47 protein-coding genes and 2 tRNA genes (2 of these 49 running past the window's edge) are annotated in these 57,671 nt (G+C 41.5%); 24 read left to right on the top strand and 25 right to left on the bottom strand.

From position 1 onward, the window contains the following. Positions 1-226, top strand: partial view of a benzoate/H(+) symporter BenE family transporter gene (locus TY87_RS02725; RefSeq protein ID WP_100185899.1) — the 3' portion only. The gene continues 947 nt to the left of window position 1, outside the view; 226 of the gene's 1,173 nt are visible here — the last part of the coding sequence; its start codon lies off the left edge, out of view; the stop codon is at positions 224-226. Between the two features lie 12 nt (positions 227-238). Then, entirely contained in the window at positions 239-862 is a 624-nt protein-coding gene (locus tag TY87_RS02720; RefSeq protein WP_100185898.1) for a GntR family transcriptional regulator, read from the top strand. A gap of 16 nt (positions 863-878) precedes the next feature. Here the strand turns inward: TY87_RS02720 and TY87_RS02715 are convergent, their stop codons facing one another. The 12 genes from TY87_RS02715 to nadC form a co-directional block, all read right to left on the bottom strand. Next, positions 879-1,562: a sensor histidine kinase gene (locus TY87_RS02715; protein ID WP_100185897.1), complete on the bottom strand. Its 684-nt coding sequence runs from the start codon at positions 1,560-1,562 to the stop codon at positions 879-881. A gap of 2 nt (positions 1,563-1,564) precedes the next feature. Then, complete coding sequence (locus TY87_RS02710) at positions 1,565-2,776, bottom strand: tetratricopeptide repeat-containing response regulator (protein WP_072841746.1); 1,212 nt, start codon at positions 2,774-2,776, stop codon at positions 1,565-1,567. A gap of 26 nt (positions 2,777-2,802) precedes the next feature. Continuing rightward, positions 2,803-3,027: a DNA gyrase inhibitor YacG gene (locus TY87_RS02705; RefSeq protein WP_072841744.1), complete on the bottom strand. Its 225-nt coding sequence runs from the start codon at positions 3,025-3,027 to the stop codon at positions 2,803-2,805. Then, positions 3,021-3,632, bottom strand: a complete 612-nt coding sequence (coaE, locus tag TY87_RS02700; protein ID WP_072841742.1) for a dephospho-CoA kinase — start codon at positions 3,630-3,632, stop codon at positions 3,021-3,023. Before coaE ends, TY87_RS02705 begins: the two co-directional genes overlap by 7 nt. A 3-nt stretch (positions 3,633-3,635) precedes the next feature. Next, positions 3,636-4,421 carry a prepilin peptidase gene (locus tag TY87_RS02695; protein WP_100185896.1) on the bottom strand — a complete coding sequence of 262 codons (786 nt, stop codon included), beginning with the start codon at positions 4,419-4,421 and terminating at the stop codon, positions 3,636-3,638. Beyond that, complete coding sequence (locus TY87_RS02690; protein ID WP_100185895.1) at positions 4,422-5,486, bottom strand: type II secretion system F family protein; 1,065 nt, start codon at positions 5,484-5,486, stop codon at positions 4,422-4,424. After that, positions 5,473-6,423, bottom strand: a complete 951-nt coding sequence (locus tag TY87_RS02685) for a GspE/PulE family protein (RefSeq protein WP_100185894.1) — start codon at positions 6,421-6,423, stop codon at positions 5,473-5,475. Before TY87_RS02685 ends, TY87_RS02690 begins: the two co-directional genes overlap by 14 nt. Then, the gene (locus TY87_RS02680; RefSeq protein WP_100185893.1) at positions 6,420-6,872 is read right to left on the bottom strand and encodes a pilin; all 453 of its coding nucleotides are present in this window, start codon (positions 6,870-6,872) and stop codon (positions 6,420-6,422) included. The genes TY87_RS02685 and TY87_RS02680 overlap by 4 nt, the downstream gene beginning before the upstream one ends. Before the next feature lie 71 nt (positions 6,873-6,943). Next, entirely contained in the window at positions 6,944-7,318 is a 375-nt protein-coding gene (locus TY87_RS02675; protein ID WP_072841732.1) for a hypothetical protein, read from the bottom strand. A 162-nt stretch (positions 7,319-7,480) separates the two neighbouring features. After that, positions 7,481-9,580 (bottom strand): phosphate acetyltransferase, encoded by a 2,100-nt coding sequence (pta, locus tag TY87_RS02670; protein WP_072841731.1) that lies wholly within the window; start codon positions 9,578-9,580, stop codon positions 7,481-7,483. A 46-nt stretch (positions 9,581-9,626) separates the two neighbouring features. Beyond that, complete coding sequence (locus TY87_RS02665; RefSeq protein WP_100185892.1) at positions 9,627-10,817, bottom strand: acetate/propionate family kinase; 1,191 nt, start codon at positions 10,815-10,817, stop codon at positions 9,627-9,629. Positions 10,818-10,819: 2 nt separating this feature from the next. Continuing rightward, positions 10,820-11,668: a carboxylating nicotinate-nucleotide diphosphorylase gene (nadC, locus tag TY87_RS02660; RefSeq protein WP_100185891.1), complete on the bottom strand. Its 849-nt coding sequence runs from the start codon at positions 11,666-11,668 to the stop codon at positions 10,820-10,822. 979 nt (positions 11,669-12,647) lie between these two features. Here nadC and aceE point away from each other — a divergent pair. Together aceE and aceF are read left to right on the top strand one after the other, a co-directional pair. Further along, positions 12,648-15,314: a pyruvate dehydrogenase (acetyl-transferring), homodimeric type gene (aceE, locus tag TY87_RS02655; protein ID WP_100185890.1), complete on the top strand. Its 2,667-nt coding sequence runs from the start codon at positions 12,648-12,650 to the stop codon at positions 15,312-15,314. A 96-nt stretch (positions 15,315-15,410) separates the two neighbouring features. Continuing rightward, positions 15,411-17,330: a dihydrolipoyllysine-residue acetyltransferase gene (aceF, locus tag TY87_RS02650; protein ID WP_100185889.1), complete on the top strand. Its 1,920-nt coding sequence runs from the start codon at positions 15,411-15,413 to the stop codon at positions 17,328-17,330. A gap of 128 nt (positions 17,331-17,458) precedes the next feature. On the opposite strand, the gene TY87_RS02645 is transcribed toward aceF, so the two are convergent. After that, positions 17,459-19,111 carry a SulP family inorganic anion transporter gene (locus TY87_RS02645; protein ID WP_072841775.1) on the bottom strand — a complete coding sequence of 551 codons (1,653 nt, stop codon included), beginning with the start codon at positions 19,109-19,111 and terminating at the stop codon, positions 17,459-17,461. A gap of 126 nt (positions 19,112-19,237) precedes the next feature. Further along, on the bottom strand, positions 19,238-22,450 hold the full coding sequence (gene rne, locus TY87_RS02640; RefSeq protein ID WP_100185888.1) for a ribonuclease E: 3,213 nt from the start codon (positions 22,448-22,450) through the stop codon (positions 19,238-19,240). A 473-nt stretch (positions 22,451-22,923) separates the two neighbouring features. Between rne and rluC the strand changes: the two genes are divergently transcribed. Both rluC and TY87_RS02630 read left to right on the top strand, forming a co-directional pair. Further along, positions 22,924-23,895 carry a 23S rRNA pseudouridine(955/2504/2580) synthase RluC gene (rluC, locus tag TY87_RS02635; protein ID WP_072841722.1) on the top strand — a complete coding sequence of 324 codons (972 nt, stop codon included), beginning with the start codon at positions 22,924-22,926 and terminating at the stop codon, positions 23,893-23,895. 194 nt (positions 23,896-24,089) lie between these two features. After that, positions 24,090-25,556 carry an anion permease gene (locus tag TY87_RS02630; RefSeq protein ID WP_072841720.1) on the top strand — a complete coding sequence of 489 codons (1,467 nt, stop codon included), beginning with the start codon at positions 24,090-24,092 and terminating at the stop codon, positions 25,554-25,556. Positions 25,557-25,646: 90 nt separating this feature from the next. Here TY87_RS02630 and TY87_RS02625 read toward each other — a convergent pair whose 3' ends face one another. Further along, on the bottom strand, positions 25,647-27,545 hold the full coding sequence (locus TY87_RS02625) for a HAMP domain-containing methyl-accepting chemotaxis protein (RefSeq protein ID WP_100185887.1): 1,899 nt from the start codon (positions 27,543-27,545) through the stop codon (positions 25,647-25,649). 199 nt (positions 27,546-27,744) lie between these two features. Further along, positions 27,745-28,569 carry an AraC family transcriptional regulator gene (locus TY87_RS02620; RefSeq protein WP_100185886.1) on the bottom strand — a complete coding sequence of 275 codons (825 nt, stop codon included), beginning with the start codon at positions 28,567-28,569 and terminating at the stop codon, positions 27,745-27,747. A gap of 103 nt (positions 28,570-28,672) precedes the next feature. On the opposite strand from TY87_RS02620, the gene TY87_RS02615 reads away from it, so the two are divergent. Beyond that, entirely contained in the window at positions 28,673-29,293 is a 621-nt protein-coding gene (locus tag TY87_RS02615; RefSeq protein ID WP_100185885.1) for a LysE family translocator, read from the top strand. A gap of 59 nt (positions 29,294-29,352) precedes the next feature. Next, on the top strand, positions 29,353-29,991 hold the full coding sequence (locus TY87_RS02610) for an alanyl-tRNA editing protein (RefSeq protein ID WP_100185884.1): 639 nt from the start codon (positions 29,353-29,355) through the stop codon (positions 29,989-29,991). A gap of 104 nt (positions 29,992-30,095) precedes the next feature. Here TY87_RS02610 and TY87_RS02605 read toward each other — a convergent pair whose 3' ends face one another. Then, complete coding sequence (locus TY87_RS02605) at positions 30,096-31,991, bottom strand: PhoX family protein (protein WP_100185883.1); 1,896 nt, start codon at positions 31,989-31,991, stop codon at positions 30,096-30,098. 352 nt (positions 31,992-32,343) lie between these two features. Here TY87_RS02605 and TY87_RS02600 point away from each other — a divergent pair, with 352 nt between their 5' ends. The 9 genes from TY87_RS02600 (at position 32,344) to TY87_RS02560 (ending at position 42,026) form a co-directional block, all read left to right on the top strand. Further along, the gene (locus TY87_RS02600; RefSeq protein ID WP_100185882.1) at positions 32,344-32,940 is read left to right on the top strand and encodes a DJ-1/PfpI family protein; all 597 of its coding nucleotides are present in this window, start codon (positions 32,344-32,346) and stop codon (positions 32,938-32,940) included. A gap of 186 nt (positions 32,941-33,126) precedes the next feature. Next, the gene (locus TY87_RS02595) at positions 33,127-33,591 is read left to right on the top strand and encodes a hypothetical protein (RefSeq protein WP_100185881.1); all 465 of its coding nucleotides are present in this window, start codon (positions 33,127-33,129) and stop codon (positions 33,589-33,591) included. Positions 33,592-33,636: 45 nt separating this feature from the next. Then, a complete protein-coding gene (locus TY87_RS02590; RefSeq protein ID WP_100185880.1) occupies positions 33,637-34,386 on the top strand; it encodes a CLCA_X family protein in 750 nt (249 codons plus the stop codon). Between the two features lie 214 nt (positions 34,387-34,600). Next, positions 34,601-35,557 carry a LysR family transcriptional regulator gene (locus tag TY87_RS02585; RefSeq protein ID WP_072841686.1) on the top strand — a complete coding sequence of 319 codons (957 nt, stop codon included), beginning with the start codon at positions 34,601-34,603 and terminating at the stop codon, positions 35,555-35,557. A 600-nt stretch (positions 35,558-36,157) separates the two neighbouring features. Further along, positions 36,158-37,174: a TRAP transporter substrate-binding protein gene (locus TY87_RS02580; protein ID WP_072841682.1), complete on the top strand. Its 1,017-nt coding sequence runs from the start codon at positions 36,158-36,160 to the stop codon at positions 37,172-37,174. A gap of 184 nt (positions 37,175-37,358) precedes the next feature. Further along, positions 37,359-37,913, top strand: a complete 555-nt coding sequence (locus tag TY87_RS02575; RefSeq protein ID WP_157789863.1) for a TRAP transporter small permease — start codon at positions 37,359-37,361, stop codon at positions 37,911-37,913. Then, positions 37,910-39,175: a TRAP transporter large permease gene (locus TY87_RS02570; protein WP_100185878.1), complete on the top strand. Its 1,266-nt coding sequence runs from the start codon at positions 37,910-37,912 to the stop codon at positions 39,173-39,175. Before TY87_RS02575 ends, TY87_RS02570 begins: the two co-directional genes overlap by 4 nt. 65 nt (positions 39,176-39,240) lie before the next feature. Then, a complete protein-coding gene (locus TY87_RS02565; protein ID WP_100185877.1) occupies positions 39,241-40,407 on the top strand; it encodes an iron-containing alcohol dehydrogenase in 1,167 nt (388 codons plus the stop codon). A 41-nt stretch (positions 40,408-40,448) separates the two neighbouring features. Then, the gene (locus TY87_RS02560; protein WP_100185876.1) at positions 40,449-42,026 is read left to right on the top strand and encodes an aldehyde dehydrogenase (NADP(+)); all 1,578 of its coding nucleotides are present in this window, start codon (positions 40,449-40,451) and stop codon (positions 42,024-42,026) included. A 90-nt stretch (positions 42,027-42,116) separates the two neighbouring features. On the opposite strand, the gene TY87_RS02555 is transcribed toward TY87_RS02560, so the two are convergent. Next, positions 42,117-43,178, bottom strand: coding sequence for a GGDEF domain-containing protein (locus tag TY87_RS02555; protein WP_157789862.1), 1,062 nt, complete (start codon positions 43,176-43,178; stop codon positions 42,117-42,119). 154 nt (positions 43,179-43,332) lie between these two features. Beyond that, a complete protein-coding gene (locus TY87_RS02550; protein ID WP_100185874.1) occupies positions 43,333-44,496 on the bottom strand; it encodes an MFS transporter in 1,164 nt (387 codons plus the stop codon). 93 nt (positions 44,497-44,589) lie between these two features. On the opposite strand from TY87_RS02550, the gene TY87_RS02545 reads away from it, so the two are divergent. Continuing rightward, positions 44,590-45,495 carry a LysR family transcriptional regulator gene (locus TY87_RS02545; protein WP_232617047.1) on the top strand — a complete coding sequence of 302 codons (906 nt, stop codon included), beginning with the start codon at positions 44,590-44,592 and terminating at the stop codon, positions 45,493-45,495. A 168-nt stretch (positions 45,496-45,663) separates the two neighbouring features. Here the strand turns inward: TY87_RS02545 and gcvP are convergent, their stop codons facing one another. The 3 genes from gcvP to glyA all read right to left on the bottom strand — a co-directional run bounded on the left by gcvP (position 45,664) and on the right by glyA (position 50,324). Then, positions 45,664-48,528 carry an aminomethyl-transferring glycine dehydrogenase gene (gene gcvP / locus TY87_RS02540; protein WP_100185872.1) on the bottom strand — a complete coding sequence of 955 codons (2,865 nt, stop codon included), beginning with the start codon at positions 48,526-48,528 and terminating at the stop codon, positions 45,664-45,666. 77 nt (positions 48,529-48,605) lie between these two features. Continuing rightward, positions 48,606-48,989 carry a glycine cleavage system protein GcvH gene (gcvH, locus tag TY87_RS02535; protein WP_100185871.1) on the bottom strand — a complete coding sequence of 128 codons (384 nt, stop codon included), beginning with the start codon at positions 48,987-48,989 and terminating at the stop codon, positions 48,606-48,608. Between the two features lie 57 nt (positions 48,990-49,046). Then, a complete protein-coding gene (gene glyA / locus TY87_RS02530) occupies positions 49,047-50,324 on the bottom strand; it encodes a serine hydroxymethyltransferase (protein WP_072841663.1) in 1,278 nt (425 codons plus the stop codon). Positions 50,325-50,695: 371 nt separating this feature from the next. Between glyA and gcvT the strand changes: the two genes are divergently transcribed. From gcvT to TY87_RS02510, 4 genes are all read left to right on the top strand, one after another. Further along, positions 50,696-51,796, top strand: coding sequence for a glycine cleavage system aminomethyltransferase GcvT (gcvT, locus tag TY87_RS02525; protein ID WP_100185870.1), 1,101 nt, complete (start codon positions 50,696-50,698; stop codon positions 51,794-51,796). 140 nt (positions 51,797-51,936) lie between these two features. After that, a complete protein-coding gene (locus TY87_RS02520; protein WP_072841660.1) occupies positions 51,937-52,476 on the top strand; it encodes an elongation factor P hydroxylase in 540 nt (179 codons plus the stop codon). Further along, positions 52,457-53,602, top strand: a complete 1,146-nt coding sequence (locus tag TY87_RS02515) for a 4-phosphoerythronate dehydrogenase (protein WP_100185869.1) — start codon at positions 52,457-52,459, stop codon at positions 53,600-53,602. Before TY87_RS02520 ends, TY87_RS02515 begins: the two co-directional genes overlap by 20 nt. Before the next feature lie 13 nt (positions 53,603-53,615). Next, the gene (locus TY87_RS02510) at positions 53,616-54,338 is read left to right on the top strand and encodes a flagellar brake protein (RefSeq protein WP_072841656.1); all 723 of its coding nucleotides are present in this window, start codon (positions 53,616-53,618) and stop codon (positions 54,336-54,338) included. Between the two features lie 79 nt (positions 54,339-54,417). Here the strand turns inward: TY87_RS02510 and htpX are convergent, their stop codons facing one another. The 3 genes from htpX to TY87_RS02495 all read right to left on the bottom strand — a co-directional run bounded on the left by htpX (position 54,418) and on the right by TY87_RS02495 (position 57,378). Continuing rightward, positions 54,418-55,299 carry a protease HtpX gene (gene htpX, locus TY87_RS02505; protein ID WP_100185868.1) on the bottom strand — a complete coding sequence of 294 codons (882 nt, stop codon included), beginning with the start codon at positions 55,297-55,299 and terminating at the stop codon, positions 54,418-54,420. Positions 55,300-55,362: 63 nt separating this feature from the next. Then, entirely contained in the window at positions 55,363-56,580 is a 1,218-nt protein-coding gene (locus tag TY87_RS02500; RefSeq protein ID WP_084122593.1) for a pyridoxal phosphate-dependent aminotransferase, read from the bottom strand. A gap of 228 nt (positions 56,581-56,808) precedes the next feature. Beyond that, the gene (locus tag TY87_RS02495; RefSeq protein ID WP_012069971.1) at positions 56,809-57,378 is read right to left on the bottom strand and encodes a YajG family lipoprotein; all 570 of its coding nucleotides are present in this window, start codon (positions 57,376-57,378) and stop codon (positions 56,809-56,811) included. Between the two features lie 131 nt (positions 57,379-57,509). Here TY87_RS02495 and TY87_RS02490 point away from each other — a divergent pair. Both TY87_RS02490 and TY87_RS02485 read left to right on the top strand, forming a co-directional pair. Next, positions 57,510-57,585 (top strand) — tRNA-Glu (locus TY87_RS02490). A gap of 60 nt (positions 57,586-57,645) precedes the next feature. Continuing rightward, positions 57,646-57,671 (top strand) — tRNA-Gly (locus tag TY87_RS02485) (it continues 49 nt past the right edge of the window).

The raw sequence follows: 57,671 nt of genomic DNA, 5'->3' as shown, positions 1-57,671 counted from the left end.
GATTTTTCCTGCAACCATGATTGCTGCTTTAGCGGGTATAGCCTTGTTAGGAACCATAGGAATGAATTTAAAAAATGCGATGGCAGATGACTCTAATCGAGAAGCGGCGTTAGTTACCTTTTTAGTCACTGTTTCAGGTGTTTCGTTTGGTGGTATCGCATCGGCTTTTTGGGGGATTTTATTCGGTGTGATTTGTTTGCTGATATCTAATATTAGGCTCAAATAAAAGGTTCTTTTAATGGATGTTAGTCAAAGTATCAAAGAAGATATCTTGAAAAATCAGCTGCCGAGGGGGGTCCCTCTTCGGCAAGCGATCCTTTCAACTCGATATGGTGTCAGTAGAATTCCTATTAGGGATGCGTTGCTATCATTAAAGTCCGAAGGTTGGCTTGTTCCAAATGGGAAAGCAGGTGTGATGATTCCTGATTTGAATTGGACGGAAGCGGAAGATCTTTATTTGATGCGAGCTGAACTGGAATGTTTGTTGTTTAGTATGGCATTTGATTATATCAGTGAGGAAGACCTAATAAAGGCGAGGCATTTCTTAACGGAATTAAATAAAGAAAATTTAACTCTGGTCTATAAAGGAGAGCTTAATTGGTTATTCCACCACACTCTGTATAGAGCTGCTGAGCGACCGACATTACAGCGCGTGGTTGAAGGCCTTAATAAACAAGCTGTGCGTTATCTTGGCTTTCAGTACGGTCCATTGGGATATAAGGTAAGAAGTCAGAATCAGCATGAAGAGCTACTTTTACTTATTGAATCAAATGATAAAAATGCTGCGCTCATTTTTCTGAGGCAGCACATAGAAAATGCAGGAATCTTGTTAACTGAGTTTCTGAAAAAACTTAACACATGACTGGGTCAATAAGGTGTTAAAACTCTTCATCAGCAGGCTGAGGTAAATACACAGTTAAACTAGCACCACCTAGGTTTAGAGATGATTCTTTTTTTATGAAGCCTCGAACATCATTCACAACATGAGCTGTGGCTGATAATTCGGCGAAATATAAGCCTAAGCCAGTATTACCTTCAAGAAACTCTTCAGGCTGTTCATCAGTATCAGTCTGTTTGAAGCCTTCACCATCATCTTCAATTGCTATGATGAGAAAATCATTTTCCTTTTTTGCACTAATTAGAATTTTTGATTTTGCAAACCGCAGAGCGTTGTAAACTGCAGTACTGACCACTGCAGTCATTAGACGTTCGTCAAAAATACTAGTTAGATTTGCATCGCAGCTGTACTCTAGCTCTAAACTTTTTGCAATGGCGGAAGGCTGTAGAGCAAAAACTTGGTCATCCAAAAACTCATCAAGTAAAAAAGTATCTACATGTAGGTCATAGCCGTCAGATGCTAGTCTATACAAGTATAAATACTCAACCCATTCATCATTAAGTTTTTTAAGGGACTCTTCAATTAGGATAATTTTTTTTTGATTCGAATCCTTGCTCCCCATTGCGTCTTTAAGGCTTTGCAATTGGTATAGTAAAGTTCCTACCTGATTTTTACTTTCATGAATCGCACTGGCTAAAATAGTGCTGATATCGATTTTTTTCATCTCTAGCTTCCAAAAGATTTTGCGTAGGCGGAACTTTGCTGTTGGGTTGGAGCGATTGCGCTTCCGGATTTTACTTCACTAAGCCAAGCTTCAAAAATTTGTTTGGCAGTTGATATATCATTATCTGCTAAATAAATGTCTATTTCGTAGCTATAGGCTTTTGCTTTATTGTTTGGGTCATCAAAAAAAGATTCGTGTACTTTTTTAAGCGTGCTATTGAAGTTATCTTTTTGACGCGGTAACAGAGGGCCACTGTCCGATATTCTAGCAAGAGACTCTAAATGTTTTAAATAAACATCAGCTGTGTTGTAGCAGGAGTATTTAGCTAAAAATACAGCTCTTCTAAATGACATTTCTGCAGTCGTACTGTCGCTTAGAGATAGGCTTATATTTCCTAGCTCCATTTGACGCAAGATATTCTTAGGCGATCGACCGATAGCTTCAATTAATGTTGCTTGTGCTTCTTCATGCTTTCCTTGAATGACTTGGATTTTAGCAAGCCAATCGTAGGCACTAACAAAAAAGCGATTATCAAGCATCAGTTGTCTAAAGTTTTGTTCTGCTTTGTCTAGCTCTCCCATCAAAAAATAGGACTTTGCTTTGCCAAATAATGCCCAAGGCATTTTTCTGCTTTTTAGGGTTTTATTGAATAGTGATAGCGCTTTTTTGTATTCTTTAATTTCTAATAGGCTCTCGCCTATTATTCTTTCACATTTACCTATTAGAGACGGGTATTTTGTCATCACTTGTTTAGCTGCAGTAATGGCTTCTTCAAAATTGTTTGCGTCAAGCGCGACGTTTACCTTATATAGCCTTTCTTTTGTTTCTAATAGTTTGCTGAGCCGTCTTTGCAAAACAGCCTGAGAAAAGGGCTTTGTAATGTAGCCATCTGGTTGATATTCAATAGCACCCATTACCATTTCAATGGATGTTTCCGCTGTTACCATCAAATAAGTAGCGGTATTTGGAATGAGTTTAGAATGTCTTACTTCTTCTAATAATTGCTGTCCATCCTTGCCATTTCCGAGATTGTAATCGGACAAAATGACATCAAAGGATTTGTTTCTTAGGAGTTCAATGGCAGTTTCAGCTTTCATAGCAATGTCGATAGACGTAAAACCAAAATCAGTCAGCATTTTTCGCTGCATAATTCTTGCTTCGGCCATATCCTCTATGAGAAGCGCTTTTTTCTTTGAAAAGTCTTGTTGTGCCATAAATAATTACATTCCGTGTCTAGCAATTATAAAAAGGATTTATTTGGATCAATAACGAGATCTTCTGAAAAAATTTCGTCCTCTTCAGAGGTTTGCTGTGGAATAGCGTAGGATTCACTTGCCCATGCTCCCAAGTCAATCAGCTTGCATCTAGGGCTGCAAAAAGGTCGGTCTGGATTTTCTTTGGACCAAGGCGATTTCTTTTGGCAGGTAGGGCAGGCAACCAAGGCTGCAGTATTACTATTTAACATGATTGTGACTCTAAAATTTTTTTGTGTAATTTTAAGACTTTAGCATTCATTTCAGCAATATTACCAGAGTTTTCCAAGACGAGATCAGCTCTCTCAATACGTTCGCTATTGCTTAATTGCGCTGCCATGATTTTTTCTGCGCTTTCTCTACTTATATTGTCTCTGCTCATGACCCGTTGAAGTTGTACATTTTCAGGTACATCGATTGCTATGACTAATTTACATACTGCATCTTGTTTTGTTTCAAATAGAAGTGGGTGAACAAGCAAGGCGTACGATGAGGTAATTGCATGAAGCCGCGTTGATATCTCTTCTCGAATTGCTGGGTGTGTTAGTGCTTCAAGCCAGATTCTTTCTTCGGGGTTATCAAAAATAATATCACGCAGCGATTTACGATTTAAAGTGCCGTCGTTTAATAATATGTTGTCACCGTAGCGCTGATGGATATTATTTAAACAATTTGAACCCGGTTCAACAACAATTCTTGCGACGTCATCAGCATCAACGCTTTGAATGCCTATCTCATTGAAATATTTTGTTATTGTGCTTTTACCGGAGCCTATGCCGCCAGCAAGACCGATTATAGTAGGGGTATGGGTTGTCATAGGCTAAAAATAAAACACCAACATGGCTGAAAATATTAAAAATGGACCAAATGCCATGTATTTAGCTCCATTTCTATTGGTCAATACAGTGTATAGGATTCCGCTTAAACTTGCACAAAGTAACAAGGGTGTTAAGCCTGAAAGTCCTAACCATGCACCGAGCGCTGCAATAATTTTAGCATCACCTAATCCTATACCTTCTTGACCTCTGAATGTTAAATAAAACCAGCGCAGTGTATAGACAATTCCATAGCCAATTATCATACCTAAGACGCTGGTTTCTAAGGTGTTGTTCGATAGATTAAATAGCAGCGCACAAGCTAGGGCAATGGTACTGCATTCATCCGGTATTAATTGATATTCTAGGTCAATTACTGCGGCTGTTATTAAAGCGCTAATCAAAAGTGCATGTAGTACAAGTTGATATGCATCGCTAAATATCCAGGGCAAGGGGAGGCAGAAAACAAGATGAAGAAATTCAACTGAGGGATAGCGATATGAAATGGCGGCTTTGCAATAACGGCATTTTCCTTTGAGCAGTAAGTAACTAAATAGAGGAATAAGATCTTGCCACATTAGTGGATGATGACATTGAAAACAATGAGAGCGCTTATCACTTATTTTATCTGGCGGCAGTTTGTTAAACGGGAGTAAAAGTAATGAATGTGCTTCTTTTTCCCATAAATAAATATTATTAATCGGCCACCTAGCTGTAAATGCTGCAGCATAACTGCCCATGCTCAAGACAACTAATACATATAAAAACCAGTTTATTGCTATCAGATTCATTTATGACATCTCAATAAGCGGTGCGTATAAAGCGATCAGTGCCGAGGCGACAAACCCTCCAGCGATCAAGAGGCAAACTACGGGAATCAATTTTTCAAGCAGGGATATGTTTTTTTGCCAACGTTTTTCGTGCTCTTTTGCAGCAAGAATAAGTGCTCTCTCTATGTCACCATCTTGTTCTGCTGAATGAAGCGCAATAGACGATTCATTAGGAAACCAATGAGTAGGAAAGCTGGTTGCATAATTTTTACCGAGACGAAGAGTGTAATAGACTTGGTAAATCTCTTCTTTTATGAGCGTATATTGGAAGTACTCGGGCATGCTCCTCAAGGCCTGTTGCAAGGTTAAGCCGGTTTTTCTTGTTGTGCTTAATAACGAAAAGAGTTTAGTTAGCCGAAAGTTGCCACTGTATTTTTCAAGCCAGTAACAAGCGTGACCTTGATATAGGCTCCGTATGATGATGAATTGAATGGCACTACAGACGAGATAAATGCTCACATTATTGGCTAACTCAAAAAAATAACTTTCTCCCATTTTTTGCTGCATTGCTCTATTCGCGATAAGAATAATCAGAGCAATCTGAATAATACTAAAGGGATAAATAATGGATTTTAATAAGCGTTGGGACCAATCGAGTAAGGATTTAAGCTGGATAATTGACACGGCGATGCTTTTTTCACAGTCTTCTCTTGAGCCTTGTGAATTAAGGAGTTGGCAGTATGGTATAGCGGACGTTTGCGTCAGTTTGCTTAATGCTTCGTTGAAAACCGTACCGTTTTCTAGCTCGCTTAATATAGCTTTACTGATATTTGCGATTTTTGGGTGAGTAGCCGAAAGAGCAAAATGGGAAATTGCTTGATTTAATTGAAGCCCAGAGTGTAGAGCGCTCTGTATCTCTTCATAAAAAATTTGCAGTGACTTGTAATCTAGCTTTTTAGGGGTCCACTCTGAGATTGATATTTGCCAGCATCCTCGGTTTATATAATCAAAGACAACATTGTTTTCGGATAATTCGTGTCGGTAATCAATCTTTCCATTTAGGTGCTGAATTTTATACCAAGGCATTTTGCACCTCACTGTTCTGAAAGGGAAAAGCTTCCCATAGGGATGGGGATGAAATAAGTGTGTCATAATCTTTCGGTAGCAATTCATTCCATAGTGGTCGTAAAGCGTTGAACATTGGTTGTTGTGAAGACGCTTTGTAGAGCATAGATTGATGGATGATAAGTTTTAATGAACTCACCAAAGAGAAAAAATCTACTTGCCAACCATGGCAGCGGTGCACGGCGTCGAGTGCAGAGTTTGTATGCAATGTAGCTAGCACGAGGTGTCCGGTCAATGCCGCATTTACTGCAAGATTGGCAGTAACGGCATCGCGCACTTCTCCGACCATAATCACATCTGGATCTTGTCTTAGGAAGGATTTCAAAAGAGCTGCAGAGTCCAAGCCAATGGCTGGATTGGGTTCACATTGAAACAAGCCTTGAATTTCGTATTCGACAGGGTCTTCTATCGTAAAAATAGTCTTCTTTCCTGTGTTTAAAGTATCAAGGCACGAATAGAGAGTCGTGCTTTTACCTGCACCTGTTGCCCCACAGACCAAAATTAAACCACTAGAGCTATTTAAGATTGTGCTCAGGGCAGTAAACAAAGATCGCTGTATGCCGATATTTTCAAGCTCTAAACGGTTTTTTTCAGGGAGTAGGCGCAAAGCTACTTTTTCGCCTTTAACCGTGGCAATAATACTGACCCGAATAAAAGTGCTTCGACTTCTTTCCTCAAAAAGAAATTGACCTTCTTGTGTTCGCCTTGTTTCTGACAAGTCTAAATTAGCGCGCATTTTTATGCGGTTAATTAAGCTTGTTCCTTGAGCTAAATTAGCTACTTTATGAAGTGATCCATAACAGCGTTGATAAATTTGAATGCCAAGATTTAAGTGTTCTATGTGAATATCGGTTGCATGATTACTCACAGCGTTAGATATTATTTCTTCTAAAGTCATTTGTCTGCTCCAGCCACACTGTCACATTGAAGCGGAAGGATGTTACTTTCTAAGTCTGAGAGGCATTTCCAATTCCTATCGGCATCGCGAGAGTATCTTAGATATTGGTTTTCAGTAATGCCGGTGCTGTCATTTAGTGTGAGAACAATATTCCCCATACCTTTGTTTTGGCTGTCTACAGAAATAGATTTGGTAATTGAGCCTTCTGCTAGGGATTGTTTTATGAGATTAAACTCTGCTTCGCTAGGAAAGGACCCATGTAAAAGAATGAATTCTTCAACCAGAGATTGATGTTGGGTAGCGAGGTTTTGTACTTCTATTAGTTTTGCTTTAGCAATTTGACGGGTAAATGTGGGGGCTGAAAGGCTTGCTATTATAGAAATAATGGCAATAACAACCATTAATTCTAATAACGTAAAACCACGTGTGGATAGACGAGAAAGTAACATTCTTCACTCCTTGAAGATTCTGTAATCATTGGCATCCTGCCGAAAAACTTAACTCATTAAGTTTTTATAGACTAAACAATTTGATCGAGAAAGTCTCCCGTTGGTGTTTTTTCTTGATAGCTATTGGTTTTACTCTCTTTAGTTGATGCGTGAATGGTTGGTTCAATATCATCTTCGATGAACTCTTCTTCTAGTTCCAACAAGATATCATTGTTTTTTCTAGCTTCGATTTCTTCGAGTTTTTTTCTATTTCGCTGGGATAATGCTTGGCCTTGCTCTGAAATAGTGACAACAAGATCACTCGAAGCCTTGGCGTTTCGAGCGTTAAGCGCTGCCATATTAGTGTCTTCATCAGAGCGTAAGTCAAATGTTGTGTAGCCAGGAGTGGTCATACTTGTGAAGGTATGATTTGAAAGCGCTATAGAATGAGGAAGGCTACCAGACATGTTGATCACCCACGTAATGTTTATCTACAAATACTAATTGGCAATATGAAATATGTCCACTTTCTAATCAAATTCAGTTGGGAAACTTCTTATCTTTATTAATTAACTCGTCTTCACTCATTAGAAAGCAAAGACGAGTTAAGGGATAAATTAGCTGGTAGATTATTCGCCTTTAAGCTTGCCCGCCTGAATAGCGGTAATAGCAATGGTGTAGACGATATCGTCGACCAACGCACCACGAGACAAGTCGTTAACAGGTTTACGAATGCCTTGCAGCATAGGTCCGATGCTAACTACATCGGCACTTCGTTGAACGGCTTTATAGGTGGTGTTGCCAGTATTTAAATCTGGGAAAATAAATACAGTGGCTTTACCAGCTACTTTGCTGTTTGGCGCTTTTTGCTTGGCTACTTTTTCCATGATTGCAGCGTCGTATTGTAGTGGTCCATCAATTAACAGATCAGGCCGAAGTCTTTGCGCAATCGCGGTAGCTTCTCTGACTTTATCAACATCGTTACCTGTACCAGAACCACCAGTGCTGTAGCTAATCATGGCGACTTTTGGGGTAATGCCAAATGCTGCAGCAGAATCAGCACTTTGAATGGCAATTTCTGCGAGTTGCTCAGCCGTTGGGTCTGGGTTTATAGCGCAGTCACCATAGACCAATACTTGATCCGGCAAACACATGAAGAAAATCGACGAGACAAGATTTGAATTAGGTGATGTCTTTATTAATTGCAGGGCAGGGCGAATGGTGTTGGCAGTAGTGTGCACAGCACCTGAAACCAAACCATCAACATCGCCAACTTGCAGCATCATGGTACCCAATACAACATTATCTTCAAGCTGTTCACGAGCAACAATATCAGTAAGTCCTCGACTTTTTCTCAACTCAACCATCGGTGCTACGTAGCGTTCACGAATGCTGTTCGGATCGAGTATTTCAACACCATGACTTAATTCAATACCGTTGTTTTGAGCAATACGGAGAATCTCGGTTTCGTTACCTAATAATGTACAGCGAGCAATGCCACGCTCCGCACATATAGACGCCGCTTGAATGGTGCGAATCTCTTCACCCTCTGGAAGAATGATGCGTTTATTCAAGGAGCGAGCGAGCTCAATCAAACGGAATCGAAACGCTGGAGGAGATAGTTTTCTTTCTTCTTGGTTCAAGGCAAAAGAGTTGATCCAATCGTGATCTATACAACGAGCAATATGCTCTTTAACCATTAAGACTCGCTCTTTATCATCAAGTGGAATCTCTTGGTTAAAAGATTGCATATTAATAACGGTTTCCCAGCTGTTAGATTCAACAGAGAGGATTGGCAATCCTTTTGCCATGGCTTTACCACAAAGCGCCATCAGTGCTTCACTTGGCTGATAACCACCAGTAACCACTAGTGCTGCAATTTTAATATCATTAAGCGCTGCAATAGCTGTCGCCATGATGATGTCAGTACGATCACCGGGAGTGAATACTAAAACACCTGGTCGTAATGCTTCTAGCATATTTTCCACGCCGCGAGCACATAGTGTGTAAGATTGTACTCGCCGAGATTCGATTTCACCCGCATTGATAATACGAGCACCAAGAAAGTCAGCTACATCTTTAACACGAGGATAGGTCAGTTCGTCCGCTTTCGGTATTTGACCTAGCAGACTAAAGTTGCGTTTGAAAATTCCTCTTTGGGCAAACAAATCGCCGTAGGATTTAACGCCCAATGACCCTGGTGTGGTTTTATTTAAAATACAACCAATAACATCGTTGGCCTTTATGCCACCGTAAGAGCCTGCGGCAATCTCAACATGATGTTCAAGTTCGTTAACTCTCATGTTGTTTGGCGCAGTGACTAAAACTAAGCCAGCGTCTAGTGTTCTAGCAATGGCTTTATTTAGCCTTGTTGCATATGGGTGTCCGGCGATCTGCGCAAGACCTTCTACAATAACCGTTGAATCTGGTTCAACACTTGCTTGAAAACGGCCAACAATTTCTTCCATGAGTTCGTCGATATTATCGTTGTACAAATAACGTTCAGCTTCATGAAGCGGAATTGGCTCAGCAGGTGTTAGTGTTGAACCTTGCGCAACCATAGCCGTTGATTTGTCTGGTCCTTTATCTCCTGGTTGAGGCTGGGCGATAGGCTTGAAGAAACTGGCTTTTAATCCCTGCTGTTCAAGTGCGCGGACAAGACCTACAGAGACGGATGTTAGGCCGACACCTGGGCCCGTAGGAACGGTCATGAGTACATTTATTGACATATCTGATGAATCCTAAATTAGTCCATTATGGTTAGCATAGTTTCGATCAATGCTGAATTAAGCTTATAGTATCTAGTGCGATCATTAGCTCTTCGTTAGTAGGTATAATCCATACATTCGTATTGCTGCTATCAGAGCTAATATTTATCGTTTCGCCACGAGGTGCATTTTCATTTAATGTTGAGTTTATACCGATATTCAGTGCTTTCAAATGATTGCAAATGACTTGGCGTAAATAGCTTGAATTCTCACCGATACCACCAGTAAAGACCAAATGATCAATACTTTCTAAAGTTGTTGCCACACTTGCTAAATGTTTGGCAGTGCGGGCTGCGAACATGTCTAAAGCCAGTTTAGCTCTAGGGTCACCAGATTCCATTGCTTCTTCTAATGTTCGACAGTCATTAGAAATTTCTGATACACCAAGTAGACCACTTTTTTTGTTTAGAATATCAAGCGCTGCGTCAGCGGATATATTTTCAGCTTGGCTAATAAAAGACAGCAGGCTTGGGTCGAGGCTTCCTGAGCGAGTGCCCATCATTAAGCCTTCTAATGGCGTGATGCCCATGCTGGTATCAGATGATAGACCTTTGTTTATTGCGCAAGTACTGGCTCCATTGCCCAGGTGAGCAACAAGTACGCCTTGTTGATCACTGCCTTTCGCAATTTGCGCTAACCGCTGACTAATATAGCGATAGCTAGTGCCATGGAAGCCATACTTGCGAAAATGATGTTCTCGATAAAAATGCATTGGAATAGGGTACAGGTATTGTTCTGGTGCCAGAGTTTGATGAAATGCAGTATCAAAAACAGCTACTTGAGGCAGTCCTGGGAAAAGCTCAAAAGCCACTTCCATCCCTTTTGCGTGAGCAGGGTTATGTAGTGGCGCAAATTGGGCGCACTCTTTAATACTATCTATGACATTTTGATTGATTAGTGCAGATTCACTAAAATTTTCACCGCCGTGTACAACACGATGACCTATGCCTGCTAATGAGCTTTCAATGATAGGGTGATTGCTAAGCCAATCTTTTATGTGAGCTACAGCATTTTTATGGCTGCCATCTTCTAGTTGAATAACATTTTTCTGCCCTTCAAACTTAAAGGTGATGCTACTCTCGTCCGAACCTAATCTTTCTGCGATACCTTCGACTAGAGTTTTTTGTCCAGCATTGGCAAGAATGGCAAATTTTAAAGAAGAGCTGCCGCAGTTGATGACTAAAATACTATCTTTCATAGTTATTCCTGAGATACGCGCAAAGACAGGTCTATTGCTTGGATGTGTTTTGTTAGGGCTCCAATGGATACAAAATCAACGCCTGTTTCAGCTACCTTTAATAGACGATCTTTGTCCATGTTTCCTGATGCTTCAAATTTAACTTGACCTTTGAAGTCTGAAACCGCTTTGCTCATATCTTCATACGAAAAATTATCTAGCATAATGATATCTGCGCCAGCAGCGACTGCCATGGCAACTTCTTCTAAATTTTCTGTTTCTACTTCAATGGTTTTACCTGGCGCGATTTTTTGTGCCATGCTGACAGCGTTGGCAATTGATCCTGCGGCCATGATGTGATTTTCTTTTATCAAAAATGCATCATATAACCCCATTCGGTGATTTTTCCCACCGCCAACAGTTACCGCATACTTCTGTGCTCGGCGCATGCCTGGTAGTGTTTTTCGTGTATCCAAAATGGTTAATTGCGTGCTTGATACGATTTCACTGTATTGGCGAGTCACCGTAGCAGTATAAGAAAGTGTTTGTAAAAAATTTAGAGCAGTGCGTTCACCCGTTAGGATTGTTCTTGCATGACCTTTAATAGTCAAAAAAGGTTTGTTGCTTTCCAGCGTATCGCCTTCATTATTATGCCAAGTGAGAGTAGTTATGTTTCCTAATTGAGCAAATACTTCGTTTACCCAAGCTTGACCGCATAGGACAGCAGGTTCTCGACTGATAACCGTTGCTGTAATTTCTTGATCGTCAGGGATAAGTTGAGCTGTTATGTCCCCGGAGCCTATGTCTTCTTTTAATGCAAACGTAACTTGCGATTGGATGTGCTCGGATAATAGAGCGTTCAGAAGGGTCATGTACTATCCTAATTTTGCCAAGTAAATAAAGAGTATTGTAGCGTTATATTGGTAATGCGTCAGTGTTGATTTTTTTATATTCATTGATTTGCATGGTCTTTCTAGACAGAAAAGAGCATAAATTTAGAATTTGTAAGTATAGATCTAGCTTTTTAAATGGAACTTCTTGCTTAACTGGGCACTATTTTTGTGTTTCTACCTGAGGCGGACTTAAGAGCGGATTAGTCTCTATAGAGCTAATAATGTGATACAGATTATCATTTTTTGAATAGTATATTGGCTTTGATACTGTGTATTCTTCGCTGTCTGAAGCGAAACATAGGATTCATGCAGTTTATACATCTCATATCTCTGGTGAATTTTGGTGGGGCGCCTTAAGCTTTAAGGCATTTATTATGGAGTTTTTACCTATTTTTATCTGTTTTTAGATGAATTCTAGGAGATTTAAAAGCTTCAAAAGTGCTTTGAGTACTTCAATCTTTATTTGGGTGGCTAGGCGATCTCTTGATTAGGTGTTAATCTAACGCCCGAATTAGATGCTTCTGATATGTAAAAAAGCCTTGTTTAGCGTAAGGTTTTAGTAAAATATCTAGAATGCAAAATCTTAGAAGTGCTCTATCTATGCGCATTCTAAGTAAATGACTTTGATTTTTTACATGCGTTTAGTAAGGCTATTTGCATGTGGAAATTTAATGTTGGGTTTGATGAACCAAACCCAAATTGGAAGCGAACTGACTAGATTTTTAGTGGTCGATGCAATGGAAATAAAATTAAAACAATAATAATTGCCATTGGAACGGATAAAAACGACGCGTTTTAAAACGTAATATACAGTGCGTCGTTTTATCCTAGGTCGGCTGGAACTTAATGGCTATTCATATGAGTTCCGACGGTTCGTTTAAGTAGCCTCCAAGGCTTAAATACACATAATGTCCTTGGTAGGTTAGTATCTGTTCTAATAGCGGGAGTTATTAACACGATGACTGAGCAGCATATTCTCGAAGACATCGATCCAATTGAAACTAAAGAGTGGGTCGATGCGCTTGAGTCTGTCCTTCGCGAAGAAGGTCCTGATCGCGCGCAATACATTTTAAATCGTTTGACGAATGAAGCTTCAAAAGCTGGTACGTCAATGCCGTCGTCTATTACGACTGCATACCGGAATACAATCGCTCCTGAAAATGAGAAGCCATTGCCGGGTGATGTATTTATGGAACGTCGTATACGCTCTATAATTCGTTGGAATGCATTGGCTATGGTAATGAAGGCAAACCGTGTTGATTCAACACTTGGTGGCCACATTACAAGCTTCTCTTCTGCAGCAACGCTTTATGATATCGGTTTTAACCACTTTTTCCGTGGTAATGACGGTAAACAACAAGCGGATATGGTCTTTTTCCAAGGTCATATTTCCCCAGGGATTTACGCGCGTTCATACATTGAAGGGCGTTTGACAGACGAACAGCTTGATAACTTCCGTCGTGAAGTGGATGGCAAAGGTATCTCTTCTTACCCGCATCCTTGGTTGATGCCGGATTACTGGCAATTTCCTACAGTGTCTATGGGTCTTGGGCCATTACAAGCGATTTACCAAGCGCATGTGATGAAGTACCAACATAGTCGTGGTCTTATTGATCAAGGCGACCGTAAAGTATGGGCGTTCCTTGGTGATGGTGAATGTGATGAGCCAGAATCTTTAGGTGCAATCGCTCTTGCGGGACGTGAAAATCTAGACAACCTTATTTTTGTGATCAACTGTAATCTACAGCGTCTTGATGGCCCTGTACGTGGTAACAGTAAAATTGTTCAGGAACTTGAAGGTGTGTTCCGTGGCGCTGGCTGGAATGTCATTAAGTGTCTATGGGGTCGTCATTGGGATCCTCTTTTCGCGAAAGATCACAACGGTTTGCTTGTTAAACGTATGAATGAAGTTTGTGATGGTGAGCTTCAGAACTACAAAGCAAATGGTGGTGCTTATACTCGTGAACATTTCTTCGGCAAATATCCAGAATTGCTAGAAATGGTTAAAGACATGACTGACGATGAGATTATGAATCTTAATCGCGGCGGGCATGATCCTTACAAAGTTTACGCAGCGTATTCCGAAGCGACTTCTCATAAAGGTCAACCGACTGTTATCTTGGCGCAAACCGTTAAAGGTTACGGCATGTTTAAAGCGGCTGAAGCGCAAAACACTGCGCACCAAACGAAGAAGTTGGATGAGGAATCTCTTGCTCAGTTCCGCGATAAATTCGGTATCCCTATTAGCGATGAAGAGCTAAAAGACTTACCTTATTACAAGCCAGCTGAAGACAGTCCTGAAATGCAATATATGCGCTCTCGTCGTAAAGAGTTGCATGGCGCTTTCCCTATTCGTAACCATGATTGTGAAGCGCTTGAAGTGCCTTCTTTGGAAGCATTCAAATCTCAGATCGCGGGAACAAATGGGCGTGAAATTTCTACAACTATGGCGTTTGTGCGTGCACTGAATGTTATGGTTAAAGATAAAAACATTGGTGAGCGCGTTGTTCCAATCGTTGCCGATGAAGCCCGTACCTTTGGTATGGAAGGTATGTTCCGCCAGCTAGGTATTTATTCATCTGAAGGTCAGCGTTATACGCCTCATGACCATACTCAGATTATGTACTACAAAGAATCTTCTGACGGTCAGATTTTGCAAGAAGGTATCAATGAGCCAGGTGCATTCTCTGCATGGTTGGCATTGGCTACGTCTTATGCAAACAGCGCTCTTCCAATGATTCCTGTTTATATTTATTACTCAATGTTCGGTTTCCAGCGTATTGGTGACTTGGCTTGGGCGGCAGGTGATTCACAGGCGCGCGGTTTCTTGATTGGTGCAACAGCAGGTCGTACTACGCTAAATGGCGAAGGTTTGCAGCATGAAGATGGTCATTCCCATATTCAGGCTGGTCTTATTCCAAATTGTGTGTCTTATGATCCAACTTATTCATACGAAGTCGCTGTTATCGTGCAAGATGGCTTGCGTCGTATGTATAAAGAAAAAGAGAGTGTTTTCTATTACCTAACAGTAATGAATGAAAACTACACACACGAAGATATGCCTGAAGGTGTTGAAGAAGGCATTATCAAGGGGATGTACAAGCTTAAATCTCATGCTAAGAAAGCCAATAAGAAACAAGTTCAATTGCTTGGTTCTGGCGTTATTCTTCGTGAAGTTGAAGCTGCTGCAGAGATCCTATTTAATGATTTCGGTGTTAACTCTGATATATGGAGTGTAACGTCTTTCAATGAGCTGCGTCGCGAAGGTCTTGATGTAAGCCGTTGGAATATGCTTCACCCTGAGTCAGAAGCTCGCAAATCTTATGTTGAATCTTGCTTGAATGGCAATGGCCCTGTGATTGCATCTACCGACCATATTAAATTGTTCGCAGATCAAATTCGTCCATTTATAACAGGTACATACAACGTACTTGGTACTGATGGTTTTGGCCGCAGTGATACTCGTGCTCAATTGCGTCACTTCTTCGAAGTTAACCGCTATTGGGTAGTAGTTTCTGCCTTGAATGCATTGTCAAAAGACGGTGTGATTGATGCATCTGTAGTTAGTGGAGCAATTGCTAAGTTTGGTTTAGATCCTGAAAAGCCAAACCCTGTAACGTGCTAATTACCTGACAAGCTAGGTATCTGGCTTAGTGTATGTTTGTAGCTAAGCTAGATAAGTTTTTAAGTTTGATGCGTCTATAAGACAAAGGAGATTTCTGTGAGTACTGAAATCATTCGAGTACCGGATATTGGTGGTGCGACTGATGTCGAAATTATCGAGATCAGTATTAAGGTTGGTGACATTATTGAAGTGGACCAATCTATTATTGTTTTAGAAACAGATAAGGCTTCCATGGATGTTCCATCTTCCATGGCTGGTAAAGTAAAAAGCATTTCTGTGAAAGAAGGCGATAAAGTTTCTGAAGGTGATGAGCTTCTTGTTATTGAGGTTGAAGGTGCAGAAAAATCCGCTCCTGAAACGCCAGTAGAAGCTTCTGCGCCAGCAAAATCTGCCGAGAAGACTGCTCCAGCTTCATCATCTTCTAGTGAAGAAAAAGTTTCTGTGCCTGATATTGGTGGTGCGACTGACGTAGAAGTTATTGAAGTCTGTGTTGCTGAAGGTGATATGGTTGAAGAGGGTGACTCTTTGATCGTTTTGGAAACTGATAAAGCATCTATGGATATACCTTCGCCGTTTACAGGCAAGATCGGTAAAATTTCGATCAAAGTAGGTGATACTGTTTCTGAGGGTGCTGACATCCTTATGTTAATAACTGAATCATCTACGCCTGCAGCTTCAGAAGAAAAAGCGGAAGCACCAAAATCTTCAGCGCCTGCGGCTGCAGCGCCTGTATCTGGTGGTGTTGAGACTGTTAAGGTTCCTGATATTGGTGGTGCGGAAGGTGTAGAAGTTATCGAAGTTGCTGTAGCGGCTGGTGATAAGGTTAAAGAGGGCGATTCTATTATCGTTCTTGAAACTGATAAAGCTTCCATGGAAATCCCTGCGCCGAAATCAGGAACAGTTAAATCTGTTTCTATTAAAGTTGGTGATAAGGTTTCTGAAGGTCATCTTGTTCTTGAGCTTGAAGTGGAAGGTGGTTCTGAAGTTGCGGCGTCTGCGCCGGTTGCTGAAAAAGCGGCTCCTGCTTCTGCTGAAGCGCCTAAAGCTAGTACTGCAAAAGCAGCTCCTGCGGCGGATCAATCTGCTGTATTGTCTGAACCTTCTAAGAAAGTTCACGCAGGTCCAGCGGTGCGTATGCTTGCTCGTGAGCTAGGTGTTGATCTATCTCTTGTTCGTCCTACTGGCCCTCGTGGTCGTATTACGAAAGAAGATTTACATGCCTATGTGAAAGCGGCTGTACAAAAGGCTGCATCAGCTCCAGCGGGTGTTGCAACAGGTTCCGGTTTACCGACTGTGCCTGATCAAGACTTTAGCAAGTTTGGCGATATCGAAGTTGTTAAGATGAGTAAGATTCAGCGTCTAACTGCTCAAAACATGGTTCGCAACGCGCTTGTTGTGCCTCAAGTTACTCAGTTTGATAAGGCTGATATCTCTGACCTTGAAGACTTCCGCAAAGGATTGAAAGGCGAAATGGAGAAGCAAGGTGTTAAATTGACGCCACTTCCATTCCTGATTAAAGCTGTTGCACAAGCTATGGTTGCAAATCCTAGTTTCAATGTGTCGCTAATGGCCGATGGTGAAAGCTACGTTCAGAAGCATTATGTACACATTGGTATTGCTGTGGACTCTCCTGCTGGTTTGGTTGTTCCTGTTTTGCGTGATGCAGATAAGAAGTCAGTGATTCAAATAGCAAAAGAAGCGAGCGAACTGATTAAGAAAGCGCTTGATAAGCAACTTAAACCTGCCGATATGCAAGGTGGTTGTTTTACTATTTCTAGTTTGGGTGCAATTGGCGGTACTGGATTTACTCCTATCGTTAACTGTCCTGAAGTAGGTATTCTTGGTGTTTCTAAAGCAGACATCGAGCCACGTTGGAATGGTAAAGAATTTGAGCCTCGTACAATGTTGCCATTGTGCTTGTCTTATGACCACAGAGCTGTGAATGGTGGTGATGCTGGTCGTTTCATGACCTTCTTGAACTCATTGCTAAGTGATGTGCGTCGCTTGTCTCTTTAATGGGTCACTTTGGTGAATAGCTAAATAAATAAAAAGCCGCTTACAAAGCGGCTTTTTTTTGGTCTATAACTTTTTGATTTTAGTGTTTTTTTTTCGGTTTAGTATTTTTGGTTCACTAAGTAATTTTCTTATGTACTGGGTAGGTTGTTAACAGCCTGCATCAAGGCAGATTTTCGTGAGTCGCAGAACGCATTGTGTGGCAATCGGTTTAATACGCCCAATTTTTCAAGTCGTTCTGTGGTTTGTCCGTTGGGACTAAATATATAAACGGCACAATCTGCTTCTATAGCGTCTTTGATGGCGTTTTCCAATGCAAGACCAATAGTTAGGTCCATCATAGGGACTGCGCTCAGATCTAATACTACAGCCTTATAGTTATGTATCCGATTGTGGTGTTTTGCGATGGCCTTACTTGCGCCAAAAATCATTGGTCCGGACAAATAGAAAAGTAATACTTTTCCGTCTGCTTGATCTAGTAATGATTTTTCTTCCTCAGATAGTGGGATGTCATCATCAGCATCACTGATTGCTTTTACATTTCCTGATTGTAGTCGGCTGAGTTTTTCTATTGTCATTATGTTGGCTATAAAGACGCCGATTCCTACCGCGACCATAAGGTCAACAAACACGGTTAGTGCCATTACGCCATACATGATTATGGTTGGCGAGAGGGCAACTTTGTGTGCGCGCTTCAAGAAGCTCCAATCGAGAATATTAATCCCTACATATAAGGCTATGCCAGCAAGCACGGCCATTGGGATCGGGCTGATTAGCTCTGATGCTCCAAGTACAACCAGTAAAAGAATTAAAGCTCTTGTGATGCCTGCAAGTGGTGATTTGCCACCGGACTGTATGTTCACCACGGTTCCCATAGTGGCACCAGCGCCAGGAAGGCCGCCAAGCAGGCCCGAGAAGAAGTTGGCTGTGCCTTGACCGATAAGCTCTCGATTCGAATCGTGCTCTTTGCGGGTTAGGCTATCAGCAATGACGGCTGTTAACAGAGTATCAATACAACCTAAAGTGCCAAGCACCAATCCATTGATGATCATTTCAATAAATACTGAACGTTCAAAATGAGGCCAGTGGATAGATGGTAAGCCAGATGGAATAACACCGATACGACGTACATCCGAGTCACTAAATAGCACAACAGAAACAAGAGTTATTGCGACTAAAGCGACAAGTTGGGGAGGGATGTAGCGACGCCAGTGCTTAGGAAGATAAAATAATACGCCTAATGTTAATAGGCCTAGAAATAATTCGGAAAACTTCAAGTTAACAATAAGGGTTGGTAATGCAGTCAAGGTTCCCATTACGCCGCCAGATGGCGATGCGTGTCCTAAGAAAGGGGCAATTTGTAAGATGATTAAGATAATGCCGATGCCAGACATGAATCCTGAGATTACGCTATATGGCATGAGTGTTATGTATTTACCTAACTTCAGATAACCTAATGTGATTTGGAATAAGCCGGCGATCATAACTACGGTAAAAGCCATCGCTACACCGCCTTCTGGACTGCTAGCCATCATACTGGTCAATACCGCAGTCATGATGACGGTCATTGGTCCAGTTGGCTCTGAGATTAGGCTGGTAGACCCACCAAAAATCGCAGCAAATAGGCCGACGAGTATAGCGCCCCAGAGTCCTGCTTCTGCACCGGCTCCTGAGGCAACGCCAAACGCTAATGCGAGAGGTAGCGATACAATAGCGGTGGTTGCGCCGCCGAATAAATCGCCCACAAGAGTCCAATCTTTAAAGCGAGAAAAATCAATGATCATTGTTTTTTTTACCTGTCCGTTATTTATGTTCAAATCAATCCGTTGAAATAATCCATAGTGCTCTTTTTGCAAAAGAGCCCGCATAATGCGGGCTCTTTGTCATTTCCTAGAGAGAAGCTGTAGGTTTTATTCTACATTGGCTTCTGAAATTGATTCAGAGCCTTTTTCTTCTTCTCGAGCAATCCTAGGGTCGTTTTTCACACGACCTGCTGATGCACGTCGACGTGAAGTCGCAGCATTGCGTTTTTCTTCTTGCTCTAAACGAAGCTTCTCTTGCTGAGCCAAAATAGCGGCTGGTAATTCTACCGGTGCTTTGGCTTCTATGTTTGCTTGCTTAGTGGCTGGTTTGCCACGTCCACGGCGAGGAGTTCGAGTTGAGCTACCTGCAGTGTTTTGTACTTTCTCTTCTTCCACTTCTTTGGTTTCGGAGGAATTCACGGCTGCAGTTTCTGAGGTGACTGGATCAGTCGTAACTTCAGTAGCTTCTTGTGTAAGCTCTATTGCTGCAGTCTCGGCTTCTACTGTTGCTGGTTTTTCTGGTGCTTCGGTTTTTATCTCTTCCGTTACACTTGCTTCTTCCACTAGTTCTTCAGTCGAGGTTGCTACTTGAATCTCTGCTGTAGAAGTTGCTGTTTTTGGTTCCGCTTCAGCTTGTTTTGCTTTGGTTTCTTCTGTTGTAATTGTTTCAACTTCCGGTGTCTCTTGCTCAATTTTACGCATTTGAGCTTTTACTGACATCTTAGGTTTTGCAGGTTTAGCTTCAGGAGATTTTTCTTTAGTTTCTTCTGTTGCTTGCTCGGCATCAGTAGATTCTACTTTCTCAGCTTCAACAGCTTCAACAGCTTCAACAGCTTCAACAGCTTCAACAGCTTCAACAGCTTCAACAGCTTCAGGCTCATCTTTTGTAGAGGATTCTGATGTTGTGTCTGCTGATTTTGCTTCGACTTCAGTTTTTGCATGCTTAACGTCTGAAGTGATTGATGCTTCTTCTGTTTGCGCCACAGTAACTTCAGTAGATTGTGCTTCATCGTTTTCAGATTCAACATTTTCTTGCTGTACGTTGTTTTCTTCTTTTTGCGGGCGACGTGAACGACGTGAACGACGTGAGCGGCGTTGAGGCTCATCACCGTTTTCGTTGTTTTCCACTTCAGCATTTTGAGCAGCTTCTACCAGAGCGGCATCTTCTTGCTCTTGTTGTTTAGTAGCTTCTAGTGCTTCGTCTTTTAGTTTGCCGTTGCGACGACGGTTATCATTGCGATCGCGTTTGCGTTCTTTAACTTCAGGAACTTCTTTCTGTGGTTGGCGCGGAGTTGCTTTTACAGCAGCTTCTTGCTTCTCAACTCTTGGTTCTTGAGTTTCTTGTTTATTGCCACGGTTGTTGCGACGGTTGTTATTACTTCCCTTGGTGCTAGCTTCGGCTTGCTCTCGGCGAGATTGACGAGTAGAGCGATTTTTTTCAGCTGTATTGTTGTCATCACGGTCCGCATTTTGATGCTTAACATTGCGTTTGTTTCGGTTTACACGATTGCCGTTAGGCTTGCTTGACGTATCACGATCATTTTGTGAAGGCGCTACAGGAGGCGTTTTGCTAACGGTTTTTTGTTTTGGCTTGCTTTGAGTTTCGCCAAACAATGCCGTCATGAAGCGTTTAAACAAACTTGGCTTGTTTTGCGCATTTTTGATTGCCTTTGGCGCGACGGCTGCTGCTTGTGCTGGTGCCGTGTGCTCAGGAGCTGGTGCTTTAGGTGCAATGCTGGTTACGGCCGCTTGTGGGCGAACGTTTTCATTTGCTTTGCGAGGCTCATATGGCGGCTGCTCTGGTGTCTCTACCAATGTGTAGCTGTTCTCATTTTGCATAACAACTGTACTGTCATCACGAATACGCTCTACTTCAAAGTGTGGCGTTTCCATATGAGGATTTGGTACAAGAATAATATGAACATTGTTACGTTTTTCAATTTTAGCAATGTTAGTGCGTTTCTCGTTTAATAAGAAAGTTGCAACAGATACTGGTAAAACGGCACGAATTTGAGCTGTGCGCTCTTTAGAGCATTCTTCTTCGATTAGGCGAAGTACAGAAAGCGCTAGAGATTCCACGTCACGGATGAATCCTTGGCCATTACAGCGAGGACAAACGATACCACTTGTTTCACCAAGTGAAGGGCGTAGGCGCTGACGTGACATTTCCAGCAAACCGAAGCGAGAAATGCGACCAAGTTGAACGCGAGCACGATCCGCCTCTAGAGCGTTCTTCATGCGGGTTTCAACTTCTTTCTGGTTGCGTACTGGTGTCATATCGATGAAGTCGATAACAACCAAGCCGCCAATGTCGCGAAGGCGTAATTGGCGAGCAATTTCGTCTGCGGCTTCTAAGTTGGTTTGTAATGCTGTTTCTTCTATGTCTCCGCCTTTTGTGGCGCGAGCCGAGTTAATATCGATAGAAACTAAGGCTTCTGTCGGATCGATAACAATAGAGCCACCAGAAGGCAGGCGGACTTCACGCTGGAAAGCCGTTTCGATCTGAGTTTCGATCTGGAAACGGTTAAACAGAGGAGTTGAGTCGGTATACATTTTAATGCGCGACTTAAAGTGCGGCATTACTTGCATGACGAAGTTGATCGCGTCTTGGTAGGCGCTTTTCTCATCAATCAGTACTTCGCCAATGTCTTCACGTAAGTAATCGCGAATGGCGCGGATAACGATGTTGCTTTCTTGATAGATTAAGAAAGGAGCAGGTTTTTCAGATGCGGCTTTAGTAATGGAAGACCATAGAGTATCAAGGTAATCCAAATCCCACTGCAATTCTTCAGTTGAGCGACCAACGCCAGCAGTACGAACAATAAGGCCACCATTTTCTGGCGTGTTCAAACCTGACATAGCTTCTTTAAGGTGTGATCTGTCATCGCCGTCGATACGACGAGATATGCCACCAGCGCGAGGATTATTTGGCATCAAAACCAAATAACGACCTGCTAAGCTAACGAAAGTGGTTAAAGCAGCACCTTTATTGCCGCGTTCTTCTTTATCCACTTGAACAATCACTTCTTGACCTTCGCTTAACACATCTTTGATGTTAATTCGGCCTTCATGGTTCGATTTTTTGGAAAAGTAGGTCTTGGAGATTTCTTTTAAAGGTAGGAACCCGTGGCGATCTGCGCCGAAGTCAACAAAAGCAGCTTCTAGACTCGGCTCAATGCGAGTGATGCGGCCTTTATATATATTCGACTTCTTCTGTTCGCGTGAACCGGATTCGATGTCTAGATCATATAGACGTTGTCCGTCTACTAGGGCGACGCGCAACTCTTCTTGTTGAGTTGCATTAATAAGCATTCTAATCATTATATGTGTGAACTCTGTTAGCTGATTACGAAAGAGTCACAACAGTGATAGGGTAACCATTAATAAATCTGACTCAGAATTAGAGCAAGTCATTCAGTGTTCTCTGGCGAGAGGAGTACGCGATTCGTTTATTTTATTTTAAACGCTTTTATGCGGTCGCTGCCGTGATCAATACTAAATAGTCTCTTTAACCGGTCTCGTTTCTTTGCTTTTACGAAACAACGCGAACGCGCGGCCTAGCAATTTTAATGAGAGTTCCTTCCACTGAAGCGGATTTTTCCGAATCATGCGGTTTATTATTTAAGATTAACTGTTACAGAGGTAAGATAGGGGGCCAAAGTGTCGCTTCGGCAATTGTCATTCAATTCTTGCATCTTATCTTCGAGGTGTTTTGTTGCCTCTTACCCTTTGCGAATGTGAATATAACAGTAAAAACTAAGTGCTTCAATTATAAAGGAAACCAATCTTAGCTTATGTCGGACTCAGAACTAAAATCAGCAGAGCGTCCCGCGGTTCGTTACGTCACGATTGACGACAATAATACGGGTCAGCGAATCGATAATTTTTTGGTTACCTTTTTAAAGGGTGTTCCGAAAGGCAAGATTTACAACTTACTTAGGAAAGGGGAAATACGCGTCAATAAGAAGCGGACCAAGCCTGACTATCGCCTTCAAAATGAAGATGTTGTACGTATTGCGCCAATTGTTATTGCGCCAGAATCCGACAAGCCTGTCTTGTCAGATCGCCTTAAAAGCGAGATAGAATCACGTATTGTCTACGAGGACAAGGGGTTGATCGTCATTAATAAACCTTCCGGCTTAGCCGTTCATGGTGGCAGTGGTTTGAGTTTCGGTCTGGTTGAAGTTATTCGCCAAATGCGACCGCTAGAGAAGTTTATTGAGCTTGTTCATCGACTTGATCGTGATACTTCTGGTCTGATCATGGTCGCTAAGAAGCGCGCAGTCCTCAAAGAATTACATACAGCATTACGCGAAAAAGAAGGCGTACAAAAAACTTACCTTGCATTGGTTTATGGCAGCTGGCCTAAAAGAAAATTGCAAGTTAACGCCCCTTTATTAAAAAATGAACTGCAATCTGGCGAGCGCGTTGTAAGAGTACACACTGACGGAAAAGAGAGTTTGACTCGGTTTAAGTTAGTTCGACAGTTTGAAGGCTATAGTTTGGTTGAGTGTGAGCCGGTAACAGGGCGCACACACCAAATTCGGGTTCATACTCAATATGCTGGCTATCCGATTGTTGGCGATGAAAAATATTCTCCAGCGGAGTCTTTAAAAGAAACAAAGGCCCTTGGTTTTAAACGCTTGTGTTTGCATGCGACTCGCCTGGATATAATGTTGAACGGCGAACGTATGTTGTTTGAAGCCCCACTCGATAAAGAATGGCAAACCTTGATGAATGAAAACTTAACAGGAATTTTTTCCTAATCTTTTTTCATTATTGATTTCAATTATTAATCTAAAAAAGACTTGCTGATGCAGGTCTTTTTTTTACCTTACTGTTAGTGAATCTTGCTTCTGTGATGTGTATCACCTTTTTTTAGTACTGAATGCTTTAACATAGAGGAATGATTCCCTTGTCTTCAATAGGGAAACTTTTTTCTAAGATGAAAGGATTTTTCATGAAAACCCCAGATATTCGGATCATTCCGGGACTCATTTCTGTTTTTATCACGCTGTTAATCTGGTTTATTGCGCCTGTGCCCGATGGTGTATCTGCTAATGCTTGGCATTTGCTAGCTTTATTTGTTGGTACTGTGGTTGCCATTATAGGGAAGGCGATGCCAATTGGGGCTCTCGCGATTTTGGCGATTACTCTAGTGGCGCTAACTGGTGTTACTAGTGATACGCCTGCTGGCGCGATTAAAGACGCATTGAGTGGCTTTTCGAATTCTCTAATTTGGTTGATCGGTATAGCGATTGTTATTTCACGAGGCTTAGCAAAAACAGGGCTTGGAAACCGTATTGGTTACTACTTTATTTCTTTGTTTGGTAAAAAGACCATTGGTATTGGCTACGCTTTGGCTATTTCAGAATTGGTTATCGCACCGGTAACACCGAGTAATACCGCACGGGGTGGTGGTATAATTCATCCAATTATGAAATCCATTGCTACTAGTTTTGGCTCTTCGCCAGAGGAGGGAACCTCTCGTAAGATTGGTCATTATCTTGCTTTGGTTAATTACCATATTAACCCCATTACCTCGGCTATGTTCATTACAGCAACCGCACCCAATCCCCTAATTGTTAAATTAATCTCTGACGCCACTGGCGCTAATATTAGCATTACTTGGGGAACATGGGCGCTAGCGGCACTTTTGCCAGGCTTGGTGTGTATTGCACTTGTGCCTTTGGTTGTTTATGCCATTTATCCTCCCGAGATTAAAAGTACACCAGATGCAAAAACTTACGCAAAATCTCGACTCGCCGAAATGGGGCCTATGTCTTATGGAGAAAAAGTCATGGTGGCGGTGTTTGCTCTTTTACTTATTCTTTGGGCTGGTATTCCTGCGATGTTGTTCGGTGCAGACTATGCGGTGAATACAACGGCGGTAGCATTTTTAGGCTTGTCTGTTTTATTAGTAACAGGTGTTTTGAGCTGGGATGACGTGCTCAAAGAAAAATCCGCTTGGGATACGGTTGTATGGTTCTCCGCCTTGGTGATGATGGCCACTTTTTTGAATAAGCTTGGTTTGGTGCAATGGTTTTCGACTGTTGTTGAAAGTAATATTGAACACTTCGGATTTGATTGGGCTATTTCTGTCGTCATCTTAGTCGCAATTTATTTTTATGTGCATTATTTCTTTGCAAGTACGACCGCGCATATTACCGCCATGTTTGCGGCTTTTTATGCCGCAGGTTTGGCGTTAGGTGCACCACCTTTGTATCTTGGTCTGTTACTGGCTGGCGCGTCTTCCTTGATGATGTCATTGACTCATTACGCGACAGGCACATCGCCGATTATCTTTGGGTCTGGTTATGTCTCGATGGAAGATTGGTGGATCATGGGCTTTATTATGAGTGTCGTGAATTTAGCCGTATGGGGTGTTGTCGGCGGCTTATGGTGGAAGGTATTGGGTTACTGGTAATGAAAGCTTCAAATAAAAACAGTCACCTATTCGGAATGAATTAGGTGACTGTTGGTGATCGTTTTTCCTCCAGAATTGACTGGATGGTGATTAGATTTTAAAGCGATCTGTTAGTGATTTAAGTTGATGACTTAATGCTCTCAAGTTGCTAACGGCAGCAACAGATTCGATAGAGCCTTCAGTGGTTCGATCTGCTAACTGACGGACATTTTCAACACTGCGATTGATCTCATCAGACACTTGAGATTGCTCTTCCGCTGCGGTAGCTATTTGATTGTTCATATCTTGGACATAGCCAACTTGTTCGCTTATGTTTGCAAAAAGAGCCAAGACCTCTTTCGCTTGTTCGGCATTTTTAGTAGACAAATCGCGGCTTTTAAGCATTTTATCCAGAGACTCCTGGGCGCCATTTTGCAGTTCGACAATTAAGTCCTCAATCTCTTTAGCTGAACTTTGGGTTCTGCTGGCTAGACCACGCACTTCGTCAGCCACAACCGCAAAGCCTCGTCCGGCTTCACCAGCTCGCGCTGCTTCAATTGCTGCGTTAAGAGCAAGTAAGTTAGTTTGTTCAGCAACCGCTTTAATAACTTCTAATACGTTTCCAACGTTATCAGTACGTATTTTAAGTTGCTCCATTGCTTTACTAGTTACAGTCAAGTCGCTAGCTAACGATTCGATTGATTTCGCTGTGTCTGATACCTTCAAATTGCCTTGGTTTACTATGTTGTCGGTTTTAGTTGTTGCTTCTGCCGCAGTTTCTGCATTACGAGCAACTTCAGATACCGTTGATGACATTTCATTTATCGCTGTGGCAACTTGATCCGTCTCGTCTTTTTGAGACTGCATCATGGTTTGGCCTTGCTTTGAAATCGCTTCTAATTGCTCACTGGTTGAGCTCAGGTTTAGGACACCAGTAATCACTTCAGAAATGAGCTTGTTTAGAGTCCGGCTCATGACTCCAATGTTGTTATAAAGTTGACCTAATTCGTCTTTGCGGTCAGTGTTTAATATCTGAGTTAAGTCACCTTCAGAGATTTTCTCAACCGCAGTCATAACCTCATTCATTGGTTTTATAATCATATGACGGATCAGCATAGCAAAGAAAATACCCATTAGAATAGCGATGGCGGTTACTGTGATTAGGAGTGTTGAAACTCGATCGCCATCCTCTTTACTTTTTTGTTCTTGAAGTAGTGTTATTGAATCAATTTTATCGTTCATATCTGCTGACAAAGCCATCAGATTTTTTTGCGCTCTTATAAGTTCAGCATTAACGGTTGGGTTGCTTTTTCCAAGTTTTTCGTATCCGTTTAAAAGAGACAGTATTGTTTGCTTTTTGTCCTGAAGATCGTTTGATAGCTGTAGGCTTTTTGTTTGGTTAATAATGGCTTGGAACCTTGTGGTGACAAGCTCAATAGGTATATTTTCTTTTTTGATGACATGGTCATTTATCTCAGATGTCAGTGCATACCAGCTGTTTGCAACATCCAATGCAGTGTTCATGTTCTCTATATCATTTTGCTGGCGAAGCTGTTGAATCGTTTGATCATATTGATTAAATATATTGCGGCGTAGCTTAGTCGCATTATCGTCAATTGCTTCCCAGTTTTTTCGGGCATCAGTAAGATTGGTTAGTGCTTTTTTATACTCTAAGAGATTTTGCTCTGTTAGTTTTACTAGTTCTCTAACATCTGAACCGTTGTATAAATTTTTACCTTCCTTTAAAAAGTCAGCGAGCACTTCTGTACGGCGAAGTAACTCATCTTTGTCCTTTGCTGAGCCTGACGTTACATAAAGTTCTCTGGCTCTTTGCATTTCAACAACCGTATCGTCTAAATCGTTCGATAAACGAACCTTATCCGCTCTACTTAGTAGAGTGTTTACACCTGAAATACCGACTATTCCAACAATAAGAGCAAGTAATAACACAGACCCAAAGCCTAAACCAAGTTTAGTGCCTATTTGCCTGTCTTCGAGAAATTTTTTCATGAGAATGCTTCCTTAGCTATTCTTTGGGGTAGAAGGGGTATAGAGCGGTTAAATATTATCCTTATTATTCATGTAACCGTTTTCTTGGTGGTTATCATAACGGGTATGCCTAGTCTCAATAAACAGTAAAAACGTGCATAAAATAAGATGTTTCAAGGTTTTGGTTATGATTGTAATGCAGTACTTTGATGTGTATCGTTTATGTATTAATTCGTTTTTGGTAGTGGTAGGGTGTCGTTCCTAGTGCTTTTTTAAAATGATTGTTCATATGACTTTGATCGAAGAAGCCGCATTCTGAGGCGACGTTACTTGGTTGATCACCATTTTTGAGTAAAGTTTTTGCCTTTTGTAGCCGAGATTGAATCTGATATTGGTGAGGAGTGAGGCCAAATGATGCTTGGAATTGGCGAATGAGATGATATTTACTCATACCAACGATTCTTGATAAGTTTTCTAGGCTAATTTCCTGACTGGCATAAGCATGAATGTATTCTTTCGCAATTAGTAATGATTTATTTGCCTTTTTCGTAGGAATGACTGAACTGTTGATTTTGCTATTGATAGATAATTGTACAAAAAAACTATAAACCGTTGTTTCTAAGGTTAGCTTTGATGGTTTATCAGCGAGAGAGCTGAATATTAGGTTAAATTGTTTTATAAGCTTTTCGTCGTCAATAATCGGACGATGGAAATAGGGTGCGTTTTTCGATTTGAATGTAAAGTCACTCAAAAGATCATCAAAAAGCTCTGGGGTTGGGTACATGGCTCGATACCCCCAGCCATTTTCTGAGGCGGGTCCACCAGTATGGGCGGTATCTGCATTCACAATAACTAAACTACCCGCACCAGAAGTGTGGTTTTCTCCTTGGCTGAAAAAACTTTGTGCCCCATGTTCAATGACGCCAATAGCGTAACCTTCGTGTATATGTTTTGAGAAGTGCTGATTTTTGAAGTTTGCTCGAACACATTCAATCCCATCGTAACAATCCAGATTAAAGAAATGTGAACCGATTTCCGTTTCCATAAAATGTCCTTTGGGTTGTTGAGATGTTATAAAAACGCAATTTTATCCTATAAGCAAATATCTCTATATAGATAATAGATTCTTGCTTTATATAGGAGGATTTATGTTTGATCTTGGTGGCGCTACTGTTTTGTATTACATAGCAATTTGTTTGGTTGCGGCAGGGACGCCAGGTCCAGGTACGCTTGCTGTATTGAATTCTGCTTTGTACTTTGGGGTAAGGCGAACACTGCCTTTAATGTTAGGCATTGTATTTGGTTTGGGGGTTGTTGCGGTGGCAACTGTAACGGGTCTAAGCGAGTTAGTTTTGCACTCGACGTTGGCTTTTGCTGTAATCAAGTATGTTGGCGGTTTGTATATCGGCTATTTGGGAATTCGTATCTTATGGCCTTTATTTAACAGTAAACAAGAAGAGGTGAAGTCACAAAAGCCCGGGAAGAAAATGACATTCGTAACGGGGGTTATTCTGTCTATTTTTAACCCGAAAACCTTAGTTGTTTTCACCGCTCTGCTTCCTGCTTTTATTCATCAAGAAAGCAGCGTGATTTCACAGACTGTTAGCCTTACTCTAATTTTGTTGCTTTGTACTTTTCTTGTGCATTTAACCTACAGTACGTTGTGTGGTTATGTGTCTGATTTCTTTGTACGACATATGATGTGGGTAGATGCCATTACAGGGTCGATGTTTGTCTGTTTTTCAATCGCTGTTTTGTTGTTGTCTTAACGTGTGTTTATTATGATGAATAGGTAGATGAATGCATCAATTAAGTAAGGAGTAATACTGTGACGGTAAAGCAATTTTGGATCGATCCTTATCAGACTGAATTGACGACAACTATTACTCATATTGATGGCAATCAGATTCAGCTCGCAGAAAGCATTTTTTATGCTGAGTCTGGTGGCCAAGAAAGTGATGCTGGAAGTATTGGTGGCTATGAAGTCATTAAGGCGGAAAAAGTAGGTAAATCTATTCTTTATACTCTTGCTACAGACCCTGAATTTTACGTTGGTCAATCTGTGTTTGTGAAAATTGATTGGCCTCGTCGATATAGTTTGATGCGTTTGCACTTCGCCGCGGAAGTGGTTTTGGAATTATTTTACAAAGCACTGCCAAATTTAGAGAAAATGGGCGCGCATATTTCAGAGACTAAAAGTCGGATCGATTTTGAATGGCCAGAAAGTATTTCATCCATGCTGCCAGATATTCAAGCTCAAGCTCAGTTGTTAATTGATGCAGATTTGCCCATCGAAAAAGGTTTTTCGGATGAGCAAGCAGAGCGTCGATATTGGAAGCTTGATGGTTTTGCGCAAGTTCCTTGTGGTGGAACGCATGTTAAAAGCACGATAGAACTTGGAAGTATCAAATTAAAAAGAAAGAACGTCGGTAAAGGCAAAGAGCGAGTAGAAATTTATTTGGTTTGAGTGCAGGTAATAGATAAAGAAAAGGGCAGCCAGATGGTTGCCCTTTTCGTTTTTATAGCTTTAAGGTATTAGCTTTTAAATCTTAGTCCTTAAAACTTGAACTCTTATACCTTAGGGATGCCTGTGATATAACCAACAGCAGCACCGTAACGGTCTTTGTAGTTAGCGCGGATGTATGGATCTAATGTGTCTTTTACTTTCGCGTGTAGTTTGTCATCCCAATCACCAGCGTGTTGGATGTTACTCATGATGTAAGTCCAGCCGTTGATTTCATCTACTGCGTGTAAGCCAGTTGATTCTGCACCAGCTGGACAAGACATGATGCGAGATAGTTCGCCGCTGTCTACGTTATAAGCCCAAAGGAAGTTGTTTACGTGGTTGCCGCTGTCTTCACCAATGAACAAAGTGCGAAGTTTTTCAGAGAACTTGATGTTGTCTGGGTTCGCAATGCGATCAGCGTGAGCTGTGTTACCAAGTGCATCAGGCGTCGCTAAGTCTTCACCAATTAGGTTTGCAGGCGCATGCATATGAACAGATACCCATTCACTGTCGATTGCTTGGCCGTTGTGGTCTTTCTGACCGCCGGTCAATTTATGCTCATAAACCGCACCCGCTTTAGGACCTTCAACATGAATGTCGTTGCTGCCATCTGTCATGGTTTTGTAGATGTAAGACATAGCGGAATAGGCTTTTTTGTCTTTAATGTTGACAGTGGTGCCTTCCATTTTTGTGAATCCCAATGATCCGCCAACTAATGCAGCGTAACGGTGAGTTTCTAGGAAAGCGGCTTCTTTTTCCATGCCAGGTTTTAGTTTCACCCAGTTGGTTTTACCGCCGTAGCCAATTTTGGTGAAGCTAGAGTCTTTAGGGTCTTTAGTATGAACTTCCATGATGTCAGTCGATTTAATACCAGCATCTACCAAACGTTGAATCTCATCACTATTGGCTTCGCCTAATTTGATCCAAGAAATATCACCTGCACCTGGGCCTTTACTAGAAACTTGAGTCCATTTAGCCACATAAAGCTTACCCGAAGAAAGGTCGCGAGCTTTGTCAGCAATGAACATGAACAAACCGCTGTTTGTGGCATCATCACCCATGATAACAGTGCGCTCATCAGGCATAACTTGTACAAGCTCGTGAGAAATACGACCCATACAGTAATGTTTCTTGATAGACCCCGTTCCGTCTTTGTTGACCGTTACTTCAGGCAGATGGCCATAGTTATAAGGTTTGCCTTTGTTCTCATCACCAAATAGGTTTTTAGAATACGCTTTGAATTGTTTGTCATCCGTTTTAGACGCGTCTGGCTCGTATTCTTCACTGGAAAGATGAGTGCCCCAAGGAGATAGACTCGCACCACAAGTAATCCATAAACCTCCAACATTCGATGTATCAACGTTGTGGTATTTAACCAGTTTCAATTCACCGGTTTCTGGATTTTGGTCTAAGGTCAGAATAGCAATAGGAGAAGGTAGCTTGCCGTACATGTCTTCGCCAGCACCATCGCGAGTTGCATATTCAAATTGAACGACTGCAAAGACGTGATTACCGTAAACACCAGCGACTTTCGCGTCTTTAACGGTTAATAAGCTAGAGCCATCTGGACAGTCTGAGAAAAATTGGCGATTTCCGGCACTTGGATCAAGTATTGGCTTGTTGTTGATGTCGTAATAACCACCAGCAATTACTGTATTGCCATTACCGTCTGCAACTTTGTCGCCCGTCATGAAGAATGGCTGGTAATCCAGTTTAACCATGCGGCTTGTGCCATCTTCGAACTTCAATTGCATCGCTGAGTTAATAAGATTGGTTGACATGGCTGCAGGGTTGCTTAGTGATGGTGCGGCCATAGGAACAAAGCTAACAGAAGAAAGAGGGGCATCGGTCATTCCAGCAAAAGCAGTAGAGCTAAATACACCACCTGCAAGTGGTAGTAATGGTGCTCCAGCCATAAAGCCGAGCATACGACGGCGATTTGAGTCGACAGAATTAGTCATGGTTTTTTTCCTTGATTCCTACAGGTCGCAACCTGAACTACATGTGTAAAAAGAAAGTGAGAGAACCACTGAGATATGGTTCTTGAAAAGGATTAAATCAGGGTTTGATGAAGTTTCTGTGACAGGTTTAAGTTATTTGGTTGCAAATAGAAAAAATAATTCATGAATGAGAATGCTTTTTATTTCAATTAGTTAAACTCAGAGTAAATGCCCAGCTTGGCTTTTGAATCGAGCTTTCTTGCTATTGAGGATTCGTAACAAGGGCATTGGTTTTATGCGTCTCATGAATTTAATTATCATGAAATGAAGGAATAGGATATGTTTATGATCAAACGTGGGAGTAAATTAAATCATGAATATATCCATTTTAACTTTCGATGGCTTTAATGAGTTGGACTCATTTATAGCGCTTGGTATTTTGAATAGAGTGAAAAATAAAGGCTGGAAGGTATCTATTGCCAGCCCAACTAAACAAGTTAAGTCGATGAATGGTGTTGTGATTGAAAGGCAGGCTTCCCTTGAAAGCTTATCTTCTGCTGATGCTGTAATCATAGGGAGTGGGATAAAAACAAGAGAAGTGGTAGCTGATGCATCTATTATGGCGCAAATACAACTTGATCCAAGTCGTCAGGTCATTGGGGCTCAATGTTCTGGCGCTTTAGTTTTAGCTAAACTGGGATTATTGGATGATGTTCCTGCTTGTACAGATATAACAACATTGCCATGGGTAAAAGAGGCTGGCGTTGAAGTACTTAATCAAGCTTTTTTTGCAAAAGGAAATGTAGCTACTGCTGGTGGCTGCTTGGCTTCTCATTATCTTGCTGCTTGGGTTATTACTCGGTTAGACAGCATTGAAGAAGCGAAAAACGCTATCGACTATGTTGCCCCAGTTGGTGAAAATGAAGAGTATGTGAATCGTGTTGTGCATAATATAGCGCCATATTTATAGTGTGCTATAAAGACTAGTGTCAGGTAATTGATCTAAAAAGCACAAAGATAAGGTTAAAATGTGCATCTGTGCTTTGGGTGTTGTTCTTATCTTTGAGCCTCAATAGAATCAAAACTTGCTTCATAATTAACCTCGCTGTTAATTATGAAGCAAGTTTTACCTGATAACTGATTGAGAATGACCATTATGAAGAAAGTTTTTCTAAAAAAGCTGCAGTCTCTTACCGCAATTCTCGTTTTAAATACTGTGCCAGTCAGCTTTGCACAAACTGGCATGGGTTATGATGCGGAAATATCCTCTGCAAGAATCGTATCGGATGAAAGAAGAAGTTCCTCTAAGAATTCCGTTACAGCAAAGGATTCTTTGAAGCAGCTGTATTTTGATAATTCACTGGCATACATTCAAAAGCATACGGAAAAAGCGGCTAGCTTTCAGCATCAAGTAGCTTTGGCGCTGGTGGAGGAAGCGTATCAAGATGACTATGATACTTTATTAGATCAGTATGAACGCGAATTAGAAAATGCTGTTGCCACTGCTGATTCAGATACAATAGAGATTGTAAAAAATAAGGTGGAGAGTCAGTTGCAGGATCTAAAAGATATGCGACGTATGAAAATTGCTGAGTTTAATCAGCAGTTTGGTATTGTTTAAATCCTAGTGTTATTTTGAGTTTACATAGGTAATTAGCGAATCGAAATGTCTTCTTATCAAGTCCCAGTTAATTTTGTCATGATACGTCGGCAATTTGATTTTCGTGGCATTGAGATGGGACGTTGGGTCACGCCAGAAGAAAGGGACCGCGCGGCGGTTAATTTCTATCGAGCGCTAGAAGATCTAATGTCTGTATTACAAGGGCCAGAACTGCTGATATCTTTACGAGGCACTCTTGGTCTTCAATATGGGAAGGGTGGGCGTCCCGGCGTGGCGGCTCATTACGTTCCGGCAACTCGACAATTATCCCTAGCGAAAAATGCAGGCGCAGGCAGCCTCGCACACGAGTGGTTTCATGCTTTTGACCATTACATGGGCGAAAAGATGTTTCAGCATGTATCGCCATCTCATTTTGCTTCTGTAAGCTGGTTAAATAGTTCCCAAATGCAACTGTCCCGCAATAAAGAGCCTCATCCACTGAACCTATTATTAGCCGAGTGCTTCAAGGCTATTATGTTAAGCGAAGAGGGTGAAGAGCCCAGCGACCTGTTTAAAGCGTCCCGTAATGCAGACCAAAAACTAAAAATTCTCTATTACGCCAAACCAGAAGAGATGTCAGCAAGAGCCTTCGAAGCCTTCGTTGAAGACACAAAACCTACCAGTACCTTTTTAGTAAAAGGGAGCCGCTATTCTGAAGAAGCTAAAATGGGCCTTTATCCTCAAGGTGAACAGCGGCACCGAGTCAACAAAGCCTTTCATAATTATTTCAGTCTGCTTGGTCATGCCTTAAAGTAAGAGTATTTTCCGCTTTTTTTTTGTCCATTATTCTTTATTGGTTTTCATTTGCGAGCTAACTTAATTAGTTAGAAAATGAGAAATAACCCATAAGCACAGTGTTTTAAATAATACTTCTCATGCGGTAGGGGGAAATTATCACGGACTTAGATGTTAAAAACTTGGTAGGCTTGGTATCACAAAATAGGTTCTATGAATAATAAAAGGTGCGGTTATGGTCCCAGTGCTAAAATCAATAATATCTCGTTTGCGTTTTAAACATTTGCAACTGATTGTTGCCATTGAAGATTATGGATCCTTACACAAAGCGGCAATTTCCATCTCAATTTCTCAACCAGGTGCGACTAAGCTGCTTAACGAGGTTGAGAAATCCATCGGTTTTAAGCTATTTGAGCGTACTGCAAAAGGCATGGTGCCAAATGAAGTGGGGAGCTGTGTGACCAGATATGCCCGAGTGATCTTTAATGATTTATCTCATATGAGAGAAGAAATTGTTGGTATTGCAGAGGGCTCGGGAGGGCATATCTCTGTCGGATGCATCATGGGTGCTGTTCCAATACTAACTAGGGCTATTTATGAGTTACGATGTGACCAGCCGGAATTAACCGTCGAAATATTTGAGAACAATAGTGCGAATTTACTGCATAAAATAGATCAAGGCCGTATTGATTTTGCCGTATGTCGAGTCAGTAGAGGGCAAAATATTTTGCCATACGACAATATTGCTCTAAGTGAGGAACCACTTGCTATCGTTGCGAACATAGCCCACCCACTTTTACAAAATAATTCCGTTAGTTTGGAAGACTTAGCGGATCATCCTTGGGTGCTATACACGTCAAATACCCCTATGCGTCAATCTATTGAGTATGAGATGCAGAAGCTAGGTCTTGATATTGTTAAACACCCTGTAGAGTCATCATCGGCATTTTCGACGATAATGCTTCTTCAGTACGATGTTAATCTTTTAGCAGTTCTTCCGTTAGATGTAGCTGAGTTCTTTGTCAGTAAAAACCTTATATCTTTGTTAGATATAAAAATAACCTCGTTGATGAGTAAAATTGGAATTGTAAAGCGTAAAGATTCGAATCTTACTTCAACCGCCCATCTCCTAATATCAAAGCTATATGATGATGTAGGTTTGGTTTACGATCAAAATGAATGGCATCGATAAAGCCTACCTGATTTTCGAAAATAAATTTGGGTGAAGAGGCAGTGCATTCAAAAGGGCCGATATGGAAGTCGGTTTACCATCTTGATCAAAAGATTCTTCAATCATTTCTTTATACTTAAGGGGAGAGTTCATTCTTCCCAAATTTTGGTCGATTAGCAGATTAAAGCGAGGTCGACGTCCTTTCGCGTCATTACCTATCAGTTGGTTATACAACAAGTATTTTGGTTTACTTTCACCTGAACATCCTCTGTTTGTAGTGCCTTTAGTGAGTATTTTGATGAATCACTTGTCACCTTGAGTCGGCTTAGTAATGGACGTCATGCTTGCTTTTGTAAGGCGTGATGAGGTTTTTTTATGGACTCTTGAACCTAACAGCACTATGCCATCAGGTGATAACTATTGGTTATATTGGAATCATGAATCTTCATTATAAAAAATAATCCTATAGTGCAACAATGCTAGCTAAAGGAGAAAAGCCCCATCATTTATCTTTTTATCCATAGTATTGATGGGCCGCTAGCGCTTTAAAATAGATCAATTTAATAGGGCTTCCTTTATAAGAATTAATTAATTTCTATCAATAAGACAAAAGAGGTTCTTATGTCTAAAATAAATATAATAAATAAATTATGTGCGGTTACTTTTGCTGGTCTTCTACTTTCTTCAAGTGCTATTGCTGCAGATTTTAATATTAAAATATCGCATTCTTCTCCTGCGACTAACGATAGGTTAGAAAAATCTTTGGCTATATTTAAAAAGAATGTAGAGGAGAGAACCGATGGTCATATTTCTATTTCTACTTATCCAGCTAGCCAACTAGGCGGGGAACGAGAACAGCTTGAAGGTGTTCAGTTTGGCTCTATTGAAATGGCGGTATTGGCGGGGCCAATTCCTAACATTTATCCTGATGCTATGGTTTTTGATTTGCCATATCTGTTTAAGAACAGAGAAGTGGCATACAAGGTCATGGATGGTGAATTTGGAGAAAAAATATTAAATGGTATGTTAGAAAAAACTGGGATCCGCGCATTAGCATGGGGTGAAAATGGTTTTCGGAATTTTGTAAACAATGTTCGCCCTATTAAGACACCAGCAGATTTATCGGGGCTAAAAATCAGAACGATGGAAAATCAAGCACACATTGCAATGGTCGACTCCTTTGGTGCAACTGCAACTCCGATGGCCTTTAGTGAGCTGTATTCATCTCTTCAACAAGGTGTGATTGATGGTATGGAAAATCCGATTTCCCTCATCGAAAGTATGCGCTTTTATGAAGTCCAGAAATATCTTACTCTAGATGGCCATGTCTATAACCCCTTCACTTTCATTGTAAATAACAACTTTTTTGAACGCCTTCCTGTTAAATATCAAACAATCATTCAGGAGGAAGCTAAGAACTGGAGTACTGTTGAACGAGAGCTGAATACCGAGCAAGAAAACAGTGGTATTGAAGAACTTAAGAAACAAGGCATGCAAGTTGTTTATTTAAGTGATGAAGTCAAAGGCGAATTTCGCGAAACTACAAAACCTGTCTACGATACTTACCGAAAAAAATTGGGTGATAAGCTAATTAATGAATTGATGGACGCGGTTTCTAAGGCTGAAGCCAGCCAATAATAACTATTTTTATAAAATAGTTATTTCAAGTAATAGTTATTTTACTTAAACCTAAAAATTTAAAGGTCTTGCTGCATCGTATTTGATGCAGTGAGACTCGATTAAATGAAATTTTGGTTTATAGGATTTACTATTATTAGAAATGTTAAATTGGTTTATGTTGGTAAGTAAAAGGCTGGTTAGTATGTCATTTTATAAAACGTTGAAGTCGTTTGATTCTATTTTAAGTAATATTGAAGAATGGATTGTATACATTCTTCTTGCAGGGATGCTAACCGTTGTTTTTTTAGGGGTTATTAATCGTTCTTTTATTCATATGTCTATTCCATGGTCTGAAGAGCTAGCACGCTATTTTATGATATGGGGCGTATTTATCGGTGCTAGTCTTGGGCTAAAACGTTCTGTACATATATCAGTCGATGCTCTAATTCTTATTATCCCAAAATTTTTGCAACAGATAGTGACACTATTTGGAAATATGGTTGGCTTTATATTTTGTGCTTGGTTTTTCTATATAGGTGCAGAATTTATTGATCGAATGATGAATATGGGCCCACTTTCGCCAGCACTTAGAATGCCTATGTATATTGCTTACGCTGCGGTTCCATGTGGTTTTGCCTTGATGTCTATACGCTATCTTATGAGCTGTCTCTATTTTATCTGTGAGCATAAAAGAAAAAATATAGAAGAAGCCACAGAGAATAATAAAGCCGTCTTTAATGGGAGTGAATCTAAATGACTTCTGCTATGTTTCTAAGCATGCTTGTTTTAGTGGCCTTCAATATACCGCTTGCACTTAGTATTGCTTTTGCCTGTATTGTTGCGTTTGTATTTTTTGCTGATATGCCTACATTCGTAACGGTTCAGCGTATGTTTACAGGCATTGACTCTTTTCCTTTGATGTCGATCCCATTTTTTCTTTTAGCCGGAAAAATTATGGAGAAGGGCGGTGTATCCATTCGATTGGTTAATTTAGGGGCGAGCATTGTCGGCTCCACGCCGGGTGGGTTGGCTATTATAGCACTGCTAGCAAGCATGTTTTTCGCTTCTATCTCAGGTTCTGCCCCAGCAACTGTTGTAGCTATTGGTAGTATAATGGTTCCTGCGATGATAAAGGCAGGTTATGACAAAGGTTTCTCCGTTGCGCTTATGGCTGTTGGCGGCACAATCGGGATTATTATCCCACCCAGCATACCATTTGTTGTTTACGGTATATCTGCCAATGTCAGTATAGGTGATCTTTTTATCGCTGGTATTGTGCCTGGATTGATTGTTGGTTTTTCACTGATAATTTATTCGTACTATTACTCTAAATCCCGTGGCTTTAGAGGAAGTGAGCCGACTAGTTTTGCTAACTTTATATCTTGCCTAAAAAAATCACTGTTTGGCCTGGCTATGCCTGTGATTATTCTTGGAGGAATCTACAGTGGCTTTTTTACTCCTACAGAGTCTGGTGCTATAGCCTGTGTATACGGTTTAGTTATATCTGTTTTTATCTACAAAGAACTTAGCTTTTCAGATTTAAAAGAAGTATTTGTTTCTTCGGGTCTAACGTCTTCAATGGTATTACTCATTATTGGCGCTGCTAATATAATGGGATGGATATTAACAACTGAACAATTTCCACAGCAGGTATCTAATTGGATATCTAGTGTAGGGGCAGACAAAATATGGCTTCTATTAGCAATTAATGCGGTACTTCTTTTAATTGGCACTTTCTTGGAGCTAAACGCTGCAATTATTCTACTTGTACCTATATTTTTACCAATTCTTATCAACGAAGATGTAAACCTAATTCATTTTGGCATCATTATGATTACTAACCTTGCAATTGGGCTTCTTACCCCTCCGCTTGGTGTAAACCTATTTGTTGCTAAAAGTCTGAGTGATACTTCATTTTCGCTTGTTGTAAGAAAAGTACTTCCATTGCTTTTAGTAATGATTGTTGACCTGCTCTTATTCACTTTCCTTCCAGACATATCACTGTTTTTTATTAGTTAATAAATAACCTATTTAATTTCATGATTTTTTACTAGGGGGTATTTTTGCCCCCTCAAGGGGATGCTATGCAAAATTTTAACTTCTTTTTTCCTACTACACTTAAATCTGGCTATGGATTAGCCAAACAGGCGGGTGAATTACTAAAGCCGTATGTTGAAAAAAAACTCCTAGTTGTTACAGATAAAGGCCTCGTGGATTCAGGTGCTTTAACTGGCTTTTTCACTTCTTTAGATCAGGCTGGTCTGAAGTACGATATCTATCAGGATGTTCAACCAAATCCATCCAGTACTGTGATTGATGATGCTGTTGCGTTCCTCAAAAATTCTGAGTGCGATGCGATTATAGGTATTGGCGGTGGTAGTAGTATTGATGCTGCCAAAGCGGTTGCGGCTATGGCAACTAATCCTGGAAGTATCTTGGATTATGAAGGATACGATCGATTAATTAATGATCCGATGCCGCTATTCGCAATCCCTACTACGTCTGGAACAGGTAGCGAATGTACTGCTTCAACTGTAGTGACGAACCCTAAAAATAGCTTTAAAACTGCTATTATTAGTCCACGCTTATTTCCAAAATTGGCTATTTTAGACGCTGAGCTGACTATGAAGTTACCTCCAGCTATTACTGCGTCAACAGGGATGGATGCACTAACTCATGCAATTGAGTCATATGTTTCTAAGCTAGCTAATCCAATTAGCCGAGCATTAGCAATTGAAGCGATCAAGATGATCACTCAGAATATTAAGAAAGCCTACTTTGTGGGTTCTGATGTTGCAGCGCGTGAAAATATGCTGGTTGCCTCTTTCTTGGCTGGGGTGGCATTTTCTCTCTCTAAGCTCGGTAATGTTCATGCTATATCGCATACTTTTGGTGGTATTTTCAATGTACCACATGGTGTAGCTAACGCAGCATTGTTGCCGTATGTCCTTAAATTCAATATGGATGCTTGCCCTGATCTTTTTAAAGATATTGCCGTTGCCATGGGTGAAAATGTAGATGAGTTGGATGATTATAGTGCTGGTAGCAAAGCAATTGAGGCTGTCGTAAAGCTTAACGCTGCTATAAATATACCTGCCAATGTTCAAGAGTTAGGAGTGACACTTGATAAGCTTCCACAAATGGTTGAAGACTCTATGAGAAGTGGCAACGTATTGGTTAACCCTCGCTTAACTAAGGCTTCCGATATTAAACAAATCATTACAGATGCCTACCATGGACATCTTGCTTAATACCCTTGGCTGCTATTTGTGACTATTTATAAGGAGGCTATATGTCTTTAACCGGTGAAATGTTAATTGGTCAGCAGTGTGTTAGTGGCTCTGGTGATCCTATTTATGCTGTCAATCCTGCTACTGGTGAGCAGCTTGATCCTGTATATCTAGGCGGGAGCTCACTAGAAGTTGAACGTTCAGCGCAGCTAGCTTGGGATGCGTTCGACCAATATCGAGAAACTACGCTGGAAGAGCGAGCCAACTTTCTAGATGCCATTGCTAGTGAAATAGAAGGTATTGGCGATGAGCTAGTTAAACGTGTGATGGATGAGACTGGGCTGCCTCAAACTCGAGTTGAAGGTGAGCGAGCACGAACCTGTATGCAACTTCGTTTGTTTGCAAAAGTTGTGCGTAGTGGTGACTGGCTTGATGTGCGTATTGAGCCAGCATTACCGGATCGTCAGCCTATGCCGCGTGTGGATATGCGTTTACGTCAAATACCATTGGGGCCAGTGGTTGTTTTCGGTGCTAGTAATTTTCCGCTAGCATTCTCTGTTGCTGGTGGTGACACTGCTTCGGCATTAGCTGCTGGTTGCCCTGTAATAGTTAAGGCTCATTCAGCTCATCCTGGGACTTCTGAACTCGTTGGTCGCGCTGTTCAAAAAGCAGTAGCACAATGCGGTATGCCTGAAGGTGTGTTTTCTGTACTTTTCGGGTCAGGTCGTGAAGTTGGTGCAAAACTTGTCGCTGATCGTCGTATTAAAGCAATTGGTTTTACAGGGTCTTTCAGTGGTGGAACGGCTCTTATGCATATCGCTCAGCACCGTAAGGAGCCGATACCTGTATTTGCCGAGATGAGTTCAAGCAACCCGGTCTTTTTACTTCAAGGAGCATTGAAGCATCGTGGGGAGGATCTAGCCGAAGCATTTGTGAATACTCTCAATACTTGTGCTGGTCAGTATTGTACTAGTCCTGGATTGTTGATTGCTGAAAAAGGTTTGGCTCTGGACGCTTTTGTGGCATCTGCATCTGCGGCTGTCAATCGGGCTACAACTAATACTATGCTTACTCCTGGTATCTACGAGGCCTATGAGCATGGTGTGTCGGCGCTTTGTAACAATCCAAGCGTGCGGATGAACGCCCAAGCTGAGGCGTCAGATAAGCCTAACCAATGCAGTGCTACGTTATTCTCGGTGGCTGCTGAAGACTTCATTAATGACGAGTCATTGCATGAGGAGGTTTTTGGATCGGCTGCATTGATAGTTGAATGCAACGATTTGGCTGAAATGGCTCAGGTGGCGGAACGTTTAGAGGGGCAGCTGACAGCGACACTTCAACTTGATGACATAGATTTCGAAACGGCTCGACGTCTGATACCTATACTAGAGCGCAAAGCTGGTAGGTTACTGATTAATGGTTGGCCTCCAGGTCTTGAGGTCGGTCATGCGACAGTACACGGTGGTCCTTTTCCTTCGACTTCAGATAGTCGGACAACGTCTGTTGGTAGTGCTGCTATCGCCCGTTTTTTGAGACCTGTATGCTATCAAGCCATTCCAGATAGCCTGCTGCCAGAAGCATTAAAAGAGGCTAATCCGCTAGAGCTTAAACGACTTTACAATGGTAAATGGGATTGTTAATCTGAATTTGACAGGGGTGGATATTCCACCCCTTGCTTTGTTTGGAGGTGAATTGGCGTCCTTTTTAACCTGCCACCTGTAAGCAATTATTTATTTGCAAATACAGTTACGACCTTTGTTCTTAGCCTGATACATTAAATTATCAGCACGTTTTAATAGCTCGCCTTGGTTGTCATTGGGTGTGCTTTGAGCTACGCCGGCACTAAATGTAACAGGTCCATGTATTAAGGGAGTTTTGCTGAATGTCTCTGCAGCTTGGCTGATTACTTGATAGGAGTCCTCCGCTGATAAGGGAAGCAGAAGGACAAACTCTTCTCCGCCAAGTCTTATAGCGAAACCTTTATTGTTTATAGCAACATCCTTTAATAGAGATGAAAACGTTCGCAAGATATCATCCCCATAGTTGTGTCCCCATTGATCATTTTGTTTTTTAAAATGATCTAAATCCAATAAAGCCAAGCTGAAAATTCGGCCTTGTGTTTTCCATAATGAATATTGCTTATCTAATATTCTGCGATTATATAGGTCAGTAAGTGAGTCTTTTTCTGATAAGTTGCGCAGTTTCTTAGATAGCTGTTCTGCTTTATTTCTTTCTAATTTGAATCTGGTGGATAAGCTTTCCATCATGACGATCAAAAAAAGACCAATAATGATAAAGGTAATTGTTAGATCAATCTGCTTCTGTGTTTCTGTAGCATATTGAAAAATAACATCGGGGTATTCCTTTTCAAATAAAATTAATGGGATAGGAATGATGATGCAAAAAAATTGCCCGAGGCGACGATAAATCCCTAGGTCTTTGAATGACACAGATATGTAAATAAGTAAACCAAGATCAACAAAATAGGTAGGGCCATTTGATCCTCCGTTGCCAATCCAATTTGCAGGTATTGATACCAATATAATGATAGTAATAAATGCAATTCTCATTTTTTTGAATTGGTTTCGCCAGCGAGATAGATACCAAATGACAAAAATTAAAAGGGCTAAAACAAGCTGGAAGTAGATGCTGTATATGCCTGCTAGTTCAAGGTAGTAGTTCGCTATAGCTGCGTAGATGTATAGAACCGTGCCTACTAGCAATATAGCGTGGTGTGTGTACTCAAATGGATTGTCTTTATTCCCAAGTAACCATTCTAATACTTTCTTCAAATAGCATTTGTACATTTTACTTTCTCAAAACATAGTATGTTTATTGTAAATAAAATATAGGTGGCGTTCGATAGAAGAATTGAAACGAAAGGTGTCTGTTCGTGACTTTTGTACTAAAACGGTTACATGAGCGTTTAATAGTTTGACGTTTTAACTATTTAGAAAGTGTATGTGTGTTTATAGGGCTAAATGTCAAAATCAATAAACCGAAAAAAGCAATAGTAGCACCTACCCAAATGGTTATTGTTAGCTGGTAGCCGAATGATAATGCTATTCCAGCAGTAAAGCTGCCAAACATGATACCTAAGGTTATCATTGACGCATGTAGCGTGTTGATAAATGCACGACCGCCTTGAGGCAATTCCATTAATCTACTGACCATGGCAGGGTTTAGGCTTACGCCACATAATCCGAGCAGTAAAGTGCAGGTTATTGCTAGCCAATGATAATCATTAAAAAGGGCAAATATACACAGATTGACAATTAGAAAACTGATGCCTATTACGAGCGTTCTTTTTGTATTTTTAGCTGCCATTTTAGCAACCAAATTGTTTCCGATGAGCATAATGCCACCGTATGCAAAGAGAATTAATGTGATGCTGTTTTGAGATATTCCAGATGTTTCATTGAGAATAGGGACTATATAGCTAAACGGAGCGTATACGGCACCAATGATACAGAAACTGGTACAAAACACCCACCAAAGCCGAGTATCAAAAATAGCGCCTAATTCTTTTCTAAGGGGTTGTGGTGGTTCGGGCGAAAGATCGGGTAGGGTCAAGTATGTCAATAAAGCACTGATACTTGCCAGACCAACAACAAGGAAAAAACTGGTTTGCCAGTTGCTGTATTCAGACACTACTTTAGCCAGCGGCAAGCCTATGATGGTGCCAAGCATAATACCTGCTAATACCGTTGATATGGCTTTAAGTTTGCTATCTGAATTGACAAGTCGAGCTGATAAGCCAATAGAAACGCCAAAAAATGCACCTGAAACCATGCCTGTTATAGACCGAGCGATGACTAGTTGGCTAAAAGTATTCGAAAAACCGCCAAGTAGTTCACCCAAAATAAAGATGATGTAGAGCATCATCAAGGTTTTTTTAACGGCTAGTCTAGAAACTAATATCGCCAATATGGGGCCACCAATGGCCATACTAGCAGCAAAAATAGAAACTAAATATCCTGCCTGAGCGATGCTGATCGTCAACGCTGCTGCTAATTGTTCCATCATGCCTAATACTTGTAGTTCGCAACTGATCATAATGAAAATGCCAAAACTCAGCATATAAACACTAATGGGTAGTGGTGTTCGCATTTCTCTCTCCAACATAGTTTTAAGTTGTGAGATTATCTTTAATGATTTAAGTTTGATAAATGCAATTAAATCATTTGAGTAATGAATAAAATCATGGAATACGATCTTAATGCTGTAAGGCAATTTATTAAAGTGGCTGAAAATCTGAGTTTTACTGTTGCCGCTCAACAATTAGATGTGACTCAATCTGGTATCTCTAGAGCAGTCAATCGATTGGAATCCCAGTTAGGTCTTCGCCTATTGCACCGTAATACGCGTAATTTAAAGTTAACAGTAGATGGCGAGTTATTTTTAAAACGTGTTAAGCCGTTAGTTGGCGGCCTTGAAGAGGCGCATCAAGAGTTACTGGAATATGGGCTTGAACCTAAAGGCAGTTTGAAGATTAGCGCACCATCAGCATTTGGCCGGGTTGTTGTTATGCCTATTGTCGCTAAATTATTGGATGAGTACCCACAGCTCACCATAGAGTTGGTATTAACTGATCGAGTGGTTGATCTGGTAGGCGAAGGGTTTGATGCTGTCATTCGTAGCGGAAATATTCAGGATAGCCGAGTGATTGCGCGGCCTCTTAAGGCAGCTGATTGGGTGACGGTTGCATCACCAAAATATCTTGAATCTTATGGTTCCCCAAAGGCGTTAGAGGAATTGGCTACACATAATTGCATGCAAGTTAGAAATCCAGCTACTGGGCAATTATTTCCTTGGACATTTCGGAATAATGAGAAAGATGCTGACTTTCCCATTAGAGGAAGCTTAGTTGTTGATCATGGAGATCCTTTAGTAGAAGCCGCGTTATTGAGTATTGGTATGGCACAATTGATGACTTTTTTCGTAGAGGATTATTTGAAAGACGGGTTGTTGACGCCCGTTTTAAATGAATATGCTCGATCATCGACGCCTTTAACACTTCTCTATCCATCCGCTCGACATCGATCAGCCAAGTTAATGATGTTTCGTGATGCGCTGCTTGAGCACTGGGGTGGTCGTGAGTGTGAGTAAATAAAAATGAATTTATATGATAAATATGATCATAAAAATGAGATATTTATCTTTTAGTTTGAAGTTCCCCCTTATTTGTTTTTAATGCTGTTTTATGCGGAACTAAAAAAGGCGAATCATCGCTGATTCGCCTTTTTCGTTTCTAGTGCTTTTTAGGGGCTTCGAAGATTAGCCTTCGTAGCTGTCTATTGGTGGGCATTCGCAGAATAGGTTGCGGTCACCGTAGACGTTGTCGATACGGCCAACTGGTGGCCAGTATTTGCGTGCTTTGATCCAAGTAAGTGGATAAGCGGCTTCTTTGCGTGAGTACGCATGCGTCCATTCCATATCTAGAAGACTGTCTGCTGTGTGTGGTGCATTAACTAGCGGATTATCTTCTATTGGCCATTCGCCAGCTTGCACTTTGCTGATCTCTTTGCGAATCTGAATCATGGAATCGCAGAAGCGATCTAGCTCTTCAAGATTTTCCGATTCTGTTGGCTCGATCATTAATGTACCAGCAACAGGGAAGGACATGGTTGGTGCGTGGAAACCAAAGTCCATCAAGCGTTTAGCGATGTCTTCTTCACTGATGCCTGACTCTGCTTTTAGTGGACGAATGTCGATAATACACTCGTGTGCCACAGTACCGTTTTTGCCAGTGTAAAGAACAGGGTAATGCTCGCCTAAGCGTTTAGCGATGTAGTTAGCGTTCAAAATGGCGTTGAAGGTTGCATCGCGCAAGCCTTTGTCCCCCATCATTTTAATGTACATCCAAGTGATCACAAGGATGCTTGCACTGCCGTACGGTGCTGCAGATACTGCGCCGTGTTGCTCAAGCATACCCATAACTGGCGCAACAGCGTGACCCGGTAGGAAAGGTGCAAGGTGAGATTTAACACCAATTGGACCCATGCCAGGACCGCCACCACCATGTGGGATGCAGAATGTTTTGTGTAGGTTAAGGTGAGAAACATCACCACCGAATGTGCCTGGAGGCGCAACACCAACAAGTGCGTTTAAGTTCGCGCCATCAATGTACACTTGGCCGCCGAATTTATGAACGATGTCACAGACTTCACGAATGTGTTCTTCGAATACACCGTGAGTAGATGGATAAGTCGCCATGATGCAGCTAAGTTGTGCTGCATGCTTCTCTGCTTTTTCAGCAAGATCTACCAAATCAATGTTGCCGTTTTCGTCACATTTAACAATCACAACTTTCATGCCTGCTAATGCGGCAGAAGCTGGGTTTGTGCCGTGAGCAGAGCTTGGGATCAAGCATATGTCACGGTCATGATCGCCACGAGATTTGTGATATTTATCGATAGCGATAAGGCCCGCATATTCGCCTTGTGCACCAGAGTTAGGTTGCAGAGAAACCGTATCGTAGCCAGTTGCTTTAGAAAGCATATCGACAAGTTCTTGCAGTAATGCGTGATAGCCAGCAACTTGATTACTTGGTGCAAACGGGTGGATACGACCGAATTCTGCCCAAGTAACTGGGATCATTTCAGAGGCAGCGTTTAGCTTCATAGTACAAGAACCAAGCGGGATCATGCTTTGGTTTAGTGCGATATCTTTCACTTCCAATTGGTGCATGTAGCGCATCAATTCGGTTTCGCTGTGATGGCTGTTAAACACTGGGTGAGTCAGGATGGCATCTTGACGTAGCATCGAAGCATCAAAACCGTATGCTGTTTCAGTGTTAGCAATGTTTTCTAACGATAGTTCTGCACCGAAACATTCAGCCAAATCGATAAGATCATTTGGCGTGATGGTTTCGTTTAGTGCGACAGATATTTGGCCTTCAGACACTTTGTAGAAGTTCATTAACTTCGCAGCGCCTTTTGCCATGATACTGTCTGTTTGATCGCCAGTGTTGACGATAACGGTATCAAAGTAACTAGCATTGGCAGTGAAGTTTTGCTTTTTAATGGCGTTAGCAAAGCAATTCGTCAATGCGGCAATTCGATTAGCGATTTTCTTAAGGCCAACAGGGCCGTGATAAACTGCATAAAAGCCAGCCATCATGGCAAGCAATGCTTGAGCGGTACAAATGTTTGAAGTCGCTTTTTCACGGCGAATGTGTTGCTCGCGGGTCTGCATTGCCATGCGAAGTGCTGGTTTACCATGGCTATCTTTAGATACGCCGATAACGCGACCTGGCATAGAACGTTTAAATGCGTCTTTCGTTGCTAGGAAAGCAGCGTGAGGCCCACCAAAGCCCATCGGCACACCAAAGCGTTGTGCAGAACCGAATACAATGTCAGCGCCCATTTCACCAGGAGATTTCAATAGAACAAGAGAAAGTAGATCTACAGCGATACTGACAAGAGCATCTTGTTCATGTGCATGTGCAATAATAGAACTCAAATCAGTAACAGTGCCGTCAATGCCTGGGTATTGGAAGATGGCGCCAAAGACATCATGTTGTGCAAAGTTAGCGATATCATCAACAATGACTTCTATGTCTAGTAGCTCGGCACGGGTTTTAACAACGTCAATTGTTTGTGGCAAGCAGTGACTCGCAACGAATAGCTTGTCACTTTTCTTGCGGTTTGAGCGTTTCATTAGTGTCATGGCTTCGGCAGCAGCCGTTGCTTCATCTAACAAAGAAGCGTTAGATATTTCCATGCCAGTTAGGTCGATGATGACTTGTTGAAAGTTTAATAGCGCTTCCAAACGACCTTGAGAAATCTCTGGTTGGTAAGGTGTGTACGCGGTATACCAACCTGGATTTTCGAGTAAATTGCGCAAAATAGGGGATGGCACATGTGTGTCGTGATAACCCATGCCGATAAAAGAGCGTGCCACTTTGTTTTGACTGGCGATGGCTTTTAACTGCACAAGTGCTTCGCTTTCGCTAACAGGTTTAGCTGAAAGGTCTAGATTTGCTTGACGAATGGCTTCTGGAACCGTTTTTTCGATTAGTTCTGGAAGGCTTTTTATGCCGATTGTTGCTAGCATTTTGGCTTGTTCTGATTCATCAGGGCCAATGTGGCGAGCAATAAATTCATCGTTATTTAACAAATCGCGGATGCACGAGGTCATGGTTTAATCACCTATTAAGATAAAATCTGGGAGATTAGGCTCTCAATACAGAATAGAGGGAGAGCCTATAGTTGAGACTATTCGATAGTGGCTGAATAGCCTGCAGCATCAAGTAGTTTATCAAGATCAGCTGTGTTGCTTAGCCTGATTTTAGCAATCCAAGCACCTTCATACGGTGCTTCGTTGATTAGTTCTGGCGCATCGTTTAGTGCGTCATTCACTTCAATTACTTCGCCATTAACAGGAGCATAAATGTCAGAAGCGGCTTTTACAGATTCTACTAGAGAAAACTGTTCTGTAGCGGTTACTTCTGCGCCTACTTCTGGTAGCTCAACGTAAACAACGTCGCCTAGTAGATCTTGTGCATGATCGGTAATGCCAACAGTTACTGTACCGTCACCGTTGTCTAAAACCCACTCATGAGAGTCTGCGTATTTTAGGTTATCTGGAATAGTGCTCATAGTATTTATGCCTCTTTAAAAAAATACCCAAGGAGGTTAAGCCTTGGGTATGTGATTTTAGCGGTAAAGTGGGAAGCGTTTACAAAGTTCTTTTACTTCTGCAAGTACGCGAGCTTCAACTTCAGGATTGCCTTCTGGCATATCAACTAAACCGTCAAGTACGTCACTGATAAGATGACCCACTTTTTCGAACTCTTCAATACCAAAGCCGCGAGATGTTGCCGCTGGCGTTCCTACACGGATACCAGAGGTGATCATTGGTTTTTCAGTATCAAACGGAATACCGTTTTTATTGCAAGTAATGCCGGCGCGCTCTAGTGCTTTATCGACTATGTTACCTTTTAAGCCTTTAGGGCGAAGGTCAACTAGCATAAGATGAGTATCTGTTCCACCGGTAACAATATCACAACCGCGTTCGATCAAAACAGCAGCCAAGGCTTTAGCGTTAGCAACTACTTGGTCGATGTAAACTTTGAATTCAGGTTTAAGTGCTTCACCGAATGCAACTGCTTTACCAGCAATAACGTGCATTAGTGGACCACCTTGGTAGCCTGGGAATACTGCAGAGTTGATTTTCTTACCAAGTTCAAGATCGTTGGAAAGAATCATGCCGCCACGTGGTCCACGAAGTGTTTTGTGCGTTGTTGTTGTAACAACATGGGCATGTGGTAGTGGAGACGGGTGAGCGCCTGTTGCAACAAGACCTGCGATGTGAGCCATGTCTACGAATAGGTAAGCGCCAACTTTGTCAGCAATTTCACGGAAACGTTTGAAATCAATAACGCGAGGAATAGCTGAACCACCCGCGATGATCATTTTTGGCTTGCATTCTATTGCTTGTGCTTCGATTGCATCGTAATCGATCAATAGTGTGTCAGGATTTACTTGGTATTGAATGGCATTGAACCATTTGCCAGACTGAGCTGGTGGCGCGCCGTGAGTCAAGTGACCGCCAGCATCCAAAGACATACCTAGGATTGTGTCGCCTGGTTGAAGTAGAGCAAGCATCACCGCGCCATTTGCTTGGGCGCCAGAGTGAGGCTGTACGTTTGCGAATTCACAGCTAAACAATTGCTTAGCACGATCTATAGCAAGTTGTTCAGTAACATCAACCGCTTCACAGCCACCGTAGTAACGACGATTCGGGTAACCTTCTGCGTATTTGTTAGTTAGAACAGAACCTTGAGCTTCTAGAACTGCTTTTGAAGTGATGTTTTCAGATGCAATCAATTCAATACCAGTTTCTTGGCGTTCTTGCTCTTCAACGATTGTTGCAAAAAGCTCTGGATCTCGTTCAGCTAGAGTTTGGCTGAAAAAGGCTTCGGTGTTGGCCATGGGGTAATTCCTCTTAAATAAACATGTATGCCCAAAAGACAATGAGTCGTGCGTATAATAACACTAAGGCAGTCTAAGATGATGAAAAAAGATCATCTTTCTAAGAGCGTCAGTCATTGTTCGGTTTACGTCAATTTTGCTTATCATAATCAAAAAGTTTCCAATTGGAAACAGCAAAGGTGAGTCAATTATAAAGTTTGTTTGCCATTAAAGTTGACCGATCATTTAGATTTTTTATTGATATCTATTGGTTTTGATTGTAGATATTACCGAATAAATGTCGCTTAGTGCTTGTCAAAACAAGTTGCTTTTAGATACTCTGTTTCCAATTGGAAACAGACACTATCACAATTTTAATTAAGGTTTTCGTTATGAAACGTACTGCTCTATGTGATCTACATATCGCTTCTGGCGCTAGAATGGTTGAATTTGCTGGCTATGAGATGCCGGTTCAATATCCGTTAGGTGTAATGAAAGAACATTTGTGGGCTCGTGAAAACGTGGGCTTGTTTGATGTATCGCACATGGGGCAGGTGATGCTGCGAGGCGAAAATGTAAAAACTGCACTTGAGGCTATTTTGCCTGTTGATGTACTTGGTTTGACAGAAGGTACGCAGCGCTACGGCATGTTCACTACCAAAAAAGGCGGTATTACAGATGATTTAATGTTTGCCAACTGGGGTGATGACATTTTCATGGTAGTAAATGCGGGCTGTAAAGAGCAAGATTTTGCTTATTTGAAAGCGTCTTTGGTTGATTGTGAAGTTGATGTTATTGACGATCGATCTTTGCTTGCCATTCAGGGTCCAAAAGCGCGTGAAGTGTTTGCTCGTATTGTTCCTGATGCTTCCACGATGACGTTTATGCAAAGTCTAAAACTTGAGTGGCAAGGAATTGAGCTTTGGATTAGCTGCTCTGGTTACACTGGCGAAGATGGTTATGAGGTTTCTGTTCCAAACGATCATGCTGAAGCTTTCGCTAATGCTTTGTTGGCCTTTGATGAAGTTGAATGGATTGGCCTTGGTGCTCGTGACTCTTTACGTCTTGAAGCTGGCTTATGCTTGTATGGCCATGACATTGATACGACGACGACGCCAGTAGAAGCTTCTCTTAATTGGGCAATACAAAAAATCCGTCGTTTAGAGGGTGATCGTGCTGGTGGTTTCCCAGGTGCAGATATTATATTGCCACAGTTTACGAATAAGCCAGCAAGAAAGCGTGTTGGTTTCTTGGTTGATGGGCGTGCGCCAGTCCGTGAAGGAGTTGAGATCACTGATGCTTCTGGAGAAGTAAAAGGTACAGTAACGAGTGGTGGTTTCTCGCCAACTCTTGCTCAGCCTATTGTCATGGCTTATGTATCGACTCAAGCTCTAGATGCTGACGAGCCGTTGTTCGCTAATGTGAGAGGAAAAAGTATTCCACTGAAGCTAGCTGCGATGCCTTTTGTACCTTCTCGCTATTATCGCGGATAATTAGGTTAAGGTATTATTGAGCTTAGGGCTAAATTAAGCTCAATTTGAATTTCAAATAAAATGCGTTACGCGAAGCCTAGTTCTTTGCGTGGCGCGTTTTTGTTTCTTATGTGATAATTCTTTACTTTTGGAGTCTACAGTTGGCAAGTGCGACGCAGCTTGTGGAAGCCTTCAGTGCATGTTTCCTTTCAAGTTTTAATACCCGCCTTATTGGTGGAGCAGATGAACCTCTTTATTTGCCTGCTGAATTAAATGATTCGGCTGCTATATATTTTCGTTTTGATTATCCTTCAAGCGCGCTGCACGAAGTGAGTCATTGGTGTATTGCTGGTCACGAAAGACGATTGCTAGAGGATTATGGCTATTGGTACGAGTCAGATTCACGTAACCTTCAAACGCAAAAAGAGTTTGAGAAAGTGGAGGTGAAGCCTCAGGCAGTCGAATGTATTTTACATTGGTCGGCGGGGCTGCCTTTTCGCGTCAGCGTTGATAACTTGTCTATGCCCGAATATGACTCGAAAGGTTTTGAGCAGGCAGTTATGTCTCAGGTTGGCAAGTATATCGTTTCTGGTTTACCTGAAAGAGCTAAGACCTTTTCCAAGTATTTATTGGCGCAACGCCTTCCTGATCAAATATTTAATGAGTTTTTAAAGCGACAGTATGAAAATTATTGCAGATGAGAATATGCCAAACGCGAAAGCCTTGTTTTCGCATTTAGGTAATGTTGAGTTGGTAAATGGTCGAACATTAACGCACGAACAAGTAAAAGATGTGGATGTTCTTTTAGTGCGTTCGGTGACAAAAGTGACACAGGAGCTGCTTGAGGGGAGTTCAGTTCGTTTTGTCGGTAGTGCCACAATAGGTGTAGATCATATTGACTTGGATTATCTTGTTAAAGCAAATATTGCCTTTAGCAGTGCACCGGGATGCAATGCAGAAGCTGTGGCTGATTATGTCTTTAGTGGCTTAAGTCATCTTTATATGACGAAGCAATTCAGCTGGTTAAGTAAAAAAATTGGCGTCATTGGTTATGGTAATGTTGGAAAAACAGTTTATGACCGTTTTTCTCGTATGGGCTGCCAGGTGTGCGTTTATGATCCGTTTAAAGAAGAAGGTGATAGCTCGGCTAATTTTGTTTCTTTAGATGAAATTCTGTTATGTAATGTAATTTCTTTGCATGCTCCTTTAACTAGTGTGGGTGTATATCCGACAAAAGGAATGATTGGCAGTAAAGAGCTTGCCCAATTATCTGCTGGGACTGCTATTATTTCTGCTGGTCGAGGCGGTGTTATTGATGAGGTGGCGCTACTTGAACGACATAGTCAGCTAAATGGAGATCTTCATCTAATATTGGATGTATGGGATGGTGAGCCTTCTATTAATCAAAAGCTGGTTTCTATTGCTGATATCGCAACTCCCCATATTGCCGGTTATAGCAAGCAAGGTCGTGAAAAAGGCACATGGATGGTATATCAGGAATTGTGCCGTCATTTGGAGTTAAGCTCCGATGTTATTAGTAAAAATGATGCTATCAGTACTGGGTGGTTTTCGTCTATTGATATTGATTCGGCAGTATTGCTAGAAGAAATGCTCGCTCGAAGTATTCAAGCAATCTATGATGTTGCTAGAGATGATGTTAGATTGCGATATAAGTATCGAGAAAATAAAGAAAAAAATGTCTTTGACTGGTTGCGAAAGCATTACGTAGAAAGAGATGAATTAAATACTTGTTTGATTCGTGCTAATAATAATGATGCGTGCAATCTTATGGGTGCCGCTGGTTTTTCAGTAGACAATAAATCATGACTAAGGTAGTTGCATGGCTGGAGTAATGCAGGTCGATCTAGGAGATCTTGATGTACCAATAGGGACGAATGTGCAAATTGAGTTTATTTCTCCCCCAGGGCGTTACATGGTGAAGGTTCTTGGTAACATTCCAAAAAGCTCATTGATTGTGTCTTGCCCAAAATTAAATGGAAAAAATATATTGGTGAGAGATAGTCAGGTGGTTAATGTTCGCTTGATGTTGAGCACTCATGTTTGTGCGTTTTCAAGCAAGATTGCCAAAAGTTATATGGAGCCCGCAGCTCACCTCCATATTGCTTATCCAAGTTATGTAGAAACGTCCGAAGTCAGACAGGCCGCTCGTGTTGAGGCTCGTCTTATATCTAACATAGAGCCAAATACTTTATCAACGTCAATTAGCGAATCTTCTTCTGCTATTATCATTGATTTGAGTTTGGGGGGGGCTAAGTTAATATCTAAAGAAGATTTTGGTTCGGTTAACCAGACAATGCGTCTGGCCTGTAATGTTAAGATAGGATCTTATAACCACATTCTTAAATTGGATTGTGAGATTAGATCGCAAGAAATTCAGATGCTTGAGCAAGTTCAGGCTACACTAGTTGATAATGATTTCTTGAGTCGTATGGGGGTGGAGTACTTCTATGTCTATGGCGTTCGTTTTGTGGATGTCTCAAAAGATGTAGGTATTCCGCTAATCGCTTTTATTCTAGAGTCCTTACGTAACAAAACAAAATAACCCCCTGCTTTCTTTATCTTTATTTAACCAACAAAAACGCCAGCATACGCTGGCGTTTTTGTATTGTAGTGCTTTGATATTAAAGTGCTTGAAGCGCTTTAATGCGATCTTCAATCGGTGGGTGGCTTGAAAACAATTCCCCCATCGTAGGTTTTTTTCCACGACGAATGCCGAAGGCAAGCATAGAATCTGGCATACGGCTTTCTTCGTGCTCTTGTTGTAATCTCGCAAGGGCTGCAATCATTGCGCCTTTGCCTGCCAATCTAGCACCTGCTTCGTCCGCTCTGAATTCGCGAAAGCGAGAGAACCACATAACTATCATAGAGGCCAGGATGCCGAAGATGATTTCAAATACAAATGTCGCGATGTAGTAGCCCCAGCCAACGGAACCTTCATTGTCGTCTTTGCGTAGAAATTGATCGACAGCATAAGCTGCAATACGAGCAAAAAACATAACGAACGTATTAACGACGCCTTGGATAAGAGAGAGTGTAATCATATCGCCATTTGCCACATGACCAATTTCATGACCAAGAACCGCTTTGATTTCATCGGGAGAGAAGCGATCTAGCATTCCACTTGAAACCGCAACTAGTGCATCATTTTTATTCCAGCCTGTCGCGAACGCATTAGCTTCGTGTGCAGGGAAGATTGCCACTTCTGGCATTTTAATCCCTGCTTTTTGTGAAAGCTCTTTGACAGTATCGAGTAGCCATATTTCTTTATGATTACGAGGCTGTTCAATAACCACTGCGCCTGATCCACGCTTTGCCATCCACTTTGAAAGAAGAAGTGAGATCAAGCTGCCCGTAAAGCCAAATACACCGCAGAAAATAAGCAGTGATGTGAAGTTTAGGCCATTGCTGGTCATGTAACCGTTGACGCCTAAAAGACTTAAGACAATACCCGCTACCACCATGACAGCTAAGTTTGTCAGTAAAAACAGAATAATACGCATCACTATGCTCCTTAAAAGACTGTTAAGGAGCATAGTAGGGCTTTATTGGATTATTTCAAGAGAGGATTAGCGCTTTCTCAATCGACCAAGAAACGCAGCAAACCTATCCATGGCGGGTGTTAGTTCTTCAATATGAGGAAGGAATACAAAGCGGACATGATCTGGTGTGGGCCAGTTGAATCCCGTGCCTTGAACTATAAGTACTTTCTCTTCTCGCAAGAATTGTAAAACAAGATCCATGTCATTTTTGATTTTGTACATTTTGGAATCGAGTCTTGGGAATAAGTACAGGGCGCCTTCAGGTTTATGGCAGTGAACGCCCGGGATAGAGTCGAGTGCTTCCCATGCCACCTTGCGTTGTTCATAGAAGCGACCTCCAGGGACAATTAACTCATTTATGCTTTGGTATCCGCCTAATGCAGTTTGTACGGCGTGTTGGGCTGGTACGTTGGCGCACAAGCGCATAGAGCTAAGTATATCTAGTCCTTCTATATAGTCACTTATTCCACTACGATCTCCGGTAATCACCATCCAGCCTGAACGGAAGCCCGCTGTACGATACACTTTCGATAATCCGCCGAAGGTGATGCAGGGGGCTCTTCCTTCTGTCAGTGTGGCAGTAGGTATGTGCTGAGCTTCGTCATAGAGGATTTTGTCGTATATTTCATCTGAAAAGATCAGTAGGTTGTGTTCTTCTGCAAGGTTAACAATAGACTCAAGGATGTCTTTTTCATAAACAGCACCCGTTGGGTTGTTTGGGTTAATAATGACAATGGCTTTTGTTTTGTTGGAGATTTTTGAGCGGATATCGTTAATATCTGGCTGCCAACCTGAACCCTCGTCACACAAGTAGTGTTTCACGTAGCCGCCAGCTAATGTCGCGGCTGCAGTCCAAAGAGGGTAGTCGGGCGCTGGTATTAATATTTCGTCGCCATCGTTTAATAGGCCTTGCATAGCCATAACGATAAGTTCACTGACGCCGTTCCCCATCCATACGTAATTTACGTCAGCAGTTTTGATGCCCATGGCTTGGTACTTTTGCATTACCGCTTTTCGGGCTGAAAAAAGACCTTTTGATTCACAGTAGCCTTGAGACGTTGGTAAGTTACGAATCACATCAACAAGGATTTCATCAGGCGCTTCAAATCCAAATGGGGCAGGGTTGCCTATATTTAATTTGAGGATACGTTGACCTTCTTCTTCCATTCGTACAGCTTCTTTTAAGACTGGACCTCGGATTTCATAACATATATTGGCTAGTTTGTTTGATTTACGAATTTGCACCACTTTATCCTTACTGCAGCTGGGCGGAGAAAATACTAACTTTACTCTTTACTTGAGCGCATTCAAGGTGAGTGCTTAATATATAGCTAAAAAATGCTTATGTTCTAGATGGGCTGAGTGAGGTGTGGATATTCATAGCAATTAAAAGGCCAAACTGATGCGTAATCAGTTTGGCCTTTTGGTTTTATTTATCTTAGCCTGAAATAGTGCTCCGTCATGGAGTGGGTCTTATTTAAGTAGGGCAATAATATTTGGATCACTTAAGAGGCGATTAACTGTTTGGCTGGCAAGTGCGTTCATGTCGTCTTGGATTGCTTGTTGGTAAGGCATAGTGCCGTACTCTCTAACTTTTTGAGATCCATAGTTGGCTTTATAGGTTTGACCTTTGGCTGCTAATGTTGCCTTTAACTCAAACTCTAAAGTGGCGACTGTCTTTAATGTTTCTACTTTAGTTGTATAACTCATCTTAGTAATTTCAATTTGCAGATCTGCAGCTGGCATTAGTCCTTGGTCTGGAGTGAAGCCCATTTTACGCAAGCCACTTAGTACACTGTCCTTAACGCTTTGTTTTACATCATTTGTTGTGAAAATGTCAGCTCGTTCATTAATGCCTGTTTTAATAGAGCCAACGGCATTGGTCAGTTTTGTGCTGGTGGTCACATCTATAACTCTTTCATTAGAGAGGGTTGCAGTTTTAACGTTTTCTTGTGGAGTGATGCTTATATAGTGCGTTGTAGAGCAGCCAGCTAATAAAAGCGTTGAAAGGGATAGTGTTAAAAATAGTTGTTTGTTTAGCATAATAGCTCCGATCAGATTGATTTCTAAAGCGACTTTTTTTCTAAGTAGCTTAAATTAATGAAAAAAACTGTTGATTTTCAGATTGGTAACAGTAATATACGCACCCGCTCACACAGCAAGATTAAAACGTTGTCCCATTCGTCTAGAGGCCTAGGACACCGCCCTTTCACGGCGGTAACAGGGGTTCGAACCCCCTATGGGACGCCATCCTTTCACACGGTTGGCTGTATAGTCTACATAAAATTAGTGCTGGATGAGAAGTTTTTTGCGGGAATAGCTCAGTGGTAGAGCAC

Origin of the sequence: Marinomonas sp. BSi20584 (genome assembly GCF_002792415.1) — a bacterium.
GTDB lineage: Bacteria > Pseudomonadota > Gammaproteobacteria > Pseudomonadales > Marinomonadaceae > Marinomonas > Marinomonas polaris.
Note: the sequence above shows the minus strand (reverse complement) of the source record. Positions and strands in the feature narration are given on the sequence as shown.

Bases quoted from the DNA above. Each gene is read 5' to 3' on its own strand.
- pta (WP_072841731.1), bottom strand. From the start codon at position 9,580: ATGTCAATAAATGTACTCATGACCGTTCCTACGGGCCCAGGTGTCGGC.
- glyA (WP_072841663.1), bottom strand. From the start codon at position 50,324: ATGGCCAACACCGAAGCCTTTTTCAGCCAAACTCTAGCTGAACGAGAT.
- TY87_RS02620 (WP_100185886.1), bottom strand. From the start codon at position 28,569: ATGGAAACGGAAATCGGTTCACATTTCTTTAATCTGGATTGTTACGAT.
- rluC (WP_072841722.1), top strand. From the start codon at position 22,924: ATGTCGGACTCAGAACTAAAATCAGCAGAGCGTCCCGCGGTTCGTTAC.
- TY87_RS02570 (WP_100185878.1), top strand. From the start codon at position 37,910: ATGACTTCTGCTATGTTTCTAAGCATGCTTGTTTTAGTGGCCTTCAAT.
- TY87_RS02590 (WP_100185880.1), top strand. From the start codon at position 33,637: ATGTCTTCTTATCAAGTCCCAGTTAATTTTGTCATGATACGTCGGCAA.
- nadC (WP_100185891.1), bottom strand. From the start codon at position 11,668: ATGACCCTTCTGAACGCTCTATTATCCGAGCACATCCAATCGCAAGTT.
- coaE (WP_072841742.1), bottom strand. From the start codon at position 3,632: ATGACAACCCATACCCCTACTATAATCGGTCTTGCTGGCGGCATAGGC.
- aceE (WP_100185890.1), top strand. From the start codon at position 12,648: ATGACTGAGCAGCATATTCTCGAAGACATCGATCCAATTGAAACTAAA.
- TY87_RS02595 (WP_100185881.1), top strand. From the start codon at position 33,127: ATGAAGAAAGTTTTTCTAAAAAAGCTGCAGTCTCTTACCGCAATTCTC.
- TY87_RS02565 (WP_100185877.1), top strand. From the start codon at position 39,241: ATGCAAAATTTTAACTTCTTTTTTCCTACTACACTTAAATCTGGCTAT.
- rne (WP_100185888.1), bottom strand. From the start codon at position 22,450: ATGATTAGAATGCTTATTAATGCAACTCAACAAGAAGAGTTGCGCGTC.
- TY87_RS02705 (WP_072841744.1), bottom strand. From the start codon at position 3,027: ATGTTAAATAGTAATACTGCAGCCTTGGTTGCCTGCCCTACCTGCCAA.
- TY87_RS02510 (WP_072841656.1), top strand. From the start codon at position 53,616: ATGGCTGGAGTAATGCAGGTCGATCTAGGAGATCTTGATGTACCAATA.
- TY87_RS02560 (WP_100185876.1), top strand. From the start codon at position 40,449: ATGTCTTTAACCGGTGAAATGTTAATTGGTCAGCAGTGTGTTAGTGGC.
- TY87_RS02645 (WP_072841775.1), bottom strand. From the start codon at position 19,111: ATGATCATTGATTTTTCTCGCTTTAAAGATTGGACTCTTGTGGGCGAT.
- TY87_RS02545 (WP_232617047.1), top strand. From the start codon at position 44,590: ATGGAATACGATCTTAATGCTGTAAGGCAATTTATTAAAGTGGCTGAA.
- TY87_RS02675 (WP_072841732.1), bottom strand. From the start codon at position 7,318: ATGTCTGGTAGCCTTCCTCATTCTATAGCGCTTTCAAATCATACCTTC.
- TY87_RS02695 (WP_100185896.1), bottom strand. From the start codon at position 4,421: ATGAATCTGATAGCAATAAACTGGTTTTTATATGTATTAGTTGTCTTG.
- TY87_RS02600 (WP_100185882.1), top strand. From the start codon at position 32,344: ATGAATATATCCATTTTAACTTTCGATGGCTTTAATGAGTTGGACTCA.
- TY87_RS02690 (WP_100185895.1), bottom strand. From the start codon at position 5,486: ATGCCTTGGTATAAAATTCAGCACCTAAATGGAAAGATTGATTACCGA.
- TY87_RS02495 (WP_012069971.1), bottom strand. From the start codon at position 57,378: ATGCTAAACAAACAACTATTTTTAACACTATCCCTTTCAACGCTTTTA.
- TY87_RS02585 (WP_072841686.1), top strand. From the start codon at position 34,601: ATGGTCCCAGTGCTAAAATCAATAATATCTCGTTTGCGTTTTAAACAT.
- TY87_RS02575 (WP_157789863.1), top strand. From the start codon at position 37,359: ATGTCATTTTATAAAACGTTGAAGTCGTTTGATTCTATTTTAAGTAAT.
- TY87_RS02680 (WP_100185893.1), bottom strand. From the start codon at position 6,872: ATGTTACTTTCTCGTCTATCCACACGTGGTTTTACGTTATTAGAATTA.
- TY87_RS02720 (WP_100185898.1), top strand. From the start codon at position 239: ATGGATGTTAGTCAAAGTATCAAAGAAGATATCTTGAAAAATCAGCTG.
- TY87_RS02630 (WP_072841720.1), top strand. From the start codon at position 24,090: ATGAAAACCCCAGATATTCGGATCATTCCGGGACTCATTTCTGTTTTT.
- TY87_RS02625 (WP_100185887.1), bottom strand. From the start codon at position 27,545: ATGAAAAAATTTCTCGAAGACAGGCAAATAGGCACTAAACTTGGTTTA.
- TY87_RS02710 (WP_072841746.1), bottom strand. From the start codon at position 2,776: ATGGCACAACAAGACTTTTCAAAGAAAAAAGCGCTTCTCATAGAGGAT.
- TY87_RS02515 (WP_100185869.1), top strand. From the start codon at position 52,457: ATGAAAATTATTGCAGATGAGAATATGCCAAACGCGAAAGCCTTGTTT.
- TY87_RS02615 (WP_100185885.1), top strand. From the start codon at position 28,673: ATGTTTGATCTTGGTGGCGCTACTGTTTTGTATTACATAGCAATTTGT.
- gcvT (WP_100185870.1), top strand. From the start codon at position 50,696: ATGAAACGTACTGCTCTATGTGATCTACATATCGCTTCTGGCGCTAGA.
- gcvP (WP_100185872.1), bottom strand. From the start codon at position 48,528: ATGACCTCGTGCATCCGCGATTTGTTAAATAACGATGAATTTATTGCT.
- TY87_RS02550 (WP_100185874.1), bottom strand. From the start codon at position 44,496: ATGCGAACACCACTACCCATTAGTGTTTATATGCTGAGTTTTGGCATT.
- TY87_RS02665 (WP_100185892.1), bottom strand. From the start codon at position 10,817: ATGAAAGATAGTATTTTAGTCATCAACTGCGGCAGCTCTTCTTTAAAA.
- TY87_RS02580 (WP_072841682.1), top strand. From the start codon at position 36,158: ATGTCTAAAATAAATATAATAAATAAATTATGTGCGGTTACTTTTGCT.
- TY87_RS02685 (WP_100185894.1), bottom strand. From the start codon at position 6,423: ATGACTTTAGAAGAAATAATATCTAACGCTGTGAGTAATCATGCAACC.
- TY87_RS02605 (WP_100185883.1), bottom strand. From the start codon at position 31,991: ATGACTAATTCTGTCGACTCAAATCGCCGTCGTATGCTCGGCTTTATG.
- TY87_RS02715 (WP_100185897.1), bottom strand. From the start codon at position 1,562: ATGAAAAAAATCGATATCAGCACTATTTTAGCCAGTGCGATTCATGAA.
- gcvH (WP_100185871.1), bottom strand. From the start codon at position 48,989: ATGAGCACTATTCCAGATAACCTAAAATACGCAGACTCTCATGAGTGG.